Raw genomic sequence first — 56,960 nt, forward strand, 5'->3', positions numbered from 1 at the left:
TGCCGAGCTTGTGCAGCAAGGTCAGCACCGCCTGCACGCCGGCGTCGATCTCGCGCGGTTCGAGCTCGCCCGGGCCGCCGACCTCGAAGGTCACTGCCGGAATGCCCGCCTGGGTGGCGGCCACGCGCAGCATTCCGCGCGAACCACCGCTGTGCAGAACCGGGGTCGCGCCGAAGCCGCGGGTGAACTCGAGCACGTGCGGGATGCGCAGGTCGGCGCGCACCTGCGGAAGATTGATGCGGTCGAAGCTGCCGGTGTGCAGATCCACCAGCGCGTCGCAGTGGCGCGCCACCTGGTCGAAGAAGCTGTAGGCGATGCGCGAGGCGATGCTGCCGGTCGGGCTGCCGGGGAAAAACCGGTTGAGGTCGCGGCGGTCCGGAAGGTAGCGCGAATTGCGGCTGAAGCCGAACAGATTGACCACCGGCACGCCGATCACGGTGCCGGCGAGCGGGCTGGGCGCGACCTGCGACATCACCCGCCGCACCACCTCGACACCGTTCAGTTCGTCGCCGTGCACGGCAGCGGTGAGGCACAGCACCGGCCCCTGCCGATCGCCGTGAACAACATCCACCGGAGTGCGCATGTCGCCGCCGGCATAGGTCTGACTGGCATTCCAGTACAGACGCGTGCGCGTTCCGGGAGCGACCTCCTCGCCGAGCAGGCTGAAGGCGCGCATCAGCTTGGGTCCTACGAAGTCCCGGCTCTCGGGGTCGCCGGCCGGTTCGATCGCGGGCGGGCCGGCGTCCGGCTGTCCCGGCCAGTCGTAGGCTAGGCGCAGGCGGGTCGCCTCGTCGAGCTGAGTGGTCGGGCTCTGCTCGGCGACCCCGTCCGAAGGCAGCGGCTCGCCCGCCGCCGTTGCGTCCTGTTGCACGCTGCCCGCTGCCGACGTCGGTGCGGGCGGCCCGATGAAATCCGGATGTCCCGGCGTCCCTGAAAGCATCTCGCTGCTGACTTCTGTCCCGGTCGAGTCGGAGGTGAGCGGGGCCGGTGCCGAAGGTGCGAGCGGTGCGACCTCCGGCAGGTTTTCCATCAGCGCGGGCGCATCCCGCTCCAATGCCGGCAGCGGCAGAGTCTCGCCGCCCTCGGGCGGATCGGCGGCCACCGGATCCGGCCAAGGTCCGAGCTCAATCGGCGCTGCTGGCGTCGACAGCGGTGGTCGCGCCAGTTCAGAGGCCTGGGCGAGGCCCGCACCCGCCGCCAGCAGCAGCACACACCAGAACCGCAGGCCTGCGGCACGGGTGGGCTTGGGCGTGTGCGCCCCCTCAACGAGCCGCATTCGCGGCCCCGCAGTTGGCGCACAGACCATGCACTTCCAGGGTCTGCGCATGCGGCTCGAAGCCGAGGGCGCGCGCCTGCTGCAGCAGCAGGCGGGTCACCGCCTCGTCTTCCAGCTCCACCGTCGCCAGACAGCGCTTACAGATGAGGAACGGCACCGAATGCTGCTGGCGCGGATGATGGCAGCCGACAAAGGCGTTGATCGACTCCAGCTTGTGGATGAAGCCGTTCTCGAGCAGGAAGTCGAGTGCGCGATAGACCGTAGGCGGCGCCACCGGCCCACGCGCGTCGCGCATTTGATCCAGCAGGGCATAGGCCTTGACCGGCTTTTCGGCTTCGGCGATCAGGCGTAGCACCTGCTCGCGCAGCTGGGTCAGGCGCAGGCCACGCTCACGGCACACCGCGGCCACCTCGGCGAGGTAGGCGGCGGGGTCATGCACATGGCTTTCAGGATGGTGGCAGGCCTGCCGGCCGGGCGCGTGCGAGTGCGACATGGGCCGGGATCATAGCACCGGCCCCTCGCACCCTCGGCCCTTCGCTGCGATCCCGTGGCGCGCTCAGGCGATGCGCGCCAGCGCGTCCTCCAGGCGCTTCAACGCACCGTGCTGTCCAGCCAGATAGACCGTGTGTTCGATCGACGGCGACACCGTGCCACCGGTGGTCGCGACGCGCAGGGGCTGGGCGACCTTGCCCATGCCCAGATCCAGTGCAGCGGCAGTCGCTTCGAGCGCGCCGTGGACCGCGGTCGGGCTCCACTCGGTCAGGGCGGCGAAGCGGGCATGCGCTTCGCGAAGCACCGCAGCCGCCGGCTTCAGGTGCTTCTCGACGGCGGCCTCGTCCCAGACTTCGATCGGCCGGTACCAGAGCGCCGCCCGCTCGGCCATCTCCTTCAGCGTCTTGACGCGATCGCGCAGGGCCACCACGACGTCAGCGGGCTTGGGCCCAGAGGCCAGGTCGTAGCCGGCCTGCTCCAGGTGCCAGTGCAGGTGCTTTGCGACTTCAGCGGGGTCATCGGTCTTCAGATAGTGCTGGTTCAACCAGGCCAGCTTGTCGAAGTCGAAGCGCGAGGCCGCGCGGTTGACGTCGTCGATGCGGAACAGGCGGATCATCTCTTCGATCGAAAAGATCTCCTGATCACCATGGCTCCAGCCCAGACGCACGATGTAGTTCAGCAGCGCATGCGGCAGGTAGCCATCGTCACGGTACTGCATCACGCTCACCGCGCCGTGGCGCTTGCTGAGCTTGGCGCCGTCGGCGCCGAGGATCATCGGCAGGTGCGAGAAGCGCGGCACCGCAGCGCCCAGAGCCTCGTACAGATTGATCTGGCGCGGCGTGTTGTTGACGTGGTCGTCGCCGCGGATCACATCGGTGATGCCCATATCGAGATCGTCGATCACCACCGCGAAGTTGTAGGTCGGGTAGTCGTCCGAGCGGATCAGCACGAGATCGTCGAGCTCGGTGTTCGACCACTCGATCCGACCCTTCACGCGGTCGTCGAAGACCACGCTGCCGGCCAGCGGATTCTTCAGGCGGATGACCCGGTTGGGGTCGTCCCGGCGCGGCAGGTTCAGCTCGCGCGAGCGGCCGTCGTAGCGGGGTTTCTCGCCGCGCTCGGTGGCGGCAGCGCGCATCGCGTCGATCTCTTCGCGCGTCTCGTAGGCGTAGTAGGCCTTCCCCGCCTGCACCAGCTCGGAGGCCACCTGGCGGTAGCGCTCGAGTCGATGGGTCTGGAAGATCGGGCCTTCATCAGCGTTGAGGCCCAGCCAGCGCATGCCGTCGAGGATGGCATCGACCGCCTCCTGGGTGCTGCGCTCGCGGTCGGTGTCCTCGATGCGCAGCACGAACTGCCCGCCCTCGTGGCGCGCGGCCAGCCAGCAGTACAGCGCGGTGCGGGCACCGCCGATGTGCAGATAGCCGGTGGGACTGGGGGCGAAGCGGGTGCGACAGGTCATGGCAGGGCCGGGCGGCGAAAGCGGGCGCGGATTGTAGCAGCGCCGCCCGGAACCTCCGGCCCCGCCCGCCACTTCACCGGCGCGCGGTTGGCCCCGCTTGCTGCCTACAATGCCGGGCCCGGCCGTTGGGTCGGCGTCGGTCCCTGCGACCGCTCGCATCACCGCCATTGATTCCCTTCGCATCCAAGAGGAACCGCCATGCTTCGCAGCCTTGCCCTGACGCTCGCCTTCCTGCCGTTCTCCAGCTTCGCCCAGGAGACCACACCCAGCCCGGCCCCGGCGCCCGCGCCGGCTCCTACGACCGAACAGCCCGTCGCACCCACACCGCGCGTGGCTCTCAACACCACTCTCGGCCGCATCGTGATCGAGCTGGATCCGGTCAAGGCGCCGAAGTCGTCGGAGAACTTCCTGCAGTATGTGCGCGACGGCTTCTATGCCGGCACCGTGTTCCACCGCGTCATCCCGGGCTTCATGGCCCAGGGCGGCGGCTTCACCGCGGACCTGCAGCTCAAGCCAACCCGCGCGGCGATTCCGAATGAAGGCAACAACGGGCTGTCGAATCTGCGCGGCACGGTCGCGATGGCGCGCACCAACGACCCGCATTCGGCCACCGCGCAGTTCTTCGTCAACGTGGTCGACAACCAGCGTCTCGACTTCGTTTCCGAGCAGGACGGACTGTGGGGCTATGCGGTATTCGGCAAGGTGGTCGAAGGCATGGAGGTGATCGACAAGATCATCGCCATCCCCACTGGCGGCCAAGGCCCACTGCCGCGCGATGTACCGCTGGAGCCGGTGCTGATCGAGAGCGCCGAAATCGTCGCCGAAGCGCCCGCCGCCGGCTGAGATTTCGTCCGGGCCTGGCCGCGCGCCGGGCCCGGGCATCGCATCGATTCCATCGCTTACCGAGGCCGGCGTGAGCCATCTTTTCATCTCCGACCTGCACCTGGACGCAGCGCGTCCGCAGATCACCGAGCTGTTTCTGCGCTTTCTGCGCGATGAGGCCCAGCAGGCCGAAGCGCTGTACATACTCGGCGACCTGTTCGAGGCCTGGATCGGCGACGACGCGCCGGGCGAGCTCGGCATCGAAGTGGGCCGCGCATTGGCAGACTGCGCGCGCGCGGGCACCCGGCTCGGGTTCATCCGCGGCAATCGCGATTTTCTGCTGGGCGCCGCCTACGCGCGTCGCGCCCGGCTGCAGCTGCTGCCCGACCCCTGCGTGGTGGCGCTCGATGGCGAGCCTACCCTGCTGCTGCACGGCGATCTGCTGTGCACAGCCGATCGGGCCTACCAGCGCTTCCGTGCCGAATGCCGTCGAACGGAATGGCAGGCGGCCTTCCTCGCACGCCCACAGGCCGAGCGCGAGGCCTTCGCCGCTCAGGCCCGAGGTGAGAGTCAGCGCTACCAGGCCTCGCTGCAGTCGGACACTACCGACGCACAGCCCGAAGCGATCGCCGCGATGCTGACCCTGTACGGCGTCCGGCGCATGATCCACGGCCACACGCATCGCCCCGCCGTGCACGCGCTGCCGGACGGCGCGCGCCGCTACGTGCTCGGCGACTGGTACGAACAGGGCAGCGTGCTGCGCGTGCGCGGCGACCGGTGCCGGTGGCAGCTGGATCGCCTCTGATCGCGCCCGCTGCGCCCGCCCTTACCCGCAGCGCATGCGTCCGCGGCTTGACGCGGCAACTGCGACCGCGGCTGTTATCCTCCCCACCGTACGCTGGAGCACGGACATGAATCCCTCCCCTCGCGACGCCTTCGCTCTCGCCGCCCGAATGCTGCTGCTGGTCGCTCTGGCCAGCCTCCTCGGCGCCTGCGCCGGCGGCGGCCCCAAGAAGCGCATCTTTCCGCCCAGCGCCAGCGTGCAGGAGCTGCGGGTGCTGGAGGACGGGCGCTGGGAGCTGCAGCTGCGCCTCCAGAACTTCAGCACGGTGGCCATGCGCTTCGATCGCATCGACGCCGAACTTGAGATCGACGGCGTCTCCGCCGCGCCCATCGCGCACGTCATCGCTGACACGATTCCAGCCAATAGCGCCGAGATCATCAGGATCGAGCTGCAGGCCTCGGAGGCTGCCGCCCAGGCGGTCCGCAGCGCACTCGAAACTCGCCGCGGTCTTGGCTACCGGCTGACCGGCACCCTCACCACCAGCGAACCCGGCAATCGCCAGGACCGCTTCGAATTCGACAGCGCGCTGACCCCGATGCCGGGGCTCGACGGCGTGCTGCGCTGATCCACCACGCCCTGAAGAGACCCCGCCATGAACAGCTACCGCGCTCCCGTCCGCGACCTGCGCTTCGCCCTGCACGATCTCGTCGGTTTCGAGGCCCATGCGGCCAAGCTGCCCGGGGGCGAGAACTTCAATCGTGAGCTGGTCGACGCGGTGCTGGACGAAGCCGCGCGTTTCGCCGAGCAAGTGCTGGCGCCGCTCAACATGAGTGGCGACGACGAGGGCTGCACGCACGACAAGGACAGCGGCTCCGTGCGCACCCCGAAAGGCTTCCGTGAGGCGTATGCCCAGTTTGTCGAAGGCGGCTGGAGTGGGCTCACCGCGCCCGAACAGTTCGGTGGCCAGGGCCTGCCCGAGCTGGTAGGTGCCGCGTTCAAGGAGATGCTGGACGCCGCCAACCTCAGCTGGGGCAACTATCCGCTGCTGTCGCATGGCGCGACCGAAGCGCTCAAGCACCACGGTGAGGCCTGGCAGCAGGAGGTCTTTCTCAAGCCCATCGTCGAAGGCCGCTGGACCGGCACGATGTGCCTCACCGAACCCCACTGTGGCTCGGATCTGGCCCTGCTGAAAACGCGCGCCGAACCGGGAGCCGACGGAAGCTATGCGGTGACCGGCACCAAGATCTTCATCACCGGCGGCGAGCACGACCTCACCGACAACATCGTGCACCTGGTGCTGGCGCGCCTGCCCGACGCACCCGCTGGCACCAAGGGCATCTCGCTGTTCATCGTGCCCAAGCTCAAGGTGGCCAAGGACGGGACGGTCGGCGAGCGCAACGCGGTGCGCTGCGGCAGCATCGAGCACAAGATGGGCATCCACGGCTCGGCCACCTGCGTGATGAACTTCGACGGTGCCCAGGGCTGGCTCATCGGCCAGCCCAACAAGGGCTTGAATGCCATGTTCACCATGATGAACTCGGCGCGCCTGGCGGTCGGCATCCAGGGCCTGGGCCTCATCGATCGCGCCTACCAGAACGCGCTGGCCTATTCGCGCGATCGCCTGCAGATGCGCTCGCTGTCCGGGCCGAAGCGGCCCGACAAGCCGGCCGACCCGCTGATCGTGCATCCGGACATCCGCCGCATGCTGCTGACCTGCAAGGCCTTCGCCGAGAGCGGCCGCGCGCTGGCGCTGCACGCCGCCAGCCTCGTCGATCTGGTCGACAAGGCGCCGACGCCGGAAGCACGCGCTGAGGCTGATGCCCTGCTGAGCTTCGTGACACCCATCGTCAAGGGCGTGCTGACAGAAGCGTCGGTGGAATGCACCTACAACGCGCTGCAGTGCTTTGGCGGCCATGGCTATGTGCGCGAGTGGGGCATGGAGCAGCTCGCCCGCGACGCCCGCATCACCACGATCTACGAAGGTACGACCCAGATCCAGGCCCTTGACCTGCTCGGCCGAAAGGTGATCCAGCAGCAGGGCGCCGGCTTCAAGCTGTTCCTCGGCATGATCGTCGACTTCTGCAGCGCCAACACCGGCAAGCCGGAGCTGGCCGAATTCATCGCCCCGCTCGCGCAGGCCGCGCAGGACTGGCAGCAGCTGACGATGGAGATCGCGCAGCGCGTGCAGAAGAATCCCGAGGAGCTAGGAGCGGCGGCGGTCGATTACCTGTTCTACTCGGGCTACGTCACCCTCGCCTACTGGTCGGCGCGCGCGGTGGCCGCCGCCGACGCCAACGGCCATGCGGACGATTTCCGCAGCGCCAAGCGCGAGACCGCACGCTTCTTCTTCAAGCGCCTGCTGCCGCGCACCCTGAGCCATGCGGCCACCATCCGCGCCGGCAGCGACAGCCTGATGGCGCTCGACGAAGCGCTGTTCGCGATCGTCTGATGCCCGGAGCGGGCCGGCCTTCGCCGGTCCGCCCTTCCCCCGCCCGCGCGGACGGGGTAAAACAGTGCCTCCTCCACTGCACGCTCGCACGCGAACCAATGCACATCCAGGCCGGTGACACCGAGCTGTTGATCCGTTCCGCAGAGGCCGACGACGACGAGTTCATCCTGGGTCTCGTCGAACGCCTCGTTGATTTCGAGCTGCCGAAGTGGCGCAAGAAGAACGTGGTCTCGGAAGGCATACGTCGCGATCTGCTGAAGCATCTGGAGAACCAGCCGCCCGGCTCCTTCCTGTTCGTCGCAGAAGACGCCGAAAGCGGCAAGCGCCTGGGCTTCCTGCATCTGCAGACAGTGACCGACTTCTTCACCGGGCACCTCAACTGCCACGTCTCGGACATCGCCGTCGCCAGGGGCGCGGACGGCCAAGGCATCGGCCGGGCGATGATCGGCTACGCCGAATCCTTCGCTCGTGAGCACCGCTGCGAACGGCTGACGCTGGCGGTCTTCCCCGGCAATACGCGGGCGCGAGAACTGTACGAGGCCGTCGGTTTCGGGGTCGAGCTGCTGCGCATGGCGAAGCCGCTCTGACAGCGACCGGCGCGCAGCCCGCTCAGGCGCGCGGGTTCACCAGGCGCCCCCTGCAGCCCTTGCGTCGCTGACGCGCCCGCAGTCGCAGCCAAGTTCATCACCGGCCCGACTGCGCGTGGATCTGCCAGCGATCCGGCGCGCTGCGCTGCGCCCGCGTCGGACTGGCTGGCGCCGGGCTCGCCGATCGATCACCCGCCCGCCGCACAAAACCGATATGCTCGGGCTCCCTCGCGCGTGCCCGACCCCGGAACTGCGCATGGCCTGCTGAGCGTGCGTCGCCGCGCGTGCGGCTTCGAGCGACGACCGAGCTTCCGGCTATGGCGCGGCCTCGCACCTGCGAGACCGCGTCGTCCCTGAAGTTCGGAAGGAGCGCAGCATGCAGCGAGCGGCAGCCCAGCTTCACGCCCTGGAACGCACCCGAGTCCTGTCGCTGGATGCGCATGGACGCATTCTCGACTGGATGAGCTGGCAGGACGCCGTTTGCCTGTACGTCCGCGAGGCGGTGGCCTGGACGCTCGGCCAGCCCTGCGCCGTGGTCCACGGCGGCTACAGCCGACTCAAGGGCTGTCAGAGCATCATCGAGCTCCACCCCATCGTCGCCGCCCGTGGCCATGCCCGTCCGGCCGCGATCGACCCCTCGCCTGCACTCAACAACGGTGCGCTGTTCGCCCGCGACCGCCACCTGTGCCTGTATTGCGGCGGCCACTTCAACCGCCACGAGCTCACCCGCGATCACGTCGTGCCGACCTCCCGCGGCGGCCGCGACGTCTGGACGAACGTGGTCTCCGCCTGCGTCGCCTGCAATCTGCGCAAAGGCAATCGGACGCCGCAGGAGGCCCGCATGCCGCTGCTGGCCGTTCCCTACCGCCCGAGCTGGGTAGAACACCTGATTCTGTCCAACCGCAACATCCTCGCCGACCAGATGGAGTTCTTGCGCAGCCATCTGCCCAAGCGCAGCCCAAGCGCGCGGGTGAATTGACGCTCGCTGCGCTTTCATCAACACTGCGCGGCTGCTTCAGGCGGGCAGGCGCTGCGGGCGCTGGTCATCCGCTCTTTGTCGATGCGAGAGGGCCCAGGCGCTGACGCCGACGGTCTTCGCGAAGACCCACACACGATTCCCGTGCGGCCCCGCCAGCGCCGCACGCCAGGGGGGAAACCATGGCCCAGATCCGCAAGTTCGGCCTGTCCGGGTTCAGTCGTGCCGACGAGGCGAGCTTCAGCGAGTTGTTCAAATCCGCCGCGCGCCGCGCGGCCGCCGATGTCAGCCTGGCACCCGAAGCCGAGGCCGAGGCTCTGATCATCGACGCTGACTCGATCTACGGCCAGATGGGCCTGATGCAGGCGCAGAGTTCGGGCAAGCTGCTGATCGCCATTACCGCCGGCAGCCGCGTTGATGCAGACCATCGGCTCAGCAGCCCCGTACAAGAAAGCGATCTCGCGGACCTGCTGAGCAAGATTCTCGGCGCGTCCTCGCGCTCGACCCCCGCTCCCGCCCGGTCAGCGCCCCCGGCGCCAGCGGCCACGCAGACGGCTCGCTCGGAGACGCGGCCGGCCACCGGCGAGGCCGCGCCCCGCGCTGCGTCAACGTCTGCACCCGGCGCCGCGCCCCCCGCCCAGGCCGCTGCCGCCCCGGCAACGCCGGCTGCCGCGCCGCCTGAGGTCGCAAAGATCGAAGCGAGCCGCGACCGCAGTCTGTTCGAGTATCTGCAGCCTGGAATGCTCAGCCAGCCCGTCATCATCGAGCGAGCATCCGCACCGCTGCTGGTGATCGACCCGAGCAGCAGAACCTATCTGGGCGGCGCGTCGCTGAAGCCCTACGTCGCGTACCTGTCGCCGCCGCTCGCGAGTCATTCCGTCAAGCCCCTGCCGGCTGCTCGCCTGCCGGAGCTCGAGGCCGAACTGGGCGGCCGCCAGCCGATCCAACGCCTGCTCTGGCTGGCGGCGCTGTACGCGGGCGAAGGCCAGCTGATCGGCTTCGACGCTGGCACGCGCTTCAAGCTCGGCAAGTGGCCGCAGATCGAGCGTGAGTTCCCCAAGCACTTCCGCATCGCCACCGTGATGATGAAGGCGGCGGCTACGGTCGACGAAATCGCGGCCGCCTCAGGGGCGAGCCGTGAAGAGGTCTGCGACCTGCTCAATGCCTACCTGGCCACCGGCTTCGCTGAACCGGAGCAGGGCCAGGCGAGCGCTGCCGCCGAAACCGCTCGAACGGGGCTGCTGAATCGGCTGCGCGGCCTGAGGGGCTGAAGAGCCGGGGATCGCGAATCGGGAATCGGGAGAGCAGAAGCCGACCCTCTGCTCATTCACGAGGCACTTTCCGCGTGCCGCCCCGTTTGGGGGCCGGTCCCTCTTGCTTGGGTAGACAATTCCCCATTCTCGATTCCCGATTCTCGATTCCCGAACAGGGCCCAGTTGCCCTCCCCTCCGCGAGGCCGGACAATTCGCGGATGATCGACCCGACTCGTTACCCCCTGCTGGCACGCATCGATGCGCCGGCTCAGCTGCGTGAGATCTCTGAAGACCAGCTGCCCCAGGCGGCGGCCGAACTGCGCGCCTACCTGATCGAATCCGTCGGCAGGAGCGGCGGCCACTTCGGCGCCGGTCTCGGCGTGGTTGAACTCACTGTCGCCCTGCACTGGGCCTTCAAGACGCCCGAGGACCGCCTGGTCTGGGATGTCGGCCACCAGTGCTACCCGCACAAAATCCTGACTGGCCGTCGCGACACCATCCACACGGTCAAGCAGAAGGACGGCGTGGCGCCGTTCCCCAAGCGCGAGGAAAGCGACTACGACACCTTTGGCGTCGGCCACAGCTCCACCTCGATCTCGGCCGCACTCGGCATGGCTATCGCCTGCCAAGCCAAGGGCGACCCGCGCAAGGTGGTGGCGATCATCGGCGACGGTGCGATGACCGCCGGCATGGCCTATGAGGCGCTCAACCATGCCGGCGGCATGGAGCCGCCGCCGAACCTGCTGGTGATCTTGAACGACAACCGGATGTCGATCTCCGAAAACGTCGGCGGCATGACCAAGATGTTCGGCCGCATGACCGCCAGCCGCACGCTCAACGCCATGCGCGAGGGCGGCAAGAAACTGCTGGGCTCCAAGCGCAGCAACGCCGCCGCGCGCTTCGTGCGGCGTTGGGAAGAACACTGGAAAGGCATGTTCGTGCCTTCGACGCTGTTCGAAGAGATGGGCTTTCACTACACAGGCCCCATCGACGGCCACGACCTGCACCAGCTGGTTGGTGCGCTCAGCACGCTCAAGAACCTCGACGGCCCGCAGCTTTTGCACGTCATCACCACCAAGGGGAAGGGCTACGAGCTGGCCGAAGGCGATCAGATCGGGTATCACGCGGTCGGCCCGTTTGATCCCGAGAAGGGCCTGGTCGCCAAGGCGGGCGCCAAGAAACCCACCTACACCGACGTCTTCTCGGATTGGTTGTGCGACATGGCAGCCGCCGACGCGCAGCTGATGGGCATCACCCCGGCGATGCGCGAAGGCTCGGGCCTTGTGCGCTTCAGCAAGGAGTATCCGGCGCGCTATTTCGACGTCGCGATCGCCGAGCAGCATGCGGTGACCCTGGCGGCCGGCATGGCCTGCGAGGGTGCGAAGCCGGTGGTCGCGATCTACTCGACCTTCCTGCAGCGCGCCTACGACCAGCTGATCCACGACGTCGCTCTGCAGGACCTCGACGTGCTGTTCGCCATCGACCGCGCTGGCGTCGTCGGCCCGGACGGCGCCACCCATGCCGGCACCTTCGACCTGTCCTACCTGCGCTGCATCCCCAACATGCTGGTGATGGCGCCGGCCGACGAAAACGAGTGCCGGCAGATGCTGAGCACCGGCTTCAGGCACGCGGGCCCGGCGGCGGTGCGCTACCCGCGCGGCACCGGCCCAGGTGTGGCGGTGCAGCCGAGCCTCGACACTTTGCCGATCGGCCGCGCGGACATCCGTCGCCGCGGTCGCCGCATCGCCATCCTCAGCTTCGGCGCTCTGCTGCCGGCCGCACTGTCCGCAGGTGAGACGCTCGACGCGACCGTCGTCAACATGCGCTTCGTGCGACCTCTGGACCGCGAGCTGGTGCTGGAACTCGCGCGCAGCCACGAGGCGTTCGTGACGATCGAAGACAACGCCGTGCTCGGCGGCGCCGGCAGCGGCGTGGCCGAACTGCTGGCCGCGGAAGGTGTGCAGGTCCCGGTGCAGCACCTCGGTCTGCCGGACGAGTACCTGGAGCACGCCGGCCGCGAAGAGCTGCTGGCCACGGTTGGGCTCGATGCTGCCGGCGTACTGGCCCGCATCCGCGCGCGCTTTCCGGAAGTGGCGCCCGCCAGGGTGGTTGGCGGCTGAACCGGCGCGGTCTTCCGCCCCCAACGCAAACGCCCCGCTCGAAGCGGGGCGTTTGCGTTTACAGCGGGTCCGACGCGGCGTATCAGGCGGCCTTGGCCTGCTCCGCCGGCGCGCTGGCGCGCATCAGATGGTCGAAGGCCCCGAGTGCAGCGGTGGCGCCTGCGCCCATGGCGATAATGATCTGCTTGTAGGGCACGGTGGTGCAGTCGCCGGCCGCATACACGCCCGGCAGCGAGGTCTTGCCGTGAGCGTCGATCTCGACCTCGCCGCGGGCGGACAGGGCGAGAGTGCCCTTGAGCCACTCTGTGTTGGGCAGCAGGCCGATCTGCACGAAGATGCCTTCCAGCTCGATGGGCTGGATCTCCAGGCTGCCGCGGTCCCGCCAGTTCAGGCCGGTGACTTTCTGGCCATCGCCCAGCACCTCGGTAGTCTGCGCGTTCACCAGGATTTCTACGTTCGGCAGGCTGCGCAGCTTGCGCTGCAGCACCTCGTCGGCGCGCAGCTTGGTGTCGAATTCGATCAGGGTGACATGGCTGACGATGCCGGCCAGATCGATCGCCGCCTCAACGCCCGAGTTGCCGCCGCCGATCACCGCCACCCGCTTGCCGCGGAACAGCGGGCCGTCGCAGTGCGGGCAGTAGGCGACACCCTTGTTGCGGTACTGCTCTTCGCCAGGCACGCCCATCTGCCGCCAGCGTGCGCCGGTCGACAGCACCACGCTGCGGGCCTTCAGCGATGCTCCGCTTTCCAGCTTGATCTCGACCAGGCCGTCAGCGCCGGCGGGCAACAGTTCAGCGGCGCGCTGCAGCGGCATCACGTCGACCTCGTAGTCCTTGACGTGCTGCTCCATCTGCGCAACCAGCTTGGGGCCTTCGGTGTGGTTGACCGAGATGAAGTTCTCGATGCCCAGGGTGTCAGCAACCTGGCCACCGAAACGCTCGGCCACCAGCCCCGTACGGATTCCCTTGCGGGCGGCGTAGATCGCGGCCGAAGCGCCGGCCGGGCCGCCACCGACCACCAGCATGTCAAAGGCCTCCTTGGCGGCGATTTTCTCCGCCGCGCGAGCCACCGCGCCCGTGTCCAGTTTGGCCAGAACCTCAGACAGCGTCATGCGGCCGCTGGCCCAGGGCTGACCGTTCAAGTAGACACTCGGCACCGCCATCACCTGGCGCTGCTCGACTTCGTCCTGGAACAGTGCGCCGTCGATGGCGACGTGCTTCACGCCGGGATTCAGCACGGCCAGCAGGTTCAAGGCCTGAACGACATCCGGACAGTTCTGGCAGGACAACGAGAAGTAGGTCTCGAACACGTAGCTCCCACCGAGCGCACGTGCCTGCTCGATGACGTCTGCGTCCTCGCGCGACGGGTGCCCGCCGACCTGCAGCAGAGCAAGCACCAATGAGGTGAACTCGTGGCCCATCGGCAGGCCCGCGAAGCCGACCGCGATATCGGTGCCCGCGCGGCGGATCTCGAACGAGGGCACGCGCTCGGCGACCAGCGTGCCGACCGCGATCTTGTTGGACAGCGCGGCGATGTCGTCGATCAGGGCGCGCAGCTCCTGCGAGGACTCGCTGTCGTCGAGTGCCGCATTCAGTTCGATCGGCAGCTGCAGCTTCTCGAGGTAGGCGGCGAGCTGTGTCTTGAGGGTGGCGTCGAGCATGGCGGAACTCCTGGGGAGGGGAGGCTCGGAGCAGGCGGCCTTGTGCCTGCGGTCTCGAAGCGCTGGAGACGGCAGGCGCAAGCGCGCATGGCGAAGGGTCGGGACATGCGCCGGGAGCGCCCTTGCCCGGGCGGCGACGCGGCAGGTGCGGCGGTATCGGCGAATGCCTTGGGCCCGATCGCCGCGCCCGCATGGCGCGGGCGCGACGACGTGCTGCGTACAGAAATGCCGCTTAGATCTTGCCGACCAGATCCAGCGACGGAGCCAGGGTCTTGGCGCCTTCCTTCCACTTGGCCGGGCAGACCTGGCCGGGGTTGGCGGCGGTGTACTGCGCGGCCTTCAGCTTGCGCAGGGTCTCGGAGACGTCGCGGGCGATCTCGTTGCTGTGCACTTCGGCTGTCTTGATGACGCCTTCCGGGTTGATGATGAAGGTGCCGCGCAGGGCCAGGCCCTCCGCTTCGATATGCACGCCAAAGGCGCGCGTCAGCTGGTGGGTCGGGTCACCCACCAGCGGGAACTTCGCCTTGCCCACCGCCGGCGAGGTTTCGTGCCACACCTTGTGCGAGAAATGGGTGTCGGTGGTGACGATGTAGACCTCGGCGCCAGCCTTCTGGAACTCGGCGTAGTTCTCGGCGGCGTCCTCGACCTCGGTCGGGCAGTTGAAGGTGAAGGCGGCCGGCATGAAGATCAGGACCGACCACTTGCCCTTGAGGCTCGCGTCGGTGACTTCGATGAACTTGCCGTTGTGGAAGGCCTGCGCCTTGAAGGGCTGGATCGGAGTGTTGATGAGCGACATCGGAAAGTCTCCTGGGGTTGGGAGGAAGCTGAAACACTGGGAAAATCGAACAGGCCGCGATGTTAGGAGCGGCCTATCGAAGGGTAAAGACGTTTTTGTGAATTGCTGCGATAGCGAAAAACTATCAAGCACGCCTTGCAGGCACCGTGAAGCGAAGAGGGCCTGCCTCGCGGCCGTTTACGTGGCTTTCGATGCTGTGACTGAGCGCCTCCGACTCGGAGCAATAGCGCAGGCTGATGCTTCAGCGCAGCATGCACGGCGCGGATGCTGGAGTGCAGCAAAAGGCCTCGCGGCAGTCAATCGAGGCCAGAACACGCGCACAAAAACGCGCTCGGCCCTTTCGGGCCGAGAGTTGATCGTGCGGACTTTGGGTAGCGCGAGCTTCGGCTCGCGCAGGACTCAGCCGGCTTCGAGGCGATAGCCGTGCTGGTAGACCGCATTCAGCCGCCAACCGTGCTCTCCGGCGAGCTCCAGCTTCTTGCGAAGCCGGCTGATGTGGGTATCCACCGTGCGGGTGGCGACATCGCTACGAATGTTCCACACGCCTTCCAACAGAGCCTCGCGGCTGACCACGCGCCCGCGGCGCCGGAACAGGAAGGCCGCCAGATCGAACTCGCGCTCGGTCAGGCTGATGTCGCGGCCATTCATGCTGATGCGACGACGGCTGTAATCGATGACATAGGGCGGCAACTCCTCGACGCTGGCTGCATCCTGACCGAGCCCGACGCGCCGCAACATGGCATCAACACGGGCCAGCAGCTCACCTTGGCGCGGCGGCTTCGACAAATAGTCGTCGGCGCCGGCACGCAGCCCGGCCACCACATCGGCCTCGTCGTTGCGCGCGGTGAGGAAGATCACCGGCAAACGCGTATGGCCATCGCGACGCAGCCAGGTGAGGATGTCCAGACCGCTCTCATCCGGCAGGTTCCAGTCGAGCAGCAGCAGATCCACCGACTCCACGCCAAGGCGGCGGCGGAAATCGCCCGCATCCTCGTAGTGGCGCACGGTGAATCCGGCCTGCTCAAGCCAGAACCCATACAGTGCCGCCTGATCCGGGTCGTCCTCGACCAGCCCGACCAAGCCCGCCGCTTCAGCCATTTAGCCGCTCCTGAAAAGCTGTTACCCGGGGACGCGCCGCGACCAGCGCTGGCGAAACTCGGACCGGCGGCTGACGCCGCGCAACGGTGGCCCAGGCTAAAAAAATGTGACGGCACTATAGCCGGTCAATCCGTCTCATGCAGCAGTGACGAATAGCCCAGACGGAAGTCACTGAATTGCGGGAGGAAACCGGCCCCGATAAGGCGCTTCGGGAGGATTCGGCGACCACTTTCCTGCCCAGGCGCGAGATGCGGAGGCGCCCGACCCAGGCCCGCCGCCAACCAGCCCAGCAGCTCATCCTCGCGCGTAGGACAGCCATCGCTGACGATGATGGCACCGGTCAATTCGGGACGATCCAGGCAGAACTCGATCGCCGCAGCCGCATCTTCGACGTGGATTCGATTGCTCCAGTGCGGCCGGGCCACCGTCTCGGTGGCGGCGCGGCGCAGCATCATCCGACGACCCGGACCGTAGATGCCGCTGAAGCGCAGCGCCAGCAGGGAGGGCACGCGCGCTGCCAGCGCCTGCTCGGCCTCCAGCAGCACGTGTCCATTGAAACTGTCGGGCTGCGCCGGCGTGTCGTCGTCGATCAGGCGGCCGTCGTCGCCGCCATACACCGCCGTGCTGGAGGCGAACAGCCAGCGCGGACAGCCAAGTCCGAGCGCCTCGACCAGATTGAGCGGCGCCTCGATATAGGCACGGCGATAGCCAGCCTGGTCGCGGCTGTCCGGGGTGAGGGTACAGATCACGGCGTCCAGCCTGTCCGGCAGCTCACGCAGGCTGTGGGGTGAGAGCAGGTCTGCGCGCAGCAGGGTGAGGCCTGCGGGCACCTCGCACTCGGAGCGACGCAGGCCAAACACGGTATCGCCGCGCGCAAGCAGGCGGGGCGTAAGCCGCTGCGCCAGATCGCCGAAGCCCGCCAACAGGACGCGCCGTCCCTTCATCAGCTTGGCACCGAGACGCGCGGCGCTCACGCCGCTGCCGGCTCCCCCGGACCCGCGGCAGGCGGCGGCCGGCGCGGCGCCTTCGGCAGATAGCGCAGCCAGATCAGCCAGACCGCGAGCGCATCCAGCACAATCAAGGCCTGCCACAGGTACAGGTGGAACCAGTCGAAAGCGACCTGGCTCCACTGCCCCATGTAGAACAGGCTGATGATGCGCACCAGGTTCAAGGCCTGGATGCAGAAGAATCCGATCACCGCGCCGATCAGCTTGTGCTTCCAGGGCGACGGGAAAGCGATCAGCGCGGAGATCAGGATGATCACCGCCTCGATGCCGTCGCAGCCTGGTGCGATCGCGACCGCGAATCCGTTCGTCGTGCTCTGGATGATCACCCCTTCGGCATGCACGTTCGGGTCGAACATCATGATCAGATGAGCGCTGATGTCGGCCAGCACGCCGGTGAAGGGCTCGGTGACGTATTTGGTGCCGTAGGTACTGATGCGCGCGGCGAACAGCGTGATCAGCAGGCCCATGAAAATGAGGAAGAAGCGCAGCATCGGGAACACCCGGGGAAGACCAGCCGGCGATGCTAGCATCCGCCCATGAATCCCGCGTCGAACCTCATCCTCGTCGGGCCGATGGGCGCCGGCAAGACCACGATCGGGCGGCGCCTCGGCAAACGCTTTGGCCTCGCCTTCGTCGATCTTGACCGCGAAATCGAGCAGCGCTGCGGCGCGCGCATTCCGCTGATCTTCGAGCACGAGGGCGAAGCGGGCTTTCGCGAGCGTGAGCATTCGGCGCTGACAGAGGTACTCGCCGGCAGCGGCGCGGGGCTGCTGCTCGCCACGGGCGGCGGCGCGGTGCTGCGTGCCGACAACCGCGCGCTGCTGCGGGCCGGCGGCTTCGTGGTCTGGCTGCGGACCAGCGTCGGGGAACAGCTGAAGCGCTTGCGCAACGACGGCAGCCGCCCGCTGCTCGCTGTTCCGGACCGCGAGCAACGGCTGCTGGCGATGGCCGAGCTGCGCGACCCGCTCTATCGCCAGGTCTGCGACCTGGTATTCGAATCGAACCAGCCGAACATCGGCGCCGCCGCCGAGCGCCTCGCCCGCGTGCTCGACCGCCGCTGGCAGCGCCCGGCATCCCCCCTGCCCCTTCCCGGACTTGAATCCCGTGCGCAGCCTTGAGGTCCAGCTCGCCCAGCGCAGCTATCCGATCCACATCGGCGCCGGCCTGCTGCAGAACGCAGCCCTGTGGCGGCCGCTGCTGCCCGGTCGACAGGTACTCGTGGTCAGCGACGACCACGTCGCGCGCCGCTACCTGCAGCGCGTGCGCGCCGGGCTCGACGGGCTTGACCATGCCTGCCTCGTGCTGCCGCCGGGCGAAGAGGAAAAGACCCTCGCGCGTTTCGGCGAGGCCATCGACGCGCTCGCCGGCCTGCGCGCGAATCGCGATGCCTGCGTGATCGCGCTTGGCGGCGGCGTGGTCGGCGATCTGGCTGGCTTCGCGGCGGCCTGCTGGATGCGCGGCATCGCCTTCGTGCAGATGCCCACCACCCTGCTGGCCATGGTCGATTCCTCGGTCGGCGGCAAGACCGCGGTCGACCTGCCGCAGGGCAAGAACTTGGTCGGCGCCTTTCATCAGCCGCGCGCCGTCATTGCCGACACAGACGCGCTTGCCACGCTGCCCGAACGCGAGCTTCGTGCGGGTCTTGCCGAGGTTGTGAAGTACGGCGCGATCTTCGACTCCAGCTTCCTCGACTGGCTCGATGCGCACGCCGAGGCTCTGCTGGCCCGCGATGCCGATGCGTTGGCGGAAGCCATCGTGCGCAGCTGTCGCTACAAGGCCGATGTGGTGGCGCGCGACGAGACTGAGCAGGGCGAGCGGGCCCTGCTGAACTTCGGCCACACCTTCGGCCACGCGCTGGAGACGGCCGGTGGCTACGAGCGCTTCCGCCACGGCGAAGCGGTGGCACTGGGGATGGTGATCGCCGCACGGCTGTCAGCTCGACTCGGCCGCGCGCCCCAGGCGGATGCGCAGCGCCTCGCCGACCTGCTCTCGCGCCTCGGTCTGCCCGTGCGCGTGCCGAACGGCTTCGAACCCGCGCATCTGCTGCAGTTGATGCGGCTGGACAAGAAAACGCTGTCCGGTCGGCTGCGCTTGATCCTGTGGCAGCGGGCAGGCGCGGCCGAGATCGTGGCGGGCGTTGACGATGAAGCCATCCTGTCAGCGCTTGCGGACAGCATCGACTGAGAGCGCGTCGGAAAGCCATCCGCCTTCTGCGGCTGGCTCCGGAGGCGATCGCCTGCGGCGCACGACGCGGACTCCGCTTCATTGGGTTCACCAAACTCGCTTGATTTCGCGTCGCGCGCTCAGCCACGAACGCCCACAAACGCCCTCGCCACAGAGGCTGCGTGTTTCGCACCCTCTGAGCGCGGATCGACGCCCACCGCGGACGCTGCTGGAAGCCCATCGCAGCAGCGCGCTGCGCCGCTGGCGGGGCGGCTGGGCGCATCCGAAGTCGTGCTGCCAGCGTCTGGGGCGCGGCCACAGCGGCTAAACTGCGCCCCATGCGAATCTTCCTGCAGCAGCCGCCGGCCGCCGGCGAGCCCACCCGCTACCACAAGCTCACCCTCGAACAGGACCTGCTCGGCAGCTGGTGGCTGCACCGCGAGAGCGGCCAGGTCGGCGGTCGCGCCACCGCCAAGCGCGAGGTCTACCCTGGCCAGATCGAGGCACTTGCCGCCTTTGAAGCCGCCCGCGACGCCCAGCTGAAGCGCGGCTTCCGCATCACCTTTTCCGAAGGCGCGGAGGCGCCGCGTCGATGACATTCGAACCGCTGAAGAACGACCGCTTCCTGCGCGCGCTGCGGCGCGAGCCGGTGGACTGCACACCCATCTGGATCATGCGCCAGGCGGGCCGTTACCTGCCGGAGTACCGTGACAGTCGCGCCCGCGCCGGCAGCTTCCTGGCGATGGCCAAGAACCCGGACTTCGCCTGCGAAGTCACCCTGCAGCCGCTGGACCGCTTCCCGCTGGACGCGGCCATCCTGTTCTCCGACATCCTGACCGTGCCCGACGCGATGGGGCTGGGTCTGTACTTCGCCGAAGGCGAAGGCCCGAAGTTCGAGCGACCAGTGCGCAGCGAGGCCGACATTGCGAAGCTCACCGTGCCCGACATGGCGCAGGACCTGGGCTATGTCATGGACGCCGTGAGCCTGATCCGCCGTGAGCTGCGTGGGCGGGTGCCGCTGATCGGATTCTCCGGCAGCCCGTGGACCCTGGCTTGCTACATGGTGGAAGGCGGCGGCTCGGACAATTTCTCGAAGATCAAGGCGATGGCGCTGAATGCGCCAGCCGCCCTGCACCGCCTGCTGGAAGTCACCACCGAGGCGGTGATCGCCTACCTCGCCGCGCAGCGCGCGGCAGGCGCCCAGGCCCTGCAGGTCTTCGACACCTGGGGCGGGGTCTTGAGCCCGCGCCTGTACCGCGAGTTCTCGCTGCGCTACTTGAAGCGCATCGCCGAGGCCCTGGACCGCGGCGAAGGCGCCGAGCGCACCCCGCTGATCCTGTTCGGCCGCGGCAACGGCCCCTACCTCGCCGAGCTGGCGGACACCGGTGCCGAAGCCTTGGGCGTGGACTGGCTCACCGACCTGTCGGAAGCCCGCGCCCGCACTGGCGGCCGGGTGGCCCTGCAGGGCAACCTCGATCCCTGCGTGCTCTACGCCGAGCCCGAGGTCATCCGCAGCGAAGTGGCGGCAACGCTCGCCTCGTATGGCGAAGGCCCCGGGCACGTCTTCAACCTCGGCCACGGCGTTTCGCCAGACATGCAGCCCGAGCACGTGGCGGCGCTTGTGGAGGCAGTGCACGCGCTCAGCCGGAAGCCCTGATCCTGCGAGCGCAAAGCGCACTACGGCGGGCCGCTGCGGGGCTGGCGGCGAGAGGCTGAGCGGATTGCAGGCGCCCTCACTCACGGGCGGATCGCGCTGCTAGAGCGGTGGCGCACCTGCGGCCACACGGATCGCGTCGATCGCGAATCCTGATCCTTGGCCGCATCGGCGGCGCGCGTTCGGACTCGCCCCGGCTGAATCCGGCCGCGCCTTCCCGATCCTGCGGCGCGCGCTGCCGCGCGTCCGGCACGCCTGCTGTCCTGGGCCTCGCGCTAGACCCCAGCGCCCAGCGCCGTGCGCAGCGCCTCGGCTTCCGCGGGCTTGCGCAGAAACAGGTCGAAGCCCGCACGTTGCGCCTGCACTTCGCTCGCGGCATCCGCACGGGCAGTGAGCGCGACGAGGCGCGGCACGCGTCCCTTCAGCAGGCTGGCCAGCTCGAAACCGTCCACGCCAGGCAGGTCGATATCCAGCACGGCAACATCGAAGGCGTGCGCCTCCAGCAGCGGCAGGGCGGCCAGCGCGTGCCCGGCACGCTGGACGCGGCAGCCCCAGGCCTGCATGAGCCCGGCGAGAGCCTCGGCGACATCGGGATGGTCCTCGACCAGCAAGACCGTGAGTGCGAGGGGCACCGGAGCAGCGCAGGGCGTCACTGCGGCCGAGGTCGCAGTCGCGGGGCCGCGCACGGGAAGCGCCAGATCCAGCGCGAAGCAGCTGCCCACGCCCGGCTGACTGGTCGCACTGACGCCACCGCCCATGGCCTCGGCGAGCTGACGACTGATCGACAGCCCCAGCCCGCTGCCGCCGTGCTCACGCGCGGTGCGCTCGCCGTCGGCCTGAGCAAAGGGCTGGAACAGGCCTGCCAGCTGTGACTCACTGAGGCCTGGCCCCGTGTCCCGCACTTCGAAGCGCAGTCGCGTGAGCGGGTCAGTTTCTGCGCCTGCCGCTGAAACGGTCAGCGCGACCCTGCCTTGGCGAGTGAACTTGATGGCGTTGCTCAGCAGGTTCAACAGAATCTGCTGCAGCCGCACGGGATCAACCTCCACCTGCAGCGCGGCTGCGGGCTCAATCGTCAACTCGAAGTCCAGATCCTTGGCCAGGGCGAGCGGACGCTGCAGCTCAGCGACTTCGAACAGCAGCACCGGCAGATCGACCGGCTGCGGCAGCAGCTCCAGCCGACCCGCTTCGATCCGCGCCACATCAAGCGCTTCGTTCACCAGCCGCAGCATCATCTGGCCCGAGCGCCGCACGGCCTCGGCCTGGCGCCGCTGCTCGGGGCTGAGCGACGAGGCCAGCAGCAGCGCGTTCATGCCAAGCAGGCCGGCCATCGGCGTGCGCACTTCATGCCCCAGCGTGGCGAGAAAGCGCCCCTTGGCCTCAGAGGCCTCCTGGGCCAGACGCTGGGCCTGTTCCGCCATGCGCAGGCGGTAGCGTGCCGCCAGCCGGCGACGATAGCCCGCCACCGACAGCATCAGGATCAGCAGCGCCAGCAGGGCGTAGGCCAGCCGCGCCGCCGGCGTCCACCACCAGGGCAAAGCAACCTCGATGTCGCGGATCTGCACCGGCAACCAGCGGCCGTCGGCGCCCGCGGCGCTCACGTGCAGGCGGAAGCTGCCGGCCGGCAGCTGCGCATACGCACGCTCGGGCACGTGACCGGTCTCGATCCAGCCGGGGTCGATGCCTTCAAGCTTGAAGCGGTAGGCGTGCGTGCCGGGGTCGGCGAACGACAGCAGCCGCAGCCCGATACGCAGGTCGCGGTCGCCGTGGCGCAGCTGGATCGGGCCGTCCGGAAGCTCGATGCGCTGACCGCGGCGGATCACCGAGGCCGCATGCCAGTGCAGCGGTGAGGGCTTGATCGGGCCGCGCAGACGCGCGGGGTCGAACACCACCACGCCGCCCAGCGTGAGCGCGGCGATGTAGCCCTCGCGCGTGCGCAGCGGCGCCTGCCGGGTGCGGAATTCGCTGCTGGGCAAGCCGTTGCGCTCGGTGAACTGGCGCAGCTCGGCCAGCTCGCCCGCGCGCGGCGGGCGGTAGCGGAACAATCCACGACCGGTGGTCAGCCAGACCTCGCCCTCGGGCAGCACCAACAGGCCGCCCGATTCCAACTCGGGCAGGCCGGCCTTGGCGCCGATTCCTTCGATGCGCTCCAGGGCAGTGCCATCCCAACGATGCCGCTCCAGGCCGGTCAGATGGTGCAGCCAGAGTTCGTCTCGGCCCTGGAACGCAAAGCCGAAGACGCGCGCGCGCGTTGACCCCGGCACCGCCGCGAACTCGCCTCCCTCCGGCGGACGCCGGTACAGCCCGCCGGGGCCCGCCCACCAGATCGCGCCGTCCGGCGCGCGCGCCAGATGTTCGGTCTCAACCAGGGCACCACCGTCGGCGGGGCCGCCGAAACTGCGCAACACCCGGCCCTGTGTATCGCGCAGCTGCAGCCCGCCGCCGACCACGCCCAGCCAGATGCCCTCGGGCGTTTCCAGCAGATGGTCGATCTCACCGCTCGGCACGGCATGTTCGCCCGTGGTGCCAAAGCGCTGCTCGCTGCCGTCGGCAAAGCGGATCAGGAGCCCATCCACCAAGCCCAGCCACAGGCTGCCGTCGGCGCGCTCCAGCACCGAGCGCGGACGGTTCGGAGCCAGATCATCGCCTGAGCGCAGCGTGCGAATCGCGCCCGTGCGCAGGTCAAGGTGTTCGATCTCGAAGGCGTTGCCGACCACCAGCAGGCTGCCGTCGCGCGACTCGGCGAGGCTGAGCGGCACCGAACCGCCGCGCTCGGGCTCGCGGCGCAGCACGCTGAAATCGCGCCAGGCCGGCGGCAGGCGCGCCAGGCCACCACCGTCGGAGGCGAACCACAGTCCGTCTTCGTGGTCGCGCAGGATCGACATCACCATGCGCCCGGGGAACGCCCAGCGCTGGCCAGGCTGCACTTCGGCGGCGATCCAGTCCTGCCCGCGCAGGCTCTGCACGCCAGATGTCAGCCCCACCCACAGATGGCCGTCGCCTTCGTCGAGGATCGACAGCACGTTGGCGCTCGGAAATCCGGGCCAACGCTCGAAGCGTGGGCCAGTCTCAGCGAGATCGAAGCGCCACAGCGCATCGGAGCTGCCCACGTGCAGGCCACCGTCGGCGCGCTCGGCAAGCTGCCACACCCAGTGGCCGCGCGCGGAGTCGGAGGGTGGCCGATGGCAGTCGAAGCCCGCGCCCTGGTGCCGACACAGCCCGCCGGCCGTACCGATCCACAGCGTGCCGTCGTCCGCGTGCAGCAGCGAAAGCACGGTGTCGTCGCTGAGGCTGTCGGCGCGCGCCGGATCATGGCGGAACACCTCCAGCTCGCCGCGCTCGACATGCATGCGATACAGGCCCGTTCGAAACCCGCCGAACCACAGGCTGCCGTCGGCCGCACTGCTGATCGCGAACACATCATCGGCCTCGATGCGCGGATCGGTGCTGCGGTTGAAGTGGCGAAAGCGTACCGGCCGGCGCGAGCTCATCAGACTGATGCCCCCACCCTCGGTGGCCACCCAGAGGCGGCCGCTGCGATCGACATGCAGGGCCTGCGCATTGTTGCCCGGCAGCGACTCGGGGTCGTCCGAGGCATGCCGGAACACTTCGAAGCCGACGCCGTCGTAGCGGGCCAGGCCTTCGATGCTGCCGAGCCAGAGAAACCCTTCGTGATCCTGCGCGAGCGTGTAGATCTTGCTCGAAGGCAGGCCGTCGGCAGTGCCGAAGCTGTCGAACAGCGGCGTCTCCGGCAGCGGCGGCGCCGCCCACGCGGCGGCGGTGAAGCCCGAGACAAGCGCCAAAGCACAGAGGCAACGCGGAAAGCGCATCGGTTCAAAGCCTGATCAATCGCTTGAGGCCGCATCCTGCCACAGGCCCTCGCGCAACGCGCCGTTCCAGCCCCGCAACGGCCGGCGATGCGCGGCTGACAACAACGGTCCGTAGAATCGGGGCCCGAGTTCCCGAGAGACCGCTCCCGCGTGCGCCGACACGGTGACCCCCTGCGACTGCTGCTTGCCCTGCTCGCCCTTGTGGCGACCGCGGCTCTGCTGTTCCTGGGCCTGGCCCTGCTCGAACGCAGCCTGGACGTCTGGACGCAACTGCAGGCCCTGCCCGGCTGGCTGCGCGCGCTGCTGCTCGCGGTGCTGACGGCGTTCGCGGCGGCGGGGGCGTGGCTCGCACTGCGCCTGCTGCGCGGCGGCCCGGGCCGCGCGCCGCGCGCCGAGCCCATCGACCGCGCGCGCATCGAGGCCCGCCTTGAAGCGCTGGAAGCCAAGGGTGAGGCCGCCGACTTCGCCCGCGGCGAGCTGGCCGAACTGGACGCGCGACGCCTGCGCGGGGTGCTGCAGCTGGCCCTGTTCGGCGACATCTCGGCCGGCAAGAGCAGCCTGGTGCGCGCCCTGGTACCCGAGGCCGAGGTCGCGATCGACGTGCGCGGCGGCTCGACCATCGACATCCGCCACCACCGCGCCGAGTTTGCCGGCCATGCGCTGGAAATCGCCGACGTGCCCGGCACCCATGGCGCCGAGGGCGCAGCGCTGTCGGAACTCGCGCGCGCGGAGGCCGCGCGTGCGCACGCTTTGCTGTACGTCTGCGAAGGCGACCTGACCCGCGGCCAGGACGCCGACCTGCGCGCCCTCGCGCGCTTCGGCCGGCCGCTGTTCCTGCTGCTGAACAAATCCGACCGGTACATGGACAGCGAGCGCGCCGCCCTGCTCGCCCATCTGCAGCAGCGCTATGCGCCCCTCGGCCTGCGCGTGCTGGCGGTCAGCGCCGGTCATCGCGAGCGGCTGCAGCGCATCGACGCGGACGGCAACGAAACCACCTTGGAACGCGTGCGCACCGCCGATCTCGGCGAGCTGCCGCAAGCCCTGCGCGCGCTCGCCCGCGTCGAAGCCCACACCCTGGAGCCCGCCCGCGAAGCCGCGACGCTGGCCGCGCTCGACGCGCGCATGGCCGAGGCCGAACAGGCCGCGCGCAGCCGCGAGTCGGAGGCCATCTTGCGCCGCTACACCCGCCGTGCGCTGGTCGCCGCGCTCGCCACCGTCGCCCCCGGCACCGATCTAATCATCCAGGGCGGGCTGGCGGCCGCGATGCTGCACGAGCTTGCCCGCCTGCACGGCCGCAGCCTGCGCGATCTCGATGTCGATGCGTTTCTGAAAGCCGCCGGCGGCCGCGTGCGCAGCCACAGCGCGGTGCTGCTTGCGATCGCCGGCAATGCCCTGAAGGCCTTCCCCGGCCTGGGCACCCTGGGCGGCGGCCTGGTGCATGCGGTGGCCTATGGCCTGCTGTTCGACGCGCTGGGGCGGGCTGCGGCTGAAGCCTTGGCCCAGGGCAGCGCGCTGGATCGCACAGCGACTCTGGATGCCTTCGAGCAGCAGCTGGCGGCGCCGCGCGCGGAAGCTCTGAAACGACTTGCCACACTGGGCATGGAAGCGATCCGCGGCGAACGTGAGGTGCAGCGATGAGACGGACCACGAACCTGCTCGGCACAGCAGCGATCCTCGCGCTCGCAGCCCACAGCGCGCAGGCCGAGCGCTACGCCATAGACCCCGTGCACAGCCGCGTGCTGATCCGGGTCTCGCACGCCGGCTTTGCGCAAGCCATGGCGACGCTGTCGGCGCCGCGCGGCTTCATCGACTACGACGCTGCCGCGCCCGGCACTGCCCGGGTGGAGGTCGAACTGCCGCTGGATCGCCTCGACTTCGGCGATGCCGACTGGAACCGCCGCATGGCGAGGCGCGACTACTTCGACAGCGAGCGTCATCCCACCGCGCGCTTCGTCTCCACATCGGTGCACGCGGGCACGGACGGGGAACTTCGGGTCGAGGGTCTGCTCGAACTGCGCGGTGAGCGCGTGCGGGTCACGCTGGCCGCCCGCATCAACCGCATCGGCCGCGACCTGCCCTACGTGCCGCGGCACAGCCTCGGTGCCTCGGCCACCGCCACGCTTGACCGCCGCGACTTCGGCATGGACCGGCACGCCGGGGCGGTCGGCAACGCGGTCGAGGTGTGGATCGAGGTGGAAGCGCGCCGGCAGCGCCGCGGCGAGCGCGATGGCAAGGGCGGCGCCTCAAACGAGACCGGCGCGCGCGATCCCAGCGCAGACCGCAACCCGAGCGATGCGGAAGCGGCGAAACCGTCCAACGCCACGCGCACACCTCCACAGCCACCCGACACCGACGAGACCCGCGACCATGCCACTGCGCAGCACTGACATCACCTGGGGCTGGGGCAGCCAGTTCTTCCACTGGGCCACCGCGCTCGCCATTCTCGCCACCGCCTTCGTCGGGCTCACCATGGAGGACGTGGATGCGCTCTGGTACTACGGCCTGCACAAGTCACTCGGCATGACGGTACTGGGCCTCGTGGTGCTGCGCATGCTGTGGCGGCTGGTCGATCGCCGCCCGCCCTACCCTACCGGCATGCCGGCCTGGCAGCGTCTGGCCTCCAGCGGCGCGCATGCGCTGATCTACGCCTCGATGCTGGTGATGCCGCTGTCCGGCTGGCTGTACAACTCGGCCGCGCGTCGGCCGCTGGACTGGTTCGGTGCCTTCAAGATTCCAAGTCTCACGGCACTCGACCGCGAGACCCAGACCTACAGCGTGCTCGGCTTCGATGCGCCGGGCTTCATCGACACCCCGCAGAAGCTGCGCGCGCTGGCGGGCGACGTGCACGAGACGCTGTTCTACGCCGGCGCGGTGCTGATCGCGATCCACGTGGCCGCCGCGCTCAAGCACCATTTCCACGACCGCGACGCCACGCTGGCGCGGATGGTGCCGGGGCTGACCCCGCCCGCACCTCGCGCAACCCCACCGCTTGATCCCACCGACCCCAAGGATTCGCCATGAACCTGCGTCGCCTCGGCACACGCACCGCCGCCGTCGGCCTGCTGGCCGCACTTGCCCTGCCTGCCTTCGCCAGCGATTGGACCGCCGACCCGGCGGCCTCGAAGCTCGCTTTCGTCGCCGAATACAGCGAAGGGCCCATCGACGGCCGCTTCAACCGCTTCGCGCCGAGCATCCGCTTCGATCCGGCCGACCTGGCCTCCGCGCGCTTCGACGTCGAGATCGATCTCGCCAGCGTCAGCACCGGCGACGAGGAGTGGGATGGCTATCTGGTGGGCGAGGAGTTCTTCAACGTCGAGGGCTTTCCGAAAGCGCACTACCGCGCCGAGCGCTTCGAAGCGCGCGACGGCGGCTTCGTCGCCCTGGGCACGCTGGAGCTGCGGGGCGTGCAGCAGCCCGTGGAGCTGAGTTTCACCTTCGAGACGAGCGGCGACGGCGCCACGCTGAAGGGCAGCGCCCAGCTCGACCGCATCGCCTTTGGCGTCGGCGGCGGTGACTGGGAAGATCCCGACACCATCGCGCATGGGGTGAAGGTCGAGACCGAGCTGAAGCTCAGCCGCTGATGGCCTCGGCCCTGACGCGCTGGATGAAGCGTCTTGCCGCCCGATTCCGGCGCGGCGAGACGTCATCGACGCCTGCGGGCGAGGATCCGCTGCTGCGCGCGGCCGACAGCCTCCGCAGCCTGCTTGACGACCCTTCCATTCCCGCCGAGATCCGTCGCGAACTCGCGGCCGACTATGCCGAAGTCGAAGCGATGCTCGGCCGGCTTGAGCAGGGCCAGATCCACCTCGCCGCCTTCGGCCGCGTCAGCGTCGGCAAGAGCTCGCTGCTGAACGCGCTGGCCGGCAGCGAAGCCTTCGAAACCGGCGTCCTGCACGGCACCACCACCGCGCGCGGTCAGCAGGCCTGGCGCGAGGCCGCTGCGCACGGCGTGCAGCTCATCGACACGCCCGGCATCAACGAACTCTCCGGCGAGGCGCGCGAGAAGCTGGCCTTCGAGGTCGCGCGCCGCTCCGACCTGATCCTGTTCGTGGTCGATGGCGACCTCACTCAGATCGAGCTCGACGCGCTCCGCCTGCTCGCCGCGCAGCAGCGGCCGCTGCTGCTGGTGCTGAACAAGGCCGACCGCTATCGCAGCGACGAGCTCGACACCCTGCGCGCGCGCCTGCTGGAGCACACCCGCGGCCTGATCCAGCCCGAGAACCTGCTGTCGGCGCGCGCCCAGCCTGCGCCAGAGCGCGTGCTGCGCGTCGACGCGCAGGGCCGTGAGCAGCTGGATAGCCGGCCGCGCAGCATCGATGTCGGTGAGGTCCGCGCCCGCGTCTTCGCCATCCTCGAAGCCGAGGGCAAGGCCTTGGCTGCGCTCAACGCCGCACTCTTCGCGGGCGAGCTCGCGGACAGCGTGGGGGAGCGCCTGACCCGCATGCGCGCCGAGCTGGCCGCGCGCATCACCCGCAGCTATTGCCTGGCCAAGGGCATGGCGGTGGCGCTGAATCCGGTGCCGGTCGCCGATCTGCTCGCCGCTGCCGCACTCGACGTCGCGCTCGTCGTGCACCTGTCGAAGCTCTATGCGCTGCCGATGAGCCGCGCCGAAGCCAGCCGTCTGCTGGCCACGGTGGTCGCCCAGCTGGCAGCGCTGATGGGCGCGATCTGGGGCGTGCACCTGGTGGCCTCGGCACTGAAGGGCATGAGCGCGGGCCTGTCCACTGCCCTCACCGCGGCCGCCCAAGGCGCGCTGGCCTGGTACGCCACCCTGCTGGTCGCGCGCTCGGCCGAGCGCTATCTGGCGCAGGGCAAGAGCTGGGGCGACAAGGGGCCGAAGCGCGTGGTCGCCGAGATCGTGGAAAGCCTGGATCGCGACTCGGTGCTACGCGAAGCGCGCGAGGAGATCCTGCGCCGCTTGCGCAAGCGCGGGGACTAACAGGCTGTTGAAAAACAGCCTGCAAGCCCGGCCAGGGATGGCCGGGACGACCAAGCGAGCGCAGGCGATGGATGTGTCGTGAGGCGGTACCGACCTGCGCCGGACCGCCGACTTGAAAAACTCCCCGGAAGGGAGTTCTTCAACACGGTGCCAAGGGCGAAGCGGCGCGCTCACGCACCACCGATCCGCGCGGCAATGGGCGTCCGAGCGCTGTCCGCGAGGGCAAGGGAATTGGGATTTGCAAGTACGCGCGCACGCAGCCGCTGTCGCGGATCCCCAGTCTCGAATCTCGGCCCCCGAAAAAGTGAGGGCGAAGCCGGTCGCCCGGCTTCGCCCTCTGGCCAGACTGTCGCAGCCCCCGCGAACGACAGTCGTGCTCGGTGCGGAAGCGCGGCGCCCTGCGCCGGCTTCCTTGAGTTCAGGGCATCCCTGCCCGCTCCACTTCCTCCCCTCGATGCTGCGCTGGCCCAATCCCCCGACCGGCCAGCGCAGCCTGCAACTGCCTCAGTTGTAGGCCGACTCGCCGTGGGCGCTGAGGTCGAGACCCTCGCGCTGCTCGTCGTCGCTGACCCGCAGGCCAAGCACTACGCGGATCAGGCTGAGCGCGACGAAGGTGACCACTGCAGACCACACGATGGTGATGATCACGGCCTCGGCCTGGATCAGAACCTGCGAGGCGATCGAGAAGTCTTCCGCACCGCCGCCACCGAAGCTGGGCGCGGCGAACACGCCGGTCAGCAGCGCGCCAACGATGCCGCCGACGCCATGCACGCCAAAGACATCGGCGGTGTCGTCCGCCTTCAGCAGGCGCTTCAGGCCGGTGACGCCCCAGAAGCAGACCAGCCCGGAGATCAGGCCAATCGCGATCGCACCCATCACGCCGACGGTGCCGCAGGCCGGCGTGATTGCGACGAGACCCGCCACGGCACCCGAAGCGCCGCCCAGCATCGAGGCCTTGCCGCGCAGGATGCCCTCGGCGGCCGACCATGCGACCACGGCGGCGGCCGTCGCCATCAGCGTGTTGATGAAGGCCAGCGCGGTGCCGCCGTTGGCTTCGAGATTGGAGCCGGCGTTGAAGCCGAACCAGCCGACCCACAGCAGCGAGGCGCCGACCATGGTCAGCACCAGGTTGTGCGGCGTCAGGTGCTCACGTCCATAGCCCAGGCGCTTGCCGACCATGTAGGCCGCGACCAGGCCCGCCACGCCAGCATTGATGTGCACCACCGTGCCGCCAGCGAAATCCAGCGCGCCCTTCTCGAACAGGTAGCCGCCGCCAGCCCAGACCATGTGCGCGATCGGCAGATAGCAGAAGGTGAACCACAGCACCGCGAACACCAGCACCGACAGGAACTTCATGCGCTCGGCGAAGGCGCCGACGATCAGCGCACAGGTGAGACCTGCAAAGGTCGACTGGAAGGCGACGAAGATCAGCTCGGGAATCATCACGCCATCGGTGAAGGTGGCGGCGAGCGAGTCGGTGGTGATGCCTTTCAGAAAAAGCGCATCCAGACTGCCGATCCAGGCATTGCCGCCGACGAAGGCGAGGCTGTAGCCGTACACCGCCCACAGCACCAGGATCAGCGAGAACACCGTCATCACCTGCATCAACACCGACAGCATGTTCTTGGCGCGCACCAGGCCGCCGTAGAACAGGGCCAGGCCAGGCACCGCCATCATCACGACCAGCAGGGTGGAGACCAGCATCCAGGTGACGTCGCCCTTGTCGACCGTGGGCGCGGGCGCGGCCTCTTCGCTGGCGGCAGCCGGTTCGGCGACGGCGGCCTCGGCGGCAGGCGCAGGTGTCGCCTCGGCGGGAACCGCCTCGGCCACGGCTGCAGGTGGGGCCGCAGCGGCTGCCGCCGGGTCAACAGCCGGTGCGGGTTCAGCGACGGGTGCGGGTGTGGCCGCTGGCGCGGCGTCCTGCGCGAAAGCGAAGGGGGTGAACGTCAGAAGCGCAGCCAGCAGCAGAGGCGACACTGCGCTGCGCAGGCGGGCGGACAGGTGGCTCGTGTTCATGTGTTTCTCCTGTGCGCGCTGCTCAGACCGCGTCCGCGCCGGTTTCACCGGTACGGATGCGGACCACCTGTTCGATGGGAGTGACGAAGATCTTGCCGTCGCCGGTCTTGCCGGTGCGCGCGGCCTGGCTGATCGCCTCGATGACCACTTCGACACGGTCTTCGGCGACTGCGGTCTCGATCTTCACCTTGGGCAGAAAATCGACCACGTACTCGGCGCCGCGGTACAGCTCGGTGTGGCCCTTCTGTCGGCCGAAGCCCTTGACCTCGGTGATCGTGATGCCGGAGACACCGGCCTGCGACAGCGCTTCACGCACTTCGTCGAGCTTGAACGGGCGGATGATGGCGGTGATCAGCTTCATCGGCGGATCTCCAGTTGCTGCGTGCGCATGGGCGCTCCCCTTGTGTGTGAATCCCCAGTGAGGGCCTCAGCACAGGGCGTGCCAGCTCCTGCAGTGCAGCATTGGATTCTTCAAGCGGTTGATTTATCGGCTTATGACTCGATGGGCACAGCAGCAAAACGCCCCGTTCTGGTGCAAGCAACACTCAACCTCACCGTACTGGGGCGATTCCGCGTGCACGGCACTGGACCTTTGCCCTACCGACGCTGGCCGCCGCCGCCGCTACCATCGCGCGGATGAGCACCCTGTTGATCGCCGACGACCACCCGCTGTTCCGCGCCGCGCTGTCTCAGGCCGTACGCGGGCTGGATGCGGCCCACGTGGTGCTGGAGGCCGACAGTCTGGACGCCGCGCGTTCGCAGCTGCTGGCGCATCCCGAAATCGATCTGCTGCTGCTCGATCTCAACATGCCGGACAGTCAGGGGCTGATGGGACTCGCAGCGCTGCGCGGCGAGTTTCCCGGCGTGTTGGTGCTGATGGTGTCGGCGCAGGACGATCCCGACATCGTGCGCCGAGCGCTGGCCTATGGCGCCGCCGGCTACGTGCCGAAGAGCCTCGATCTCGACGGTATCCGCGCCGCCCTCGACGCCGTGCTGTCCGGTGACACCTGGCTGCCGCCCGCGCTGAAACCCGCCGTCGACGCCCAGCCGGCGCGCGACGAGGACCGCGACATCTCAAGTCGCCTGGCGCGGCTCACCCCGCAGCAGATTCGCGTGCTGCAGCTGCTGGCCCAGGGCAGGCTCAACAAGCAGATCGCCGATACGCTCGGCATCCAGGAACGCACCGTCAAAGCCCACGTCAGCGCGATCTTCGAGCGGCTGGGCGTGCGCAACCGGACGCAGGCGGGGGTGTTGCTGGGATCGCTGGAGCTGGGCAGGTAGGTGGGAGCCGGGATTCGGGATTCGGGATTCGGGATTCGAAAGAGCTTGAGGCTTCGCGCTCCCATTGCCGCAAGGGGAGTTGCCGGTGATTGCCCACCCGATGTCATCCACTGCGCACGCGCGGCACCTGATCTGGAAAAGTCACCCAGGACCACGCACAACGGAGCCAAGGCGCAGGGCACTCGATCCCCCGGGCGCTATCACCTGCGGGCGCCCGCTTCTACGAATCCCCAATCCCCAATCCCCAATCCCGCTTCGCCTGAGCCCAAAGGCTCAGGCGAAGTACGGCATCTCACCCTTGGCGTGATCCGTCGCGTCGCGCACCGCGCGCACTTCGGGCACGCGCTGCATCAGGGTTTTCTCAACGCCGTTCTTCAAGGTGTAGTCGACCTGCTTGCAGCCCTGGCAGCCGCCACCGAAGCGCAGCACCACGATGCCGTCGGCGGTGATTTCTTCAAGGCTCACCCGGCCGCCGTGGCTGGCCACGCCCGGGTTGATCTCGGTGTCGATAACGTGCTGCACGCGCTCGACCAGGCTCGCCTCGGCGCCGGGCGGTACGCCCTTGATGCGCGGCGCGCGCACGGTCAACTGGCCACCCGTGGCCTCGCTGAGAAAGTCGATCTCGGCATCGGTGAAGTACTCGGCGCTGGCCGCCTGCAGGTACAGGATGAAGCCCTCGCACTGCACTTCCCATTCGTCGCCATCCAGATCGACCGCTTCGACAAACTCGAGTTTGGCGTCGGCGCTGGGCGTGCCGGCGCGCACCGCCGAGAGCCGGATGCCGGCGATGTCACCGCCCTGCTGCTGGATCAGGCGAACGAAATACTGCTGGGCGGCGGAGCTGATCTGGATCATGGTGCGACGGCTACCCGGGGGAATTGGGACCGAAATGGTACCGCATGACCCGTGACGCCTCGTGAGCCGGGACCACTGCGACCGCATGCGCGCTCATCTCCAGAACTGGGAGGAATACCGTCGGCCGGCGGGCGGCGCGATGACCGCTGGCTATACTCCGCGCCCTTGCTCTCGTCGGATGCCACGCGCCATGACCACGCTCGCCGAACTCGCTGCCCTGCGCTGCCGCCCCCTGCGAGGCGCCGACCACAAAGCCGCATCGACGCGGGTGGAAGAGGCCCTGACCGCTCTGCCCGGCTGGTCGCTGGTCGAGGATGGCGCGGCCCTCTCCAAGACCTACAGCTTCACCGACTATTACCGCACCCTCGCCTTCGTCAACGCGCTGGCCTTCATCGCCCACGCTGAAGACCACCACCCCGATCTGTCCGTGCACTACAACCGCTGCGTCGTGCGCTACTCCACCCACGACGTTGGCGGGCTGTCCGAGAACGATCTGATCTGCGCAGCCAAGACTGAGCTGCTGCTCGGCGCGCACTGAGACCGACCCGGCCCACCATGCCCCCCGGGCCTGCGCATGGGAACCTGAGCGCGGCCCTGCGGCTGACCGCGCTGCTGCTGGGCCTGCTGTGGCTGCTGGTCTACGTGCCCGCGGCGCAGCTGGACGCCGAAGCGCGGGCGCAGTCAGCGCTGTACGCGCGCGGTGACTCGCCGTTTCGCTGGAGCTTCAGCGATCCCGACGCCTTGGCAGGCCCGGCGCTGGGCGCGCAGCGACTGGATCGCGCGCGCGGGGCTGCGGCTGCGCTGCGCATCGCGATGCCCAACGGCGACGCCAATCTGGGCCTGCGCCTGTCCGGCCGGCGCGTCGATCCCTCGGCCCTGCCGCGGCTGCGCTTGCGCATGCGCAGCGAGCGGCCGCTGCAGTGGCGACTGGCTGCCGCCAGCGACCTCAAGCCGGATGTCCCCGCCGGGCCTTGGATGCCTTGGCCGCCCGCTTCGGCAGTGGGCTCCGGTCGAGAGGTTCCCGCGGACGCGCAGCCTGAGTTTTTCGAGACCGATCTCAGCTCCGTTCTGCCGCCGCTGGACGCCCCGCTCGCGCAGCTGCGCCTGCAGCTGATGGGCGAACCCGGTCAAGTGGTGGAGCTGCAGTCACTGAGCCTGCATCCCGCCTGTGCAGCAGCGCACTGCCAACCACAGCGGGTCGAACTGCCGCCGCACCTGCTGCCCTCGCAGCGGCTGGCAGCGCGCGATGCCGCCCTGCTCGATCTCCCGCAGGCGCCGGTCGGCGTGCAAGCGCCGGAGTGGCTGGTGCGCGCGGTGCAGGCGATGCGTGCCCTGAATCACTGGCACGCCGCAGCCATCGCCGCGCTGCTGGTGCTGGCCTGCGCCCTGGGCGCGCGCCTGCTCTCGATGCCGGTGCGGCGCGCCTTCGCCCTGCTGATCGGTGCCGGTCTGCCGATCCTGCTGCTGTCTCTGGGACTGCCGCGCTTTCCGCCGCAGGCCGCGGACCTCGTGCTGATCGTCGGCTGGGTCACGGCGCTGTGGTGGCTGCGGCCGGCTGGCGCCTTGAGTTTGCCTGCGGCAGCGCTTCGGCCCGAGCAGGTAGCGCGGCTGATCGGCTCGCGTCGCGCCTGGCGATCGGCCCTCGTGGTCACCGCAGCGGGCCTGCTCCTGCTCACGCTGCTCAGCGTGCTCGGCAGCGGAAGCGAACAGGGAGGCTTGCAGGCCGAACGCAGTGGCCGCTACCTCGCCTGGGCTGCGCTGCAGCAGGTCTGGCTTGCGCTGTTTCTGCTGCCGCATCTGCGTGAACCCGGCAAGGACGCGCAGACGGCTGCGCTGGCCGGGCTGCTGTTCGCCGCCCTGCATTTGCCCAACGCCGAGCTGATGGCGCTGTGCCTCATCGGCGGCTGGGCCTGGTCGCGCATTGCGCTCAAGCACGGCAGCCTGCTGCCGCAGATCCTGTCGCATGCGGCGCTGGGCCTCGCAGCCAGTGCACTGCTGCCGCAGAGCGTGCTGCGCTCGCTGGAGGTCGGCGGTCGCTACGTGTTTGCGCCGCTGTAGGTCGCTTCAGCGATCCAACGCATCCAGCACGGCTTTCAGCTCGGCCGGCAGCGGCGCGCTGAGCGAGTACGGCTCGGTGCCGTCCTTCAGCGCGAACTTCAGGCTCGCGGCGTGCAGGAACAATCGCTTCAGACCGGCTGCCTTCAGGGCCTTGTTGGCCTCGCGCTCGCCGTACTTCTCGTCCATCGCCACCGGGTGGCCGCTGTGCTGGGCGTGCACGCGGATCTGGTGGGTGCGGCCGGTGTCGATGCGCACTTCGGTGTAGCTGTGGCCCCCGTGCAGGGCGAGACGGCGGAAATGGCTGAGCGAGGCCTTGCCCTCGACCGGGTCGACCCGGACCATGCGCTCACCGCCCTGCAGCTCGAACTTGCGCAGCGGCGCGTTCACGCTGAAGGGCTTCTGGCCGACGTCGCCGACCAGCAGGGTCAGGTAGCGCTTTTCCAGCTTGCCCTCGCGGATCAGGCGCTGGAGTTCGGTCAGCGCCGAGCGCTTCTTGGCGACGACCAGCAGGCCCGAGGTATCGCGGTCCAGACGATGCACCAGCTCCAGCGGCTCGCCCGGACGCAGCTGGCGCAGCAGTTCGATGGCGCCGAAGCTGATTCCGCTGCCGCCGTGGGTGGCGATACCGCTGGGTTTGTCGAGCGCCAGCAGAGCGCGGTCTTCGAACACGATGCTGTCGCGGATGCGCTCCAGCTGGCTGCGCGGCGCCTCCTGCGGGGCCTCGGGCTCGGCCAGCCGCACCGGCGGAATGCGCACGGTTTCACCGCCTTCGAGCCGGGTGTCGGGCTTGGCGCGACCGCCGTTCACGCGCACCTCGCCGGTGCGCAGGATGCGGTAAATCAAGGAGCGCGGCGCGCCCTTCAGCTGGCCCAGCAGGAAGTTGTCCAGACGCTGGCCGGCGCGGTCGGCCGGCACTTGCACCAGGCGCACGCCGCCCGCTGTGGGCTGCTTAGCGGTTTCGTTTGCTGCGGCCGCACCCGGCTTGCTAGACTTCACGCGCGATAAGGTCCTGATTTTCCAGCGCCCTTCTCGTTTCCGGGGCTGTTTCATGCATCACTCGGCGCGCTGCTCTTCGTAGATCGGACGGCGCGCGGGCCGAGTGTCGGTCCGCTTCAAGGCGGGCGTGCATGGTAGCGGCAACGGCGCAATCCAGCTTGATCGGGATGTACGCGGCAGGGGGCGAGGCCCCTGCGCCGCGCGGGGCCAGGGATGGGCTCCGGGACGGAATCGGCGCATGCCGCTGGCCCTGAGGGGCGGTGGCTCGCCTGTTTCGAGTGGCCGGTTTCGAGCGCGCGCCGCCCTTTGTTGGCGAGCGCCGCGCGACGCCAGCCGCCGGTGGCGGGAGGGATCCCGCGCCGGCATCGCAGTATCGCGGCAGCCGCTGTCGCCACCGCTACCCTCGCTGGGCGAGGTTCTGGCCGGGCGTGCAGCGGAACGGTGATCGGTCATGGCGCGGCGGGGCTCCCGCAGCGCGGTCCGGTCGGTGGTACCCAACGGCAAGAACAACGTGTGGCGCTCCCGCGGGCCTTGATGGGCCCGGCAACGGTCGCAGCGCTGGTGACTCCGCTTCGGGCGCGCGGCCTTCGCGTGCCTTGGCCGGGATTTCCGGCGTTCCCCGCGTGAGCGCGCGAGGAATGACGTCCAATGAAGAGAATGCTGATCAACGCAACTCAGGCGGAAGAGTTGCGTGTGGCCATCGTCGACGGCCAGAGCCTGTACGACATCGACATCGAACAGCCCGCGAAAGAACAGAAGAAGTCCAACATCTACAAGGGCCGCATCACCCGGCTCGAACCCTCGCTGGAAGCCGCCTTCGTCGAATACGGCGGTGAGCGCCACGGCTTCCTGCCGCTGAAGGAAATCTCCCGCGACTACTTCCTCCCCGGCACCGACCCGAACAAGCACGGGATCAAGGAGCTGCTGAAGGAAGGCCAGGAAGTCGTCGTCCAGGTCGACAAGGAAGAGCGCGGCAACAAGGGCGCGGCGCTGACCACGTTCATCTCGCTGGCCGGCCGCTACATGGTGCTGATGCCCAACAGTCCGCGCGCCGGCGGCGTCTCGCGCCGCATCGAAGGCGAGGACCGCCAGGCCCTGAAAGAGGCCATGGACAAGCTGAACATCCCCGACGACATGGGGATCATCATCCGCACCGCCGGCGTTGGCCGCGATGCTGAAGAGCTGCAGTGGGACCTGGACTACCTGCTGCAGGTGTGGCGTGCGATCACCGACGCCGCGCTGGCTCGCCCTGCTGCGTTCCTGATCTACCAGGAGTCGCGTCTGATCGTGCGCGCCCTGCGCGACTACCTGCGCGCCGACATCGGCGAGATCCTGATCGACTCCGAGCAGATGTTCCAGGAGGCGCGCGACTTCGTCGAACAGGTGATGCCGCACACCCTGCGCAAGTTGAAGCTCTACAAAGACAGCATCCCGCTGTTCAACCGCTACCAGATCGAGTCGCAGATCGAGAACGCCTACGAGCGTCAGGTTCGCCTGCCCTCGGGCGGCTCGATCGTCATCGACCAGACGGAAGCGCTGACCGCCATCGACGTCAACTCGGCGCGCGCCACCAAGGGCGGCGACATCGAGGAGACCGCGTTCAACACCAACCTCGAAGCCGCTGACGAAGTCGCTCGCCAGCTGCGACTGCGCGACTTGGGCGGCCTGGTGGTGGTCGACTTCATCGACATGGAGTCGAACCGCCATCAGCGCGAAGTCGAAGAGCGCCTGAAGAACGCGCTGAAGCATGACCGCGCGCGCGTGCAGATCGGCCGCATCTCGCGCTTCGGCCTGCTGGAGATGTCGCGCCAGCGCCTGCGCCCCAGCCTCGGCGAATCCAGCCAGACGGTCTGCCCGCGCTGCGCCGGCCACGGCCGCATGCGCAGCGTCGAATCGCTGAGCCTGTCGATCCTGCGCCTGATCGAAGAGCAGGCGATGAAGGACAACACCGGCCAGGTGCTGGTGCAGGCCCCGCACGAGATCGCCAACTTCCTGTTGAACGAGAAGCGCCGCGGCCTGCTCGAAATCGAGCAGCGCCACGACGTGCCGGTGGTGATCGTGGCCGACGATCAGCTGGAGACACCGCACTTCAACGTGCAGCGCATCCGCGAGGGCGAACTGGGTGAAGAGACCGCCAAGCCCAGCTACCACCGCACCTCACCGCGCAAGCAGGAAGTGCATGCGCTGACCCGCGCCAACCTCAACATTCCGCCGGCCCCGGCGGTGAAGGCGGTCAAGCCGACCAGCCCCGCACCGATCCGCGAGGATCGCGAGGACGAGGAGCGCCCGAAGCCCGTACCGCAGCCACAGGCGCAGAAGCCGCAGCAGATCGCGCCGCAGCCGCGTCGTGAGCCGCAGGCCGAGCCAGCCAAGAAGCCCGGCCTGTGGTCGCGTCTGCTCGGCATGCTCGGCTTGGGCGCCACCGAAGCCCCGGCAGCGCCGCCGGCGCGTGACGGCAAGCGCGAGGGTCGCGACGGCCGCAATCGCGACCGCGATCAGCGTCGCGAGGAGCGCCGCAGTGAACGCGGCAACGAGCGTGGCGATCGCAACGAACAGCGCAACGACAGCCGCACGGAAGCCCGCAGCCAGCAGGAGGGTCGCGGCGGCAAGCCGCAGAAGGGCCAGCAGGGCGCAGCGGGCGGCAAGGCGCAGCCGCAGGAGGACCGCGGCCAAGGGCAGCGCCCCCAGGCACAGCCGCAAGACGAGCGCAGCGAAGGCGGCCGCAATCGGCAGGGCAAGCCCCAGGACAACGCGCGCACCGACAAGCCCGAACGCGGCGACAGGCCGGAGCGCGGGGAGAAGCCCGAGCGCAGCGAGCGCAACGAGAGCCGACGCGAACGCGCCGAAGCCGCTGCGGCAGCCGCGGCCGCAGCCGGAGCCGCCGCCGAGACGCGCCCACCCCGCGGCGAAGCGCGCGCGCCGGAAGCGCCCAAACCGGCCGCGGCCGAAGCGGTTGCGCCTGTCGCCGTCGCCGTGACCGAAGAGGCGGTGGGCACGGAAGCCCTCGCAAACGCAGCGCCTGAAGCGGCGACAGAGGCCGCAGGCGAGGCCAGCGCTGGCGGACGTCGCCGCCGCGGTCGCCGCGGCGGTCGCCGCCGCCGTCGCGAGGCCGGTGCCAACGGCGAAGCCAACGGCAGCGATCAGAGCCTGGGCCTGGACGACGACGACAGCGACGATGCCGACGGCATTGAAGCCACGACGCCGATCGAAGCGCCAAAGTCGAACGCCCAGCCCGAAGCGACGGGCGAAGCTGCCGAGGCCGATTCGGACAGCGCGGTGGCGCAAGCCCCGGATGCGCCAGCCAAGGGCGAAGCGCCGCCCTTCGTGCCGGTGCCCCTGCCTCGCCCCGCGGCGGTCGCAGCCGCTGCCGCAGCCACCGCCACGCTGGTGCCTGCACCCGCGACTGCCGTCGTCGAGCCGGCGAGCGTCGCGCTCGCGGACGTAGAGTCCTCACCCGCGCCGGCTGAACCGGCCCCGCCGACAGCGCCGTCGCCGCCGCAAGCGCTGGCTGCGCCTGCACCCGAACCGGATGCGTCGTCTGTCGACAGCGTTGAGGCAACTGCAGCGCCGATCGCCGCATCGGTGCCCGCTGTCGAGGCGGAGGTTGCGGTGGCGGTGGCCGCGCCCGCGCTCGCCACCGTCGCGCCTGCCTACCCGGATGCAGCACCCACGCCGGCAGCGCAAGTCGAGGCGGCCGCTGCGGCAGCCCCTGTCGAGGCAGCCGAGCCCGCGATCGCCGCAGCCTCCGAGCCAGCCTCGGTCGAATCGCAGGCAGCGCCTGTTGTGGCCGAAGCGGCACCGAGGGTCGAAGTCGACTCGCCGGTGGAGGTGAGCATCGAAGCCCCGGCAGCGGCTTCGGCGACACCTGTCGCCACAGTGACCGAAGTCGCGGAAGCCGCGCCTGCTGCCGAAGCCGCGGCGACCGCAAACGCGCCGGCGGACGCCGGAGCAGACGCTCCGGCGAGCGAGGCCCAGGCCCTTGCCGAAGCCCCGGCTGCGGAAGCGACACCGCGTCAGGAGCGACTTATCTGATCGGGCAGATCCCCCGAACAGCGCACGCGAACGGCCCGGCACTCCCGGGCCGTTCGCGTTTGGGCGGCAGTGCTTGCTTGAGACATGCTGCGCGCCACGGAGGGCGCGCCCTGGCCGCGAGCGCACACCGGCCCAGTCGACAGAACGCCGCGAAGGTCAGGCTGCGGCGCTGAAGCCCGCCTCCGCTCACCTTCTGGACCAAGCCGTCGGGTCAACCCAGGGAGCGAACACCGCGCGCTGCTTGATGGAGACCTGCTGCGGGACTGTCCCGACGCGTGCCTCAACTCGCGTTGGGATCCACCAGTCCGTGCTGCCGAGCGATCCGCGCCAGCGAGACCACATCGCGCACGCCGAGCTTGTCGAACACGCGGTACTTGTGGGTGGCGACGGTCTTCGCGCTCAGGCTGAGTCGCTGGCCGATCTCGGTCATCTTGCGGCCCTGCACCAGCAGCAGGGCGACCTCCAGCTCGCGGGGCGTCAGCGCCTGCACGGCTGAGGGCGTGCCGGTGAGCCCCTCCATCGCGATCTGTCGAGCGATCGAAGCGCCGATGTAGCGACGACCTGCCGCCACTTCACGCACTGCAGTGAGCAGTTCGGGTCCGGGCGCGCCCTTGTCGAGGTAGCCATAGGCACCCGCAGCCAGCACGCGCTTCGGAATCGGACCTTCGTTGAGCACCGAGACCATGATCAAACGCACATCGGGCAGGCTGCGGGCGAGGCGCTCTGTGACCTCCAGGCCGGACAGCCCGGGCATGTGGAAATCGCAGAGCACCACATCAGGCTTGAGTTTGCGCAGGAGCGGCAGGGCCTCGTCGCCGCTGCCGGCCTCGCCCACCACCTGCAGATCAGGCTCGGCCTCAAGGATCATGCGCACCCCGGCGCGCATGAGCCCATGGTCGTCCACCAGAACAATCCGAATCATTCCGCTCCTCCCCCAAAGGCGAAAGCTTGCTGTGCGCCCCTCCGTGCGACCGCGCTTAGCGCGACCGGCCACTGACGAATGCCGACCTGCGAGCGGATCAGACCATGAATGCAATCCGGAAGGCGGGCAAGACCCGCGCACGGTGCTGTGCACTGCGTTCCGAACCACTCTCAACCTGAGCCGGGCCAGCACCCCGATCGTGCAGGCGCTCGGAGCTCAAGGCTGCCGCGGCGACCGGGCGCTTACCAGACCAGATCGTCGGGCACGGCGAAACGCGGGTCGGCGTACTCGTCGCCGCCTTCAACCGCATTCGGATCGACCTGCAGGGCCACGCAGTCCGGCATGAGCGCGCGGGCCTCATCGGCGTGCGCGAGTGTCACCAGGTGATAGCGACCGCCCGCGGACACAATCGCCAGCTCACCGGCGTTCAAGACTTTGAGCTGCTCGGCCGTGACATAGACACGGCGAATCTTGCCGGCATGCTCGAAGTGCCGCGGCAGATCTGCGCTGGCGGCGTTGAGCGAGGCCTTCTGCATCAGCTCGAACAGCTTCTGCCGCGCTTCGCGGCGGCGCGCGGCCTCGGCCTGGCGCTCGCGCTCCAGGCGCTGCTGCTCCTCGCGCTCGACGCGCTGGCGCAGCGCGTAGGCCTTGGCCAGATCGATCTCCTCCTGGCTGCGCGCCGCGGGTGCGTGCGCACGCGCGTCCTGCGGACGGCGCGGGCCCGGCTTCGCCTGCGCAGGCTTGCCCGGCGCAGGCTTGGCGTGTGCCGCAGAGCGCGCTGAGGCATCGCGCGGGGGCCGCTGCGGCTCGCGCGGCTTGGCGGGTTCAGGAGCTTTGAAGCCCAGCTGCATCAGCTGGTCGCGCAGGGAAGTGGTCATCGCTGGCAGCAATCGTCGTTGGCACCGCGGCGTCAGTAGTGCGGCGGCGGCGGCTCCTGCGCCGGATCGGCGTACAGCAAACCGCGCAGGGATTTCAGGTCGGTGAGCATCAGCTCCAGCCGGCGCTCGAGTTGCTCGATGCGCAACGTCTGGTCGGTGATCACCGCGTTCAAGCGCTGCATCGTATCGTCCTGGAAAGCCACCCGCATCTCCAGTTCGACGATGCGCTCCACAAGCTCATGCATGGCCCACCTCCGCGCCGGCAGCCAGCGAGCGACCTCGACCGATCCCGTAGTAGGCCAGTCCGCTGCGCTCCACGCTCGCCGGATCCCAGATGTTGCGGCCGTCGAACACCACCGGGGTCGTCAGGCTGCGGACGATGCGGCGGAAGTCCGGGCTCCAGAAGGCTTTCCACTCCGTCACCAGGACCAGCGCATCAGCGCCTTCCAGAGCCGCATACGGCTCGTCGACCAGGCTGAGGTCGGGCCGCTCGCCGTAGAGGCGCAGCGCCTCATCGCGGGCTTCGGGATCGAAGGCCGAAACCGCGGCGCCATCGGCCCAGAGCTGCTCCATCAGACGACGACTCGGCGCCTCACGCATGTCGTCCGTGTTCGGCTTGAAGGCGAGCCCCCAAAGCGCGATGCGGCGGCCGCGCAGGTCGCCGAAGTGGCGCTTGAGCAGGGCGTGCAGCTTGTCTTTCTGCGCGTTGTTGACCGCTTCGACCGCGCACAGAATGCGCGCATCGAAGCCCTGCGCCGCGGCGGTGCGATGCAGCGCCTGAACATCCTTCGGAAAGCAGCTGCCGCCGTAGCCGGCGCCGGGATAGATGAACGAGAAGCCGATCCGAGGATCGGAGCCGATGCCTATGCGGACCTTCTCGATGTCGGCTCCAAGCCGCTCAGCGAGGTTGGCCATTTCGTTCATGAAGCTGATCTTGGTGGCCAGCATGGCGTTGGCGGCGTACTTGGTGAGCTCCGCCGAACGCAGGTCCATGATCACGATGCGCTCGTGGTTGCGATTGAAGGGCGCATACAGCGCGCGCAGCACGTCAACGGCGCGGGCGCTCTCGCAGCCGATGATGATGCGGTCAGGACGCATGCAGTCCTTGACCGCATCGCCCTCCTTCAGGAATTCGGGGTTGGAGGCAAGCTCGAAGGCCAGCGTCGAGCCGCGTTCGGCCAGCGCGGAAGCGATCTCCGACCGTACCCGATCGGCGGTGCCGACCGGCACGGTCGACTTGGTCACCACCAGCGCCTCGCGCTGCAGATGGCGGCCGATGGTGCGGGCCACCGTCAGCACGTGGCTGAGATCGGCGCTGCCGTCCTCGTCCGGCGGCGTACCGACCGCGATGAAAACGATGTCAGCATCGGCCAGCGCCGCGGCGGCATCGGTGGTGAACTGCAAGCGGCCCGCGCGGCTGTTCTCGATGACCATGGGCGCGAGGCCCGGCTCGAAGATCGGCACGCGCCCATGGCGCAGGGCTTCGACCTTGTCTGCGTCGATGTCCACGCAGGTGACAGTGTTGCCGACTTCGGCGAGACAGGTCCCAGTGACCAGGCCGACGTAGCCGGTTCCGAAGACGGTGACGTTCATGCGCTCACTCCGGGGTTGATCGATCGACCGCGCGAACGAAGGTCTGCGGCCGAGGCGCAAGGCTAGCCGACGGGGATGCAGGGCCTGTTGCAGTCACGGTCGGCCCAAAAGAAAGCGGCCGGCGAGGCTTCGCCGGCCGCGATCTGGAATCGCTGCGAGGATTACTCCGCGGCGACGATCTCGATCAGTTCAACTTCGAACTTGAGCGTGGCGTTCGGGCCGATCGGGCCCGGGGTGCCGTTCTCGCCGTAGGCTAGCTCGGAGGGCAGCCACAGGGTGTACTTGCTGCCGACGTTCATCAGCTGCAGGGCTTCGGTCCAACCCGGGATGACCTGGTTCAGGGCGAACTGCGCCGGCTCGCCGCGATCGACCGAGCTGTCGAACTTGGTGCCGTCCAGCAGGGTGCCGGTGTAGTGCACCTTGACCGTATCGGTGGCGGCCGGACGCGGGCCTTCGCCTTCCTTCTCGACCTTGTACTGCAGGCCGGACTCGGTGGTCTTCACGCCCGACTTGGTCTTGTTCTCGGCCAGAAAGGCTTCGCCCGCCTCGCGATTGGTCTTGGCGGCGGCCTGGGTCTCAGCCTCGCGCTTGGCCTGCAGCTTCTGGCCGAAGGCCTGCTGCACCGCCATCGCTTCTTCCTGGCTGATGGCCGGCTCTTCGCCGGACAGGCCGGTTTCGATACCGCGCATCAGCACCTGCAGATCGACCTCATCCTTGATCTGCACCAGCGAGCCCGCGATCTGCAGGCCGATCACGTAGCTGATCTTGTCCTTCTCGGTTTCCAGCTTGTCGTTCGCGACCGCGAAGGACGAAAACCCGACCACAGCGGCGGTGGCCGCGGCGAGCAGGGTGGTGCGCAGGGAATGCTTCATGGGTTCTCCAACAGGATAGGCGCCGTGAGTCCGACGGCGACGGGGCGCGGTATTGTGGGGTGGCCCCCGCAGGGGCGCAACGCCGGGCCCACGGACGCTTGTCGGCGAAGAAGGTTCCCCAGCCGTCGATCAGGCCATCAATGCGGTCACCGCCAGCACGTGGCAGGCGAGCACGACGGCGGTCAGCAGCGCGCGCAGACGGCGAAACCACAGCGGGGCAGGCAGACGGTCGCCCGGCCCATCCAGCCACCATTGGCCGACGAAGCCACAGGCGAGCAGCAGCAGCGCGGCCGCAGCGGGCGCCTGCAGCGCGACCCAGGCCCACAGGCTGGGCAGCACCGCCCAGACGTACTCGATCGGGCGATCGACCGAGAGCCCGCGCCCCCAGCGCACCCCGCCGAGGAAGGACAGGATCAGAGCGGAGTAGCCGAGCAGGGCCGGCTGCGCCAGGGCGCGCCAGTCCGGCGACCACACCGACACCGACAGCAGCAGGAAGGGCAATAGCCCTGCCAGACCCAGCCATACCGCCATACGCTCGGACTTGCGCACCTTCACTTGGGTCTCTCCTCGCCGTGGTTCATCCTGCCCCGCATTCCACCTCACGGAGCCCGACCTTGGAAACCCTCTCGGAACTTGAACGCCTTCGCACCCGGCACCCGGCCACCTTCGCTGTGGGCAGCGCCGAAGAAGTCGAAGCCTTGGCCCGCTTCGCTGCGTTTTTCCAGAGCTTCGCCAGCGATCGCATCGAGCGCCTGCTGCCCGTGACCTATGCGGAGGACGTCTACTTCAACGACACCCTGAAGGCGATTCGCGGTCTGCCGACGCTGGCGCACTACCTGCGCGACAGCGCCGACGCCGTGGAGGACTGCCGCGTTCAGGTGCTGTCGAACACGCGAACCGCGGAGGGCGAGTATCTGCTGCGCTGGCGCATGAGCATCCGCTTCAAGCGCTTCCGACGCGGCGTGGAGACCGAAACGGTTGGCCTCTCACACCTGCGCTTCAACGCACACGGCCTGGTGGTCTATCACCAGGACTACTGGAACGCCGCCGACGGCCTCTACGAGCACATCCCCCTGCTCGGCAGCCTGATCCGGCTGATCAAGCGCCGGCTGTAGTCGCCGGCGCTTGATCGCTGGCCCCTCAGGAGCCGCCCAGCAGCTTCTCGATCTCGGCGCGCATCGCCGGGTCGTCGGGGCGCGTGCGGCTGCCGAAGCTGGCCACCACTTCGCCCTCGCGGTTCAACAGGTACTTGTGGAAATTCCAGCCCGGCGCCTGGCCGGTGGCTTCGGTCAGCTCGCGGAAGAAGGGCGCTGCCTGCTCGCCCTTGACCGAGACCTTCTCGAACATCGGGAACTTGACCGCATAGGTGTTGGTGCAGAACTCGGCGATCTGCGACTCGTCCTCGAACTCCTGGTCCATGAAGTCGCCGGACGGGAAACCGAGCACCGCGAAACCACGACCGGACAGCTCCTGATGCAGGGCCTCAAGGCCCTCGTACTGCGGCGTGAATCCGCACTTGCTGGCGGTGTTCACCACCAGCAGCACCTGGCCCTCGTAGCGCTCGCACAGGCTGACCGGCTCCTTGCCGGCCAAGGGTCGGAAGTTCTCGCCTTCGAGTACGCCGCAGGTCGCCAGCGCCGGAAGCGGGCTTGCGAGAAGACAGGAGAACAGCAGGGCGGCGGGCGTGAAGCGCATGGCGAGGGGTCCGGCAGGGAGGGGAACAAGCCAACGAGGCTACGCCGCGAGTGTCAGCGTGGAGTGAAGTCGGGCCGATGTCGCCTTTGCGGATCCTTCTTCGTATATCACGTCTGCAAGCGCGCACGAACGTGCGCCAACGCCACGCCCTACCCCACTCCCCGCCGCACGGAGACGCCCCATGATGGATTTCAGCCTCGGCCAGATCTTCGGCCTGTTGCTGCGCACCCTGCCCTTTCTGATCCTGCGCCTGGCGGTGTACATGGGCATCACCCTGGCCTATGTGATCGCCACGGGCGGAGGCGCGGGCATCGGCTATCTGTTCGGCAAGGTGGCCGCCGACCCCGGCGGCGGCAGCGCCTGGGGCGCGTTCATCGGCTTCGGCCTGATCAGCGGGGTGCTGTACTGGGCGCGCGAATACCTGCTCTACCTGGTCAAGGCCGGGCACATCGCGGTGCTGGCCGAACTGCTGCAGGGCAAGGAGATTCCCGGCGGCCGCGGCCAGCTTGAGCACGCTTCGGCGGTGGTCAAGGAGCGCTTTGTCGAAAGCTCGGTGCTGTTCGGCGTCGACCAGCTGATCAAGGGCATCCTGCGAGTCTTCAACCGCACCATGCTGATGGTCGCCAACTTCCTGCCCATCCCCGGGCTCGATGGCCTGGTCAAGTTCGTCAACGCGGTGATCAACACCTCGCTGACCTATGTCGACGAGGTGATCCTCGCCCACGCCATCCGCACCGGCAGCACCAATGCCTGGGCCTCGGCCCGCGATGCGGTGGTGCTGTACGCGCAGAACTACAAGACCATGCTCAAGAATGCGGTCTGGCTGACCTTCGTGATCTGGGGCCTGACCCTGGTGATCTTCCTGCTGGTGATCGGCCCGGTGGCGCTGGTCGCAAGCGTGTTCCCGGGGCTGGCCGGCTTCTGGACGTTTGCCCTCGCCGTCGTCACCGCGATCTGCCTGAAGGCCGCGCTGGTGGATCCGCTCGCGATGACCGCGCTGATGCAGGTGTTCTTCAAGGTCACCGAAGGCCAGACGCCCGACCCGCAGTGGTCGGCCAAGCTCGAAGGGATGTCGGACAAGTTCAAGGAACTAAAGGACAAGGCCGGCCTGACGCCGCCGCAGCCGGTGGCGGGCACGCCCGCGGCAGCGCCGCCGCCACCGCCTGCGTTCTAGAGGTTTGCCGGCGCCGTGGACGCGCCTTGGGGCAACAGGGATCGATTCCCTCGTGGACGTGATCCGTAGTGATGAGTCCGGCGTCACCGGATTCGCTTCCGCTGGATCAAGCACTTGCGCGCTCGATCCGCGTTTGCACGCGCCAAGACGTGCGGCAAGGCTGATGGCTTCAGCCTTGCCTTGGGCCCGTCGTGCGGGGCTCATGCGTTGCCGCGGAGCGGCCCGCAGCGCGCGTTAGGCGCCATAATCCGGGCCCCGCCCTGCGCGGCCCCACGCCGCCCAACCGCCGAGACCCTGCATGAAGCTGTTCGCCCGCTTTCGCCGCCCGCTGTGGGAACACCCTGAAACTCCGCGTCGCGCCGAAGCCGTGCGCTCAGAGACCGCGCCCGAGCTGATCCGCCTGCTGCCGAACATCGCGGCCAGCGACACTGCAGCCGAAGTGAGGCGCGCGGCGATCACCCGCATCGACAGCGCCGAGACCCTGCTGGGCCTGTTGGCCGCGGAGAAAGACAGCGCCTGCCGCGAGGCCATTCTGGGCCGCGTGCGCGCCCGCCTGCTCGACGCCAAGGTGCCTGCCGCCGAGCGCCAGCAGCTGGCCAGCCACGCGGCGCTGCCGGCAGAGCTGGCTGAGACCATGGCCGAATCCGCACCTGAGCCCGAGCTGCGCGAAGCTGCGGTGCTGCGTCTGAACAAGCCCGGCCTGCTGCAGCGGCGCTGCCTGAAGGACCCCGACCCGGCCCTGCGCCTGCGTCTGCTTGAGCGCATCGCTGACGAAGCCACGCTGGAGCGCATCGCCGAGGCCGCACGCGGCCAGGACAAGGCGCTCTCGCGCCGCGCCCGCGAGAAAGCCGATGCGCTCAAGCTCGGCCGCGGCGATGCCGGCGCCATAAACCAGCGTGCCCTGCAGCTCGGCAGCGCCTTCGACGCGCTGGCGCGCAGCCTGCCGGCTGACGCCGAGGCGCAGCTCGCCGCGCTGGATACCGAAGTCGAACAGCTCGCACCGCGTCTCGACCCTGCCCTGCTGCGCCGGCTGCAGGGCCATGCAGCCAGCGCCAGCGCCGCGGTCAGCGCGCTGAAGACTGCTCACCTGCCGAAGCCGAAGCCAGAGCCGCAGCCGGCAGCAGCGCAGCACGCCGCAAGCGCAGAGCCCCCGGCAGAGCGGTCGGCCGCGACGGCAGTGGCCACCGGGCCTGACGACAGCGAGGCTTCCGCCAGCGTGGCCACGGACGCGGCGGGCGAGGCACCCATCGCCCGCGCCGAAGTCGCCGGCACGCCGGCCGACGCCGCCCCTGTCGCGGCTACCGCTTCGACCGCAGCCGCGCCTGCGCCCGCACCCGCCGCCCAGCTGCCCGATGAAGCCCTGCGCGACGCTCTGAAGCAGGGCCTCGCCGGCGTTGAAGAACAGCGCCTCGGCGTCGCCAAGCCTGCCCTGGAGGCCGCCCGCGCGCGGCTGGCCGCTGGCATCAAGCCGACGCCCGGCCAGCGCGACAAACTGCGCGAGCTGGAGGCCGGCGTCGCCGACATGGAGCGCTGGCAGCGCTGGGCCGGCAACAAGGTGCGCGCGCGCCTCTGCGATGAAGTCGAGCACTTGATCGGCTCCGGCCTGCACCCCGACGCCGTCGCCAACCGGGTCAAGGAACTGCAGGACGAGTGGGCCAAGGTCGAGGCCGCCGAGCCCGATCACGGCGAGCATGCGGCGGGCATCGGCAAGCGCTTCCGCGCGCTCTGCCACCGCGCGCTGGCGCCGGCGCGGCCCTACTTCGAGCAGCGTCGCGCCCTGCGCTCGCAGAAGGCCAGCGAGCTCGACGCGACCATCGCCGCACTGGCCGCTGACATCGAGCAGGCGCCGGACGACCTCAAGCCCCTGCGCGAGCGCGTGGTCAACGCCCTGCGCGAACTGGATGAGGTCGAACCGCGCGCGCGGGCCGCGCTGGGCAAGCGTCTGCGCGCCCAGCTGGACCAGCTCGACGCCCTGCGCGACGCGCGCAACCAGGCGGCGGTCGAAGGCAAGCAGGCCCTGCTCGAACGCCTGCGCTTCGCCGCCCGCGGCGATGCGACGCAGGCCATCAATGCCGCCAAGGCGATTCAGCAGGAATGGCGCAACGCACCGCGCGCCGACCGCAAAACCGAGGATCGCCTGTGGGCCGAGCTGCGCGCCATCGTCGACCCGCTGTTCGAGGCCGCGCGCGCCGGTGCGCAGGCGCGCACCCAGGCGCTGGCGGCGGTCGAAGCCGAGCGTCGCGGCCTGGTTGAGGCCGTGCAGGCGCTGGGACAGGCCGAGGATCTCGCGCAGATCGATACCCAGCTGGCCGAACTTGAAGCGCGCTGGCAGGCCCAGCAGCCGCAGCTCGAAGATGCCGCAGGCGATGCCCGCCCCGGCCGCCCGCCGCGCGATCGTTCGCAGCCCGAACGGGGCGAACGCGCAGAGCGCGGCGACCGCAACGAGCGCCGCCCACGCCCGCCGCGCGCCGCCGAAGGCAGCCTGGAGCGCGAGTTCGAAAAGGCCGTGGAGCGTCTGCGCGCCGCGCAGAAAGCGCAGCGCGAGGCGCGGGCGAAGCATGCCCTGCAGGCGCTACTGGACGCCGCACTCGACGGCGCGAAGGACGACGCACTCAGCGAGGCCGAGCGTCGCGAGCTGGCCGCTGCGCGCGCACGTGACCTCACCCGCGAAAACCGCGAGGACGCCCTGCTTGGCCTGGAACTCGACGCCGGCATCGACAGCCCCGCCGACGCGGCTGCACGTCGCCGCGAGCTGCAGATGCAGCGCCTGGCCGAGCGCATGGGCAGCGGCGGCTCACGCGTGGATGCGCGCGCGGCGCTGCTGGCCTGGGCCGCACATGCGCCGCAGGCCGATGCCGCGCAGAACGCGCGTGCGGCGCGTGCGCTGAAGGCCCTGCTGGGATGAGCTTCGACCTGCTGGTGCGCGACGCCGCGCTGGCCGACGGCCGCCGCGGCGTCGATGTCGGCGTGCGCGGCGGTCGCATCGTCGCCATCGCACCAGCGCTGCCGGCCGAACACGCGGGCGAAGTGATCGAGGCGCGCGGCCGTCTGCTCAGCGCGCCCCTTGTCGACGCCCACTTCCACATGGACGCCGCGCTCTCGCTGGGCCTGCCGCGGCTCAACGCCAGCGGTACCCTGCTCGAAGGCATCGCGCTCTGGGGCGAGCTGAAGCCGCATCTCACCGTCGAGGCGGTGGTGCAGCGCGCGCTGGCCTACTGCGACATGGCCGCAGCGCAGGGCCTGCTGCACATCCGCAGCCATGTCGACGTCTGCGATCCGCGCCTGCTGGCCGTCGATGCGCTGCTCGAAGTGAAACGCCAGGTCGCCGGCTACATCGACCTGCAGCTGGTCGCATTCCCGCAGGACGGCTACCTGCGCGCGCCGGGTGCAATCGAGAATCTGCAGCGCGCGCTGGACCGCGGCGTCGATGTCATCGGCGGCATCCCGCATTTCGAGCGCACGATGGCCGACGGCGCCGACAGCATCGCGCGCCTGTGTCGCCTCGCCGCCGAGCGCGGCCTGCGCGTCGACATGCACTGCGACGAGAGCGACGACCCGCACTCGCGCCACGTCGAAACGCTGGCTGCAGAGACAATCCGCCACGGCCTGCAGGGCCGCGTCACCGGCTCGCATCTGACCTCGATGCACAGCATGGACAACTACTACGTGTCCAAGCTGCTGCCGCTGATGGCCGAGGCGCGGCTCTCGGCGGTGGCGAATCCGCTGATCAACATCACCCTGCAGGGCCGCCACGACAGCTATCCCAAGCGTCGCGGCATGACCCGCGTGCCGGAGCTGCTGGCCGCCGGCATCGACGTGGCCCTGGGCCAGGACTGCTGCATGGACCCCTGGTACAGCTTCGGCAGCGCGGACATGCTCGAAGTCGCCAGCATGGCCGTGCACGTGGCGCAGATGACCTCGCAGGACGGCATCCGCGCCTGCTATGCCGGCGTCACCGACACCGCCGCGCGGGTGATCGGCCTCGACGACTACGGCCTGCGCGAGGGCGGCCCGGCCGACTTCGTCCTGCTGCAGGCGGCAGACCCGTTCGAAGCGATCCGCCTGAAGGCCGCACGACTTGCCGTGGTCCGGCGCGGACGTGTGATCGCACGCGCGCCAGAGCGGCAGAGTTCGCTTGAGCTGCCGGGGCGGCCGCCGCAGGTGTCGCTGGAGTTCGTGCCAGGCAGCCTCTGAGGCGACGGGCTCTCCAGCGACGGCGTGCCGGCGCTCGGGTGGCGCGAGCGGAATGTCGAACTCCAGGCACGTCGCTCGGGGCGAGCGTCGAGCTCCAAGCACGTTGCGCGGGGCGAGTGTCGAGCTCCAAGGCACGTTGCGCGGGGCGAGTGTCGAGCTTCGGTGGGTCAAGACCCACCCTATGGCATCGGGTCGCTGGCCTGCCTCGGCATGCCATCACGACCCATAGGGTGGGTCTTGACCCACCGTTTCCTGCGCGCCGGTCGCGAGCCGCGAGCCGCGCCATCGAACACGCAACCGAAACCGGTTCGCAATCACCACATTCGTGGCGAGCCGGTGGGTCAAGACCCACCCTATGGGCCGCCCTTGGGACGGGCTGCGGGCCTCAGCCGCTGACGGCGCGGCGGCGGCGCGGGCCTCGGGAGTGCAGCACGTCGGCCAAGCTCTGACGCAGGCTGAGGCGGGCAGACTGCAATCGCTGCGGATCGAGCAGAGGCCACAGCGGCTGCGGCGCGGACTCGATGAAGTCCAGCGCCTGGGTCAGCGCGCGGCGCACGGCGGCCACGGCCTCAGGCACCTGGCGGTGATCGATCACGCTGCGGCAGTTCGGCGCGCCGCATTCGCAGTCGAAGGCCTCGCTCGGGCCCATGAAGAGCGTGGCGTAGTCGTTGCTCAGCTGTTCGCCGGCTTCGATGTCGCGCAGTGCGATCTCGAAGCCGAATTCGGTGCCGCCGCAGTTGGGCGCGCAGCTGTGGTTGACGTAGCGGCCGTGGTCCCACAGCAGCACGCGATGACGGCGGCCGTCGCTGAAGGTCCAACGGTCAACCAGCGGTGCCCAGCAGGCTGGCAACTGGGCGATTTCGGACTCGGGGATGGCCTGATCCAAGCCATCCATCACCCAGACCAGGCTGCCGCGCGGGATGCGCTGGGTGGCGATCACACCCTCGCCCACCACGTCGTTGATCGGTACGAGTCGCGTATGCGGATGCATCATCGGCTCTGCCCCTCCGTCGCCGGCACGTGATAGGCGCGGGCCGAGGGCACGTCGACCTCACCGCCCGAGCGCAGCGCCGCCAGCAGGGGCAGATCGCGGGGGCCGGCCTTGGCATAGGGCAGCAGCGGCTGCGGCACCTTGCCGGCGAGTTCGAAGGCAGCGCGGGCCTCGGCGTCCCAGCGCTCGTAGTAGCGTTCGGCATCGTCGCGGCGGATCTCGCCGCGGCAGCTGAGAGCACCGCAGCGGCAGGCCATCGGCTGGATCAGATTGAGGGTGCCGTACTCGCAGGTCAGCTCCTCACCCGGCTGGATGTCGCGCACCGCGATTTCGAAGGCGTCGCCGATGCCGCGACTGGCCGGCGCGCAGCAGTGGTTCATGTAGCGACCGAAATCCCAGCAGAACACGAAGTCGCCATCGGCCGCCTGATAGGCGTAGCGGTCGACCTGCTGGCGCAGCAGCGGCGGCAGCGCCTCGCGCTCGGCGGCGGTGAGGATACGGTCGAAGGCGTCGAGCACCCAGAGAAAGGTGCCGCGGGGAATGAACTCGGTGGCGAAGACTCCGTAGCCGATCTCGGCCGAAATGAAGCGAAGCTCCGAACTGGGGTGGATCACGGCAACTCCTGCGCCGGATAGCGCTGACACAGCAACACTGGAATGCGCTCGGGCCGCGCGACCACGCCTGCCCCATGGCAGGCGCGACGGAGGCGGGGGTCCGCCTCCTGCGAGCGCGAGCGCCGGTTCGACCGGAGCGCCGCGCCCGCTGCGTGCCGATCCACTGAGATCGGCTCCGACGTGCTCCCCCCCTGGAGAACATCAGATGCTGCGCTGCGTGCGACACAGTGCCGGTCGCACGCTGAGCGCAAGAGTGGAGTCTTCGCGCGGTCTTGACTAGGGGGCCGGCGCGCGCGGGGCGCGGATGCTGTTCAGACGGGCCTGCGCGCGCGCGCTCCGGGCGTCCGCGCTGCCGCGGGCCCCACGCGCCGCGCCGCACGCACGCGCGCCTGGCGCGCTCATGCGAGGGCGCGCACATGCGCAGCTCCCCGCGCTCACGCAGGCGCGCCCACGCTCGCCCGCGCGGGCCCACGCGAGCCTGCTCGCCCACGCGCGCCAGCTGGCGCGCCCACGCGAGCATGCTCGCGTGACTCCCGCCACATCCGGCGCGTCTCTCCAGCGCTTACGGTGCGCGGTCCCGATCCGATCCCCGGACGACGCCTGACGGGCCGTGTGCCCGAGGAGCCCCCACCGTGAAACTGCCTCTCCGCGCGCTGCTGTCCGCAGCCATCCTCACTGCTCTGGCCGCCTGCTCGGCCCCGAGCGGCGACAGCGCACCTGCCGCTCCGGCCGCCGAGGCCGCGCCCACTGCCGCAGCTCCGGCAGCGCCGCAGCCCATCGCGATCGACATGAACGCGATCAAGACCCAGCCGATCAGCTTCAGGGCGGCGGATCTCAACCCGGACGTGTCGGCCTGCACCGACCTCAACCAGCACGCCAACCAGACCTGGCTGGCGGCCAACCCCGTGCCTGCGGATCGCAGCAGCTGGGGCAGCTTCGAGGTGTTGGCCGAGCGCTCGCTGGAGATCCAGCATGCGATCGTGCAGGCCGCTTCGAAGTCGAACGCGGGCGCCGGCAGCATCGAGCAGAAGGTGGGCGACTTTTTCGGTTCGGGCATGGACACCGCGGCCATTGAAGCCGCGGGCGTCGAGCCGCTGAAGCCGCGTCTCGCCAAGATCGACGCCATCACCGACACCGCCGGCATCGCGGGCTACCTGCGCGAGTCTTACGCCGTCGGCCAGGGGCCGCTGTTCGGCTTCTACGCCAATGCCGACCTCAAGAACTCCGAAATGGTGATCGGCTACACCAACCAGGGCGGTCTCTCCCTGCCGGAGCGCAGCTACTACCTGGAGGACCGCGAGGACTTCGTGGCTGCGCGCGAGGCGCTGCTCACGTACGCCGCCACCGTGCTGCAGCTCGCCGGCGCCGACGAGGCCAGCGCCAAGGCCCAGGCGCAGCAGGTGCTGGAGTTCGAGACCCTGCTGGCCAAGGCTTCGCTGGACCGCGTGACCCTGCGCGACCCGGCCACCCGCTACAACCCGGTCTCGATCGAGCAGGCCGATGCGGTGACCCCGAACTTCCCCTGGGGCGATTTCTTCGACGCTGTCGGCGTGGCCCGTCCGCAGATGTTCTCGCTGGCGATGCCGGACTTCTTCCGCGAGTTCGACCGCATGCTGGTCGAAGTGCCGGTGGCCCAGTGGCAGACCTGGCTGCGCTTCCGCGTGCTGAACGATGCCGCGCCGTATCTCGGCAAGGCCTTCGAGGACGCCAACTTCGCGCTCTACGGCAAGACCCTGCGCGGCCAGCAGGAGCAGCAGGAGCGCTGGAAGCGCGTGTTGAATGCGGTCAACGGCAGCATGGGCGAGGCGCTCGGCCAGCTCTACGTGGCCGTGGCCTTCCCGCCGGAATCCAAGGCCAAGATGCAGCAGCTCGTCGCCAATCTGTCCGACGCGCTGAAGGAGCGGCTGCAGAACCTCGAGTGGATGGGCGACGAGACCAAGACCAAGGCGCTGGAGAAGTGGGCGAGCTTCACGCCCAAGATCGGCTACCCCGACAAGTGGCGCAGCTGGGACGGTCTGAACGTGGGCCGCGACAGCTACGTCGCCAATCTGGAGGCGGCCGCGGCCTTCAACTATCGCTTCATGCTGGACAAGATCGGCAAGCCGGTCGACAAGACCGAGTGGGGCATGAGCCCGCAGACGATCAACGCCTACTACCGCGCGTCGGCCAATGAGATCGTCTTCCCGGCCGCGATCCTGCAGCCGCCGTTCTTTGATCCGAACGCCGATGACGCGCTGAACTACGGCGGCATCGGTGCGGTGATCGGCCACGAGATGCTGCACGGCTATGACGACCAGGGCAGCAAGTTCGACGCCGTCGGCAACTTCGCCAACTGGTGGACCGACGAAGACCGCGAGCGCTTCAACGCCCGCACCGACAAGTTGGTCGCGCAGTTCAACGCCTACGAGGCCCTGCCGGGCCTGAACGTCAACGGCCGGCTGGCGCTGGGCGAGAACATCGCCGACCTCGGCGGGCTGACGGTGGCCTACGCGGCAATGCGCCGCGCGCAGGGCGAGGGCTTTACGGATCCGATGGTCGAAGGCCTGTCGCAGAGCCAGCGCTTCTTCCTCAACTGGGCCACGGTCTGGCGCCGCGGCTTCACCACTGAAGCCATGAAGCTGCAGATCACCAATGGCCCGCATGCGCCGGGCATGTTCCGTGCGGTCGGCGCGCCGTCCAACATGCCGACCTTCCACGAGGCCTTCGGCTGCCAGCCGGGCGACCGCATGCGCCGCGAGGGCGAGGAGCGCGTGGCGATCTGGTAAGCGCGCCACGCAAGCAGCACTGAAGTGCGAACGGCCCGGGCAACCGGGCCGTTCGCGTATGGAGACGACAAGCGCTGAGCCCAGCCCACGGAACGCGCAGCCTGGCTGCCTGCGTGGGGAGCCTCTCAGGCCAACTTGCAGCTGCGAGTTGTCGTGCTCGGGATGCGGATCGAGTGGAGGTCGACACGACCGAGCGCCCTGTTGGCCTCGCGGCTGACGTTACGTGCAGCAGGAACTTGACGCTCCCGCGAGTCGCAGCAGGGCCTTCTCCCAGCGCTTGACGTTGTAGTCTTGACGGTCACGCCGTGGGGGCGTCTGGGGAGAGTCATCGATGAGAAATGCATGCATGGGGCTCATGGCCGCATTGGCCATGAGCATGAGCGGGCCATTGCTCGCCGGAAACGATGAGAGCCGAACAATCTCCTTCGGCGCGCATCGGTTTGATCCACTACTGGAGTCGACGGTCTACCGTCAGGGAACCGAAACGCAGGAAGGGTATGCGCTGCGCCTGGTGCAGTTCGATCGCTCGCCGGATCAACGCGCGCTGGACCAACTGAAGTCCGCTGGAGCCAAGGTGCTCCAGTACTACCCGCACAACGCCTACCTGGTGTGGTCGAACGCGTCCGTGGCAGCGCGCGCATCGGCCATCGAGGGCCTGCGTT

General features: G+C 69.1%; 49 protein-coding genes (2 of these 49 only partly in view). 27 read left to right on the top strand and 22 right to left on the bottom strand.

Annotated features, from left to right (window positions below):
- From H4O13_10240 to gltX, 3 genes are all read right to left on the bottom strand, one after another.
- Positions 1 to 1,276: the 5' portion of a succinylglutamate desuccinylase/aspartoacylase family protein gene (locus H4O13_10240; protein ID MBE5315770.1), read on the bottom strand. 449 nt of this gene lie to the left of the window's left edge; only the first 1,276 of its 1,725 coding nucleotides appear in the window; the start codon lies at positions 1,274 to 1,276; its stop codon lies beyond the left edge, outside the window.
- Positions 1,263 to 1,769, bottom strand: a complete 507-nt coding sequence (locus H4O13_10245; protein ID MBE5315771.1) for a transcriptional repressor — start codon at positions 1,767 to 1,769, stop codon at positions 1,263 to 1,265. The genes H4O13_10240 and H4O13_10245 overlap by 14 nt, the downstream gene beginning before the upstream one ends.
- Before the next feature lie 63 nt (positions 1,770 to 1,832).
- Complete coding sequence (gene gltX / locus H4O13_10250) at positions 1,833 to 3,227, bottom strand: glutamate--tRNA ligase (protein MBE5315772.1); 1,395 nt, start codon at positions 3,225 to 3,227, stop codon at positions 1,833 to 1,835.
- 198 nt (positions 3,228 to 3,425) lie between these two features.
- Between gltX and H4O13_10255 the strand changes: the two genes are divergently transcribed.
- The 8 genes from H4O13_10255 to dxs all read left to right on the top strand — a co-directional run bounded on the left by H4O13_10255 (position 3,426) and on the right by dxs (position 12,218).
- Positions 3,426 to 4,070, top strand: a complete 645-nt coding sequence (locus tag H4O13_10255; protein MBE5315773.1) for a peptidyl-prolyl cis-trans isomerase — start codon at positions 3,426 to 3,428, stop codon at positions 4,068 to 4,070.
- A gap of 70 nt (positions 4,071 to 4,140) precedes the next feature.
- Positions 4,141 to 4,854, top strand: coding sequence for a UDP-2,3-diacylglucosamine diphosphatase (locus tag H4O13_10260; GenBank protein ID MBE5315774.1), 714 nt, complete (start codon positions 4,141 to 4,143; stop codon positions 4,852 to 4,854).
- Between the two features lie 106 nt (positions 4,855 to 4,960).
- On the top strand, positions 4,961 to 5,458 hold the full coding sequence (locus H4O13_10265; GenBank protein MBE5315775.1) for an LEA type 2 family protein: 498 nt from the start codon (positions 4,961 to 4,963) through the stop codon (positions 5,456 to 5,458).
- A gap of 27 nt (positions 5,459 to 5,485) precedes the next feature.
- On the top strand, positions 5,486 to 7,282 hold the full coding sequence (locus H4O13_10270) for an acyl-CoA dehydrogenase C-terminal domain-containing protein (protein ID MBE5315776.1): 1,797 nt from the start codon (positions 5,486 to 5,488) through the stop codon (positions 7,280 to 7,282).
- Between the two features lie 98 nt (positions 7,283 to 7,380).
- A complete protein-coding gene (locus tag H4O13_10275) occupies positions 7,381 to 7,869 on the top strand; it encodes a GNAT family N-acetyltransferase (protein ID MBE5315777.1) in 489 nt (162 codons plus the stop codon).
- 376 nt (positions 7,870 to 8,245) lie between these two features.
- Positions 8,246 to 8,848 (top strand): HNH endonuclease, encoded by a 603-nt coding sequence (locus H4O13_10280; protein ID MBE5315778.1) that lies wholly within the window; start codon positions 8,246 to 8,248, stop codon positions 8,846 to 8,848.
- Between the two features lie 179 nt (positions 8,849 to 9,027).
- Positions 9,028 to 10,116 carry a hypothetical protein gene (locus tag H4O13_10285; protein ID MBE5315779.1) on the top strand — a complete coding sequence of 363 codons (1,089 nt, stop codon included), beginning with the start codon at positions 9,028 to 9,030 and terminating at the stop codon, positions 10,114 to 10,116.
- Between the two features lie 200 nt (positions 10,117 to 10,316).
- A complete protein-coding gene (gene dxs / locus H4O13_10290) occupies positions 10,317 to 12,218 on the top strand; it encodes a 1-deoxy-D-xylulose-5-phosphate synthase (protein ID MBE5315780.1) in 1,902 nt (633 codons plus the stop codon).
- Between the two features lie 82 nt (positions 12,219 to 12,300).
- On the opposite strand, the gene ahpF is transcribed toward dxs, so the two are convergent.
- The 5 genes from ahpF to xrtH all read right to left on the bottom strand — a co-directional run bounded on the left by ahpF (position 12,301) and on the right by xrtH (position 17,270).
- Complete coding sequence (gene ahpF, locus H4O13_10295) at positions 12,301 to 13,878, bottom strand: alkyl hydroperoxide reductase subunit F (GenBank protein MBE5315781.1); 1,578 nt, start codon at positions 13,876 to 13,878, stop codon at positions 12,301 to 12,303.
- Positions 13,879 to 14,110: 232 nt separating this feature from the next.
- Entirely contained in the window at positions 14,111 to 14,674 is a 564-nt protein-coding gene (gene ahpC, locus H4O13_10300; GenBank protein MBE5315782.1) for a peroxiredoxin, read from the bottom strand.
- Positions 14,675 to 15,073: 399 nt separating this feature from the next.
- The gene (locus H4O13_10305) at positions 15,074 to 15,745 is read right to left on the bottom strand and encodes a response regulator transcription factor (protein MBE5315783.1); all 672 of its coding nucleotides are present in this window, start codon (positions 15,743 to 15,745) and stop codon (positions 15,074 to 15,076) included.
- A 152-nt stretch (positions 15,746 to 15,897) separates the two neighbouring features.
- Positions 15,898 to 16,746 (bottom strand): NAD-dependent epimerase/dehydratase family protein, encoded by an 849-nt coding sequence (locus H4O13_10310; protein ID MBE5315784.1) that lies wholly within the window; start codon positions 16,744 to 16,746, stop codon positions 15,898 to 15,900.
- On the bottom strand, positions 16,743 to 17,270 hold the full coding sequence (gene xrtH, locus H4O13_10315) for an exosortase H (protein ID MBE5315785.1): 528 nt from the start codon (positions 17,268 to 17,270) through the stop codon (positions 16,743 to 16,745). Before xrtH ends, H4O13_10310 begins: the two co-directional genes overlap by 4 nt.
- 45 nt (positions 17,271 to 17,315) lie before the next feature.
- Between xrtH and H4O13_10320 the strand changes: the two genes are divergently transcribed.
- From H4O13_10320 to H4O13_10335, 4 genes are all read left to right on the top strand, one after another.
- Positions 17,316 to 17,897 carry a shikimate kinase gene (locus H4O13_10320; GenBank protein ID MBE5315786.1) on the top strand — a complete coding sequence of 194 codons (582 nt, stop codon included), beginning with the start codon at positions 17,316 to 17,318 and terminating at the stop codon, positions 17,895 to 17,897.
- Positions 17,875 to 18,963, top strand: coding sequence for a 3-dehydroquinate synthase (aroB, locus tag H4O13_10325; GenBank protein ID MBE5315787.1), 1,089 nt, complete (start codon positions 17,875 to 17,877; stop codon positions 18,961 to 18,963). The genes H4O13_10320 and aroB overlap by 23 nt, the downstream gene beginning before the upstream one ends.
- Positions 18,964 to 19,280: 317 nt before the next feature.
- A complete protein-coding gene (locus H4O13_10330; GenBank protein MBE5315788.1) occupies positions 19,281 to 19,538 on the top strand; it encodes a WGR domain-containing protein in 258 nt (85 codons plus the stop codon).
- Positions 19,535 to 20,599, top strand: a complete 1,065-nt coding sequence (locus H4O13_10335; GenBank protein MBE5315789.1) for a uroporphyrinogen decarboxylase — start codon at positions 19,535 to 19,537, stop codon at positions 20,597 to 20,599. The genes H4O13_10330 and H4O13_10335 overlap by 4 nt, the downstream gene beginning before the upstream one ends.
- A gap of 272 nt (positions 20,600 to 20,871) precedes the next feature.
- On the opposite strand, the gene H4O13_10340 is transcribed toward H4O13_10335, so the two are convergent.
- Positions 20,872 to 24,423 carry a response regulator gene (locus H4O13_10340; GenBank protein ID MBE5315790.1) on the bottom strand — a complete coding sequence of 1,184 codons (3,552 nt, stop codon included), beginning with the start codon at positions 24,421 to 24,423 and terminating at the stop codon, positions 20,872 to 20,874.
- A gap of 150 nt (positions 24,424 to 24,573) precedes the next feature.
- On the opposite strand from H4O13_10340, the gene H4O13_10345 reads away from it, so the two are divergent.
- From H4O13_10345 to H4O13_10365, 5 genes are read left to right on the top strand one after another with little or no spacing between them, the layout of a single operon-like run.
- Positions 24,574 to 26,061, top strand: a complete 1,488-nt coding sequence (locus H4O13_10345) for a 50S ribosome-binding GTPase (protein ID MBE5315791.1) — start codon at positions 24,574 to 24,576, stop codon at positions 26,059 to 26,061.
- The gene (locus H4O13_10350) at positions 26,058 to 26,810 is read left to right on the top strand and encodes a YceI family protein (GenBank protein MBE5315792.1); all 753 of its coding nucleotides are present in this window, start codon (positions 26,058 to 26,060) and stop codon (positions 26,808 to 26,810) included. The genes H4O13_10345 and H4O13_10350 overlap by 4 nt, the downstream gene beginning before the upstream one ends.
- The gene (locus H4O13_10355; GenBank protein ID MBE5315793.1) at positions 26,791 to 27,444 is read left to right on the top strand and encodes a cytochrome b; all 654 of its coding nucleotides are present in this window, start codon (positions 26,791 to 26,793) and stop codon (positions 27,442 to 27,444) included. The genes H4O13_10350 and H4O13_10355 overlap by 20 nt, the downstream gene beginning before the upstream one ends.
- On the top strand, positions 27,441 to 28,004 hold the full coding sequence (locus H4O13_10360; protein MBE5315794.1) for a YceI family protein: 564 nt from the start codon (positions 27,441 to 27,443) through the stop codon (positions 28,002 to 28,004). Before H4O13_10355 ends, H4O13_10360 begins: the two co-directional genes overlap by 4 nt.
- Positions 28,005 to 28,027: 23 nt before the next feature.
- Entirely contained in the window at positions 28,028 to 29,362 is a 1,335-nt protein-coding gene (locus H4O13_10365) for a GTP-binding protein (GenBank protein MBE5315795.1), read from the top strand.
- Between the two features lie 504 nt (positions 29,363 to 29,866).
- On the opposite strand, the gene H4O13_10370 is transcribed toward H4O13_10365, so the two are convergent.
- Positions 29,867 to 31,378 (bottom strand): ammonium transporter, encoded by a 1,512-nt coding sequence (locus H4O13_10370; GenBank protein ID MBE5315796.1) that lies wholly within the window; start codon positions 31,376 to 31,378, stop codon positions 29,867 to 29,869.
- A 22-nt stretch (positions 31,379 to 31,400) separates the two neighbouring features.
- Positions 31,401 to 31,739: a P-II family nitrogen regulator gene (locus H4O13_10375; protein ID MBE5315797.1), complete on the bottom strand. Its 339-nt coding sequence runs from the start codon at positions 31,737 to 31,739 to the stop codon at positions 31,401 to 31,403.
- 275 nt (positions 31,740 to 32,014) lie between these two features.
- Between H4O13_10375 and H4O13_10380 the strand changes: the two genes are divergently transcribed.
- Positions 32,015 to 32,659, top strand: a complete 645-nt coding sequence (locus H4O13_10380; GenBank protein ID MBE5315798.1) for a response regulator transcription factor — start codon at positions 32,015 to 32,017, stop codon at positions 32,657 to 32,659.
- A 273-nt stretch (positions 32,660 to 32,932) separates the two neighbouring features.
- Here H4O13_10380 and H4O13_10385 read toward each other — a convergent pair whose 3' ends face one another.
- The gene (locus H4O13_10385) at positions 32,933 to 33,514 is read right to left on the bottom strand and encodes an NfuA family Fe-S biogenesis protein (protein ID MBE5315799.1); all 582 of its coding nucleotides are present in this window, start codon (positions 33,512 to 33,514) and stop codon (positions 32,933 to 32,935) included.
- A 190-nt stretch (positions 33,515 to 33,704) separates the two neighbouring features.
- Between H4O13_10385 and H4O13_10390 the strand changes: the two genes are divergently transcribed.
- Complete coding sequence (locus tag H4O13_10390; GenBank protein MBE5315800.1) at positions 33,705 to 34,052, top strand: 4a-hydroxytetrahydrobiopterin dehydratase; 348 nt, start codon at positions 33,705 to 33,707, stop codon at positions 34,050 to 34,052.
- Between the two features lie 17 nt (positions 34,053 to 34,069).
- On the top strand, positions 34,070 to 35,572 hold the full coding sequence (locus H4O13_10395) for a CPBP family intramembrane metalloprotease (protein MBE5315801.1): 1,503 nt from the start codon (positions 34,070 to 34,072) through the stop codon (positions 35,570 to 35,572).
- Positions 35,573 to 35,578: 6 nt separating this feature from the next.
- Here the strand turns inward: H4O13_10395 and H4O13_10400 are convergent, their stop codons facing one another.
- Entirely contained in the window at positions 35,579 to 36,622 is a 1,044-nt protein-coding gene (locus H4O13_10400) for an RluA family pseudouridine synthase (GenBank protein MBE5315802.1), read from the bottom strand.
- A 594-nt stretch (positions 36,623 to 37,216) separates the two neighbouring features.
- On the opposite strand from H4O13_10400, the gene rne reads away from it, so the two are divergent.
- Entirely contained in the window at positions 37,217 to 40,600 is a 3,384-nt protein-coding gene (rne, locus tag H4O13_10405) for a ribonuclease E (GenBank protein ID MBE5315803.1), read from the top strand.
- A gap of 280 nt (positions 40,601 to 40,880) precedes the next feature.
- Here the strand turns inward: rne and H4O13_10410 are convergent, their stop codons facing one another.
- From H4O13_10410 to H4O13_10435, 6 genes are all read right to left on the bottom strand, one after another.
- Positions 40,881 to 41,522 (bottom strand): response regulator, encoded by a 642-nt coding sequence (locus H4O13_10410; protein ID MBE5315804.1) that lies wholly within the window; start codon positions 41,520 to 41,522, stop codon positions 40,881 to 40,883.
- Positions 41,523 to 41,764: 242 nt separating this feature from the next.
- Complete coding sequence (locus tag H4O13_10415) at positions 41,765 to 42,400, bottom strand: DUF2058 family protein (GenBank protein MBE5315805.1); 636 nt, start codon at positions 42,398 to 42,400, stop codon at positions 41,765 to 41,767.
- Between the two features lie 32 nt (positions 42,401 to 42,432).
- Positions 42,433 to 42,645, bottom strand: coding sequence for a SlyX family protein (locus H4O13_10420; GenBank protein MBE5315806.1), 213 nt, complete (start codon positions 42,643 to 42,645; stop codon positions 42,433 to 42,435).
- Complete coding sequence (locus tag H4O13_10425) at positions 42,638 to 43,993, bottom strand: UDP-glucose/GDP-mannose dehydrogenase family protein (GenBank protein ID MBE5315807.1); 1,356 nt, start codon at positions 43,991 to 43,993, stop codon at positions 42,638 to 42,640. The genes H4O13_10420 and H4O13_10425 overlap by 8 nt, the downstream gene beginning before the upstream one ends.
- A 161-nt stretch (positions 43,994 to 44,154) precedes the next feature.
- The gene (locus H4O13_10430) at positions 44,155 to 44,865 is read right to left on the bottom strand and encodes an FKBP-type peptidyl-prolyl cis-trans isomerase (protein ID MBE5315808.1); all 711 of its coding nucleotides are present in this window, start codon (positions 44,863 to 44,865) and stop codon (positions 44,155 to 44,157) included.
- Between the two features lie 129 nt (positions 44,866 to 44,994).
- Positions 44,995 to 45,420, bottom strand: a complete 426-nt coding sequence (locus H4O13_10435) for a DUF3429 domain-containing protein (GenBank protein ID MBE5315809.1) — start codon at positions 45,418 to 45,420, stop codon at positions 44,995 to 44,997.
- A 59-nt stretch (positions 45,421 to 45,479) separates the two neighbouring features.
- Between H4O13_10435 and H4O13_10440 the strand changes: the two genes are divergently transcribed.
- A complete protein-coding gene (locus tag H4O13_10440) occupies positions 45,480 to 45,980 on the top strand; it encodes a nuclear transport factor 2 family protein (protein ID MBE5315810.1) in 501 nt (166 codons plus the stop codon).
- 25 nt (positions 45,981 to 46,005) lie between these two features.
- Here the strand turns inward: H4O13_10440 and H4O13_10445 are convergent, their stop codons facing one another.
- Positions 46,006 to 46,560, bottom strand: a complete 555-nt coding sequence (locus tag H4O13_10445) for a glutathione peroxidase (protein ID MBE5315811.1) — start codon at positions 46,558 to 46,560, stop codon at positions 46,006 to 46,008.
- Positions 46,561 to 46,741: 181 nt separating this feature from the next.
- Here H4O13_10445 and H4O13_10450 point away from each other — a divergent pair, with 181 nt between their 5' ends.
- From H4O13_10450 to H4O13_10460, 3 genes are all read left to right on the top strand, one after another.
- Complete coding sequence (locus tag H4O13_10450) at positions 46,742 to 47,734, top strand: hypothetical protein (protein MBE5315812.1); 993 nt, start codon at positions 46,742 to 46,744, stop codon at positions 47,732 to 47,734.
- Between the two features lie 298 nt (positions 47,735 to 48,032).
- Positions 48,033 to 50,639: a hypothetical protein gene (locus H4O13_10455; protein ID MBE5315813.1), complete on the top strand. Its 2,607-nt coding sequence runs from the start codon at positions 48,033 to 48,035 to the stop codon at positions 50,637 to 50,639.
- Positions 50,636 to 51,928, top strand: a complete 1,293-nt coding sequence (locus H4O13_10460; protein ID MBE5315814.1) for an amidohydrolase family protein — start codon at positions 50,636 to 50,638, stop codon at positions 51,926 to 51,928. The genes H4O13_10455 and H4O13_10460 overlap by 4 nt, the downstream gene beginning before the upstream one ends.
- Positions 51,929 to 52,313: 385 nt before the next feature.
- On the opposite strand, the gene H4O13_10465 is transcribed toward H4O13_10460, so the two are convergent.
- A complete protein-coding gene (locus H4O13_10465) occupies positions 52,314 to 52,919 on the bottom strand; it encodes an SET domain-containing protein (protein ID MBE5315815.1) in 606 nt (201 codons plus the stop codon).
- A complete protein-coding gene (locus H4O13_10470) occupies positions 52,919 to 53,533 on the bottom strand; it encodes an SET domain-containing protein (GenBank protein ID MBE5315816.1) in 615 nt (204 codons plus the stop codon). Before H4O13_10470 ends, H4O13_10465 begins: the two co-directional genes overlap by 1 nt.
- Before the next feature lie 788 nt (positions 53,534 to 54,321).
- On the opposite strand from H4O13_10470, the gene H4O13_10475 reads away from it, so the two are divergent.
- Entirely contained in the window at positions 54,322 to 56,298 is a 1,977-nt protein-coding gene (locus H4O13_10475) for a peptidase (GenBank protein MBE5315817.1), read from the top strand.
- Positions 56,299 to 56,653: 355 nt separating this feature from the next.
- A protein-coding gene (locus tag H4O13_10480; protein MBE5315818.1) for a S8 family serine peptidase crosses the window boundary here: on the top strand, positions 56,654 to 56,960 show its 5' portion. Its footprint extends 3,008 nt past the window's final position; 307 of the gene's 3,315 nt are visible here — the first part of the coding sequence; it begins with the start codon at positions 56,654 to 56,656; its stop codon lies off the right edge, out of view.

This window comes from Lysobacterales bacterium, assembly GCA_014946745.1.
Classification (GTDB): Bacteria; Pseudomonadota; Gammaproteobacteria; order Xanthomonadales; family Xanthomonadaceae; genus Aquimonas.

Excerpts from the sequence above, each read along its gene's own strand:
- H4O13_10455 (MBE5315813.1), top strand. The coding sequence starts at position 48,033 with ATGAAGCTGTTCGCCCGCTTTCGCCGCCCGCTGTGGGAACACCCTGAA.
- dxs (MBE5315780.1), top strand. The coding sequence starts at position 10,317 with ATGATCGACCCGACTCGTTACCCCCTGCTGGCACGCATCGATGCGCCG.
- H4O13_10350 (MBE5315792.1), top strand. The coding sequence starts at position 26,058 with ATGAGACGGACCACGAACCTGCTCGGCACAGCAGCGATCCTCGCGCTC.
- H4O13_10275 (MBE5315777.1), top strand. The coding sequence starts at position 7,381 with ATGCACATCCAGGCCGGTGACACCGAGCTGTTGATCCGTTCCGCAGAG.
- H4O13_10255 (MBE5315773.1), top strand. The coding sequence starts at position 3,426 with ATGCTTCGCAGCCTTGCCCTGACGCTCGCCTTCCTGCCGTTCTCCAGC.
- H4O13_10330 (MBE5315788.1), top strand. The coding sequence starts at position 19,281 with ATGCGAATCTTCCTGCAGCAGCCGCCGGCCGCCGGCGAGCCCACCCGC.
- H4O13_10340 (MBE5315790.1), bottom strand. The coding sequence starts at position 24,423 with ATGCGCTTTCCGCGTTGCCTCTGTGCTTTGGCGCTTGTCTCGGGCTTC.
- xrtH (MBE5315785.1), bottom strand. The coding sequence starts at position 17,270 with ATGCTGCGCTTCTTCCTCATTTTCATGGGCCTGCTGATCACGCTGTTC.
- H4O13_10365 (MBE5315795.1), top strand. The coding sequence starts at position 28,028 with ATGAAGCGTCTTGCCGCCCGATTCCGGCGCGGCGAGACGTCATCGACG.
- H4O13_10415 (MBE5315805.1), bottom strand. The coding sequence starts at position 42,400 with ATGACCACTTCCCTGCGCGACCAGCTGATGCAGCTGGGCTTCAAAGCT.
- H4O13_10270 (MBE5315776.1), top strand. The coding sequence starts at position 5,486 with ATGAACAGCTACCGCGCTCCCGTCCGCGACCTGCGCTTCGCCCTGCAC.
- H4O13_10360 (MBE5315794.1), top strand. The coding sequence starts at position 27,441 with ATGAACCTGCGTCGCCTCGGCACACGCACCGCCGCCGTCGGCCTGCTG.
- gltX (MBE5315772.1), bottom strand. The coding sequence starts at position 3,227 with ATGACCTGTCGCACCCGCTTCGCCCCCAGTCCCACCGGCTATCTGCAC.
- H4O13_10445 (MBE5315811.1), bottom strand. The coding sequence starts at position 46,560 with ATGCGCTTCACGCCCGCCGCCCTGCTGTTCTCCTGTCTTCTCGCAAGC.
- H4O13_10410 (MBE5315804.1), bottom strand. The coding sequence starts at position 41,522 with ATGATTCGGATTGTTCTGGTGGACGACCATGGGCTCATGCGCGCCGGG.
- H4O13_10370 (MBE5315796.1), bottom strand. The coding sequence starts at position 31,378 with ATGAACACGAGCCACCTGTCCGCCCGCCTGCGCAGCGCAGTGTCGCCT.
- H4O13_10460 (MBE5315814.1), top strand. The coding sequence starts at position 50,636 with ATGAGCTTCGACCTGCTGGTGCGCGACGCCGCGCTGGCCGACGGCCGC.
- H4O13_10280 (MBE5315778.1), top strand. The coding sequence starts at position 8,246 with ATGCAGCGAGCGGCAGCCCAGCTTCACGCCCTGGAACGCACCCGAGTC.
- H4O13_10245 (MBE5315771.1), bottom strand. The coding sequence starts at position 1,769 with ATGTCGCACTCGCACGCGCCCGGCCGGCAGGCCTGCCACCATCCTGAA.
- H4O13_10465 (MBE5315815.1), bottom strand. The coding sequence starts at position 52,919 with ATGCATCCGCATACGCGACTCGTACCGATCAACGACGTGGTGGGCGAG.
- H4O13_10320 (MBE5315786.1), top strand. The coding sequence starts at position 17,316 with ATGAATCCCGCGTCGAACCTCATCCTCGTCGGGCCGATGGGCGCCGGC.
- rne (MBE5315803.1), top strand. The coding sequence starts at position 37,217 with ATGAAGAGAATGCTGATCAACGCAACTCAGGCGGAAGAGTTGCGTGTG.
- H4O13_10420 (MBE5315806.1), bottom strand. The coding sequence starts at position 42,645 with ATGCATGAGCTTGTGGAGCGCATCGTCGAACTGGAGATGCGGGTGGCT.
- H4O13_10450 (MBE5315812.1), top strand. The coding sequence starts at position 46,742 with ATGATGGATTTCAGCCTCGGCCAGATCTTCGGCCTGTTGCTGCGCACC.
- H4O13_10385 (MBE5315799.1), bottom strand. The coding sequence starts at position 33,514 with ATGATCCAGATCAGCTCCGCCGCCCAGCAGTATTTCGTTCGCCTGATC.
- H4O13_10285 (MBE5315779.1), top strand. The coding sequence starts at position 9,028 with ATGGCCCAGATCCGCAAGTTCGGCCTGTCCGGGTTCAGTCGTGCCGAC.
- H4O13_10390 (MBE5315800.1), top strand. The coding sequence starts at position 33,705 with ATGACCACGCTCGCCGAACTCGCTGCCCTGCGCTGCCGCCCCCTGCGA.
- H4O13_10400 (MBE5315802.1), bottom strand. The coding sequence starts at position 36,622 with ATGAAACAGCCCCGGAAACGAGAAGGGCGCTGGAAAATCAGGACCTTA.
- H4O13_10395 (MBE5315801.1), top strand. The coding sequence starts at position 34,070 with ATGCCCCCCGGGCCTGCGCATGGGAACCTGAGCGCGGCCCTGCGGCTG.
- H4O13_10430 (MBE5315808.1), bottom strand. The coding sequence starts at position 44,865 with ATGAAGCATTCCCTGCGCACCACCCTGCTCGCCGCGGCCACCGCCGCT.
- H4O13_10335 (MBE5315789.1), top strand. The coding sequence starts at position 19,535 with ATGACATTCGAACCGCTGAAGAACGACCGCTTCCTGCGCGCGCTGCGG.
- H4O13_10375 (MBE5315797.1), bottom strand. The coding sequence starts at position 31,739 with ATGAAGCTGATCACCGCCATCATCCGCCCGTTCAAGCTCGACGAAGTG.
- ahpF (MBE5315781.1), bottom strand. The coding sequence starts at position 13,878 with ATGCTCGACGCCACCCTCAAGACACAGCTCGCCGCCTACCTCGAGAAG.
- H4O13_10355 (MBE5315793.1), top strand. The coding sequence starts at position 26,791 with ATGCCACTGCGCAGCACTGACATCACCTGGGGCTGGGGCAGCCAGTTC.
- H4O13_10265 (MBE5315775.1), top strand. The coding sequence starts at position 4,961 with ATGAATCCCTCCCCTCGCGACGCCTTCGCTCTCGCCGCCCGAATGCTG.
- H4O13_10380 (MBE5315798.1), top strand. The coding sequence starts at position 32,015 with ATGAGCACCCTGTTGATCGCCGACGACCACCCGCTGTTCCGCGCCGCG.
- ahpC (MBE5315782.1), bottom strand. The coding sequence starts at position 14,674 with ATGTCGCTCATCAACACTCCGATCCAGCCCTTCAAGGCGCAGGCCTTC.
- H4O13_10475 (MBE5315817.1), top strand. The coding sequence starts at position 54,322 with ATGAACGCGATCAAGACCCAGCCGATCAGCTTCAGGGCGGCGGATCTC.
- H4O13_10425 (MBE5315807.1), bottom strand. The coding sequence starts at position 43,993 with ATGAACGTCACCGTCTTCGGAACCGGCTACGTCGGCCTGGTCACTGGG.